Source organism: Ruegeria sp. P10 (assembly GCF_056534925.1).
In genome coordinates, this window is record NZ_JBQERJ010000005.1 from 1 (window position 1) to 57,355 (window position 57,355).

Here is a 57,355-nt window from a genome sequence, read left to right on the forward strand (position 1 = left end):
CTAAATCCTAACCTCAGATGCCCCCGGTCTCTCCCGAGCGTAACCGCCGCTTCCGCCGCGTCCCAGCGCCTCAGCAGCGCCGGTGAAGGGGGTTCTAAGTATAACAAACAAATCCCGCAAGCGGAAAATACACAAAAACAGAAGAAATTCTTGAAAAGTTAATTTATCCAAGAATCACAGATATTTAATTCAGATCAACCAAGCACACTGCCGCCGATAACTATGTAAAGGCAGGTCAGAATTCCCGGTTCAGCGCGTTATGCACATGATTACCCACAGCCTCACGTCCGAGTCAGGCGGAATCGGCCCTGTTGGACCGGAAAGACAGGTTGGGAATCGGCAGGCGCAGGACAAGCAGGGCGATAATGGCAGCCAGGTAAGCAAGCGGCTCGATCTGAAATCCTTTTGCCAGCAAGAGGTAATGCATCGCCCCCAACAATGCGGCCGCGTAAACGAGGTGGTGCAGCTTGCGCCAGCGCGGTCCCAGTCGGCGCACAGACCAGTTGTTGGAGGTCAACGCCAGCGGAAGCAGAAGAAGAAACCCCGCCATGCCGACTGTTATGTACGGGCGTTTGAGGATATCCGCCCAGATCTGGCTGGGAAGCTGCACATCCAGAACCAGCCACACAAGAAGATGCAACGCGACGTATACAAACGTGAGCACCCCGATCGCGCGCCGAAACTTCATCAGGTTGAGGCCGACATGCCGGCGCAGGGGTGTGACCGCCAGACCGGCAATCAGCAACTGAAGGGCCAGTTCCCCATATCTGTGCTCCAACGCCTCAATCGGTTCGACCCCCAAACCACCGGTCAGGCCAAGATAAAACAGCCAGGGGGCGGGCAACGCCCCCAGCAGATAAACGACCCATACCGGAATACGGCGGAGTGTCTGGTTCATCGCCGACATGGTTTTAATAGTTCTTGGCCAGATCCATGCCTTCATAAAGGCTGGCGACCTCTTGTTCATAGCCGTTGAACATCAGGGTCGGCTTACGTGACGCGAAAAGCCCGCCCCCGATCTCGCGCTCTGAAGCCTGAGACCAGCGTGGATGGTCCACGTTGGGGTTCACATTACTGTAGAACCCGTATTCGCGTGGATTGGACATGTTCCAGCTGGTGGGCGGTTCATCCTTTGTGAGCGTGATCCGAACAATCGACTTGATCGATTTGAAGCCGTATTTCCAAGGAACGACCAGACGCAAGGGCGCACCGTTCTGGTTGGGAATCGGGCGGTCGTAAATTCCGGTTGCCATGATTGTCAGGGGGTGCATCGCCTCATCCAGGCGCAATCCCTCTCGGTACGGCCAATCGAGAACGGGAAACCGCGTTCCCGGCATTTCATCCGGGCGATAGGCCGTCTCAAAAGCCACATATTTCGCGCCGTCTTGCACGCCCGCCATATTGAGAAGGTCGGCCAGCTCAAATCCGTTCCACGGAATTACCATCGACCAGGCTTCCACACAGCGAAAGCGGTAGATCCGCTCCTCTATCGTCATCTCGGACAGGATGGCCTGAAAATCATAGTCGCCGGGGTGGTCGACCAGACCATCAATCGTGACGCTCCAGGGTTCGGTCACCAGCGTATGAGCATATTTCGCCGGGTCATCTTTTCCGGTCCCGAACTCATAGTAGTTGTTGTAGGTGGTGATCTCTTCCCACGTGTTCGGCTCCAACCCATCCTGTGCTGCCGCCGGTTTGGCCATCGCAGTCAGGCCGACACCAGCCAGCCCGGCCATAACCTGCCGCCGGTTGAGGAACGCCGCCCGGGGGGTGACGTCTGCATGTGTCAAAGTATTGGTCCAGCGATGCGCCATATGGGTCTCCGTCATCTTCAGTGGTCGCTATTGACGTAGTGTGCTGATAGCACAGAGCCACGGAAACAGGCGTAACGATTGAGCGAAGTGATTGTAACGTTCCATTGTAACAGGGCATTCGAGTAACGTTTTCAGCACCGAAAACCATAGACTCGAGAACTTTTGGAGCCCGGCGGAAAACTGCGGTTTTCGTGGATTACCGTCAGAACACGGGCACAAAACTTTACAACTGCGGGCGCAAGGCTGCACTCTGTCAGGTGGGCGCCACGCCAAGCCGAACGCGAGGCAAGGCTGCGAGTGCAGCCTTTTGGCCGCAATGGGAGGAAGAAAAATGTGTGATATCTGCGTAATGAATGCCGTCAAAGACAAGATGCTGTCTCGTCGCGGGTTCTTCAAAGCTGCCGCAGCTTCGGGTGTTGCAGCAGCCGCAACCGGAGCCGTCGCGCCGCAAGCACTGGCGGCCGGGCATGGCGGTGTCGAAGATATGACCCATACGCTGAGCCCGGATTTCCCGACATGGGGCGGCGAACCCGGCATTTCGGCCGAGCAGGCTTTCAACTTTGCTGATCACGGCTTCAATCTGTTCAACCTGTCAATCAACGAACATACGGGCACGCATATCGATGCGCCGCTTCACTTTTCGGCGGATGGGACGTCGGTTGATGAAATCCCCGTCACGGATCTGGTCGCCCCCTTATGCGTCGTGGACATCGCCGCCCGAGCGGCCGAGGACGCTGACACGCGCGTCACCCCGGACGATCTGAAAGCCTGGATTGCGGCCAATGGTGATATTCCTGATGGTGCCTGCGTGGCGATGCATTCCGGATGGGCAGGCAAAACCGCCACGGATGAGTTCCGCAATTTCGACGGCGAAGCGCAGCATTACCCGGGCTTCCACGTTGAAGCCGCGGAGATGCTGATGGAGGAGACCGGAGCACGATCAATTGCCGTTGATACCCTGTCCTTGGATCACGGCATGTCCGCAGATTTCGCGACACATTACGCGTGGTTGCCGTCAGGCCGGTTCGGGATCGAATGTCTGGCTGGGCTGGATCGCGTGCCTGCGTCGGGTGCAACGCTGGTGATCGGCGCACCCAAGCACCAAGGCGGCACCGGCGGGCCGGCGCGGATCTTTGCATTGATCTGACAAATGCCCGGGCGGCCGACCAGCGCCCGCCCGGCCATCTTTCCGGTAGGGCCAAACTTCTGCCACAGTTGCAGACCAAGACGTCGTGCATTCTTGATCTGTTCGGGACACCTGCCTTCATGTTGCTTAGACTCCTTGTTGTTTTTTTGTCTTTGCTGTGCGGATCGGCATTAGCTGATGTGCAATCGTGCAAAAAGCTGTTTGAGCGCGCGCCGCAGGTCCTGAGCGATCTGAATCAGATCGGGTCTGAAGTTTATGAAGACAGCCATCCGGGCCTCGGCTATTCCGCCACTTTTGCAGACCCATCTTCCAAGATCACGGTTTTCTTCTATGACCATCAACAAAGGGACGTCTCATCTGAAATGGCCCTTGAAAGCTTTAAACAAGCTGCACGCGATATCGCTGCAATAGCTGCGCGGCGCGGTGCCGAGCTTGGTGAAATCAACGCCTATCAGTTGCGTGATCCGTCGCAGGTGTTGCCGTATCGGGCCGAGGCCAAAGCATCAGATGGCCTGTCCGAACTTCTGGCAGTCGGCGTCGTGGACAATTGTATTGTGAAGCTGAGGTTCACGGCCCAGTTTCCAATGGAGAAAGCGCAGGTCTGGATGAAGGTCCTCAGTGATTATCTGAACAAAGGCTATGGAAAACCGACATGAAAAAGGCCCGCCAAAAAAGCGGGCCTTTCAGTTCACGGTGTCAGATCAATGCACCACGGCATCGTCCGGGCGCGGTCGCTCGGAAGTTCCCAAACGATCACCGATGATCAAACCATCTTGCCCGGCGGTGACCGGAACGACGTCACCATCCTTGATTTCCCCGGCCAGCAGAGCTTCGGCCAACGGGTTCTGCAAGGCGCGCTGGATGACGCGTTTCAGCGGGCGGGCACCGAAGACCGGGTCATAGCCTTCATTGGCCAGCCACTCCTTGGCGCTGTCATCCAGGGCCAGCTCGATCTTGCGGGCGGCCAGACGTTTTTGCAGACGTGCCATCTGAATATCGACGATGCCATCCATATCGGCCCGCTTGAGGCGGTCAAAGATGATCGTTTCGTCCAGACGGTTCAGGAATTCGGGCCGGAAATGTGCCCGGACCGCATCCATCACGTCGCGCTTGGCCTGTGAACTGTCCGCACCTTCGGGCAGCTGGCTGAGCGCCTGAGACCCAAGGTTCGACGTCAGGATGATCAGCGTCTGTTTGAAGTCCACGGTGCGGCCCTGACCATCGGTCAGAACGCCATCGTCCAGAACCTGCAACAGCACGTTGAAAACATCCGGGTGCGCCTTTTCGACCTCGTCGAACAGCACGACCTGATAGGGCCTGCGCCGCACGGCTTCGGTCAGCACACCGCCTTCGTCATAACCGACATAGCCCGGAGGGGCACCGATCAGACGGGCGACCGCGTGTTTCTCCATGAACTCGGACATATCGATGCGTACCATCGCGTTGTCGTCGTCAAACAGGAAGTTCGCCACGGCCTTGGTCAGTTCGGTCTTACCCACACCGGTGGGCCCGAGGAACAGGAACGAGCCCAGCGGGCGGCCTTCGTCGTTCAGGCCCGCGCGCGCGCGGCGTACGGCATTGGCCACGGCGGTGACCGCCGCATCCTGCCCGATCACGCGGGAATGCAGTTCTTCTTCCATCCGCAGCAGTTTCTCGCGTTCGCCTTCCAGCATTTTGGCGGTCGGGATGCCCGTCCAGCGTTCGACAACGCTGGCTATCTGTTCCGGACGCACCGTTTCCTCGGCCATCATGGCGTTGCTTTCGGCATTCTCGGCCTCGGACAGCTTTTTCTCAAGCTCGGGGATGATGCCATAGGACAGCTCACCCGCCTTGGCGAGGTTGCCTTCGCGCTTGGCGATTTCCAGATCGGCCCGCGCCTTGTCGAGCTGTTCCTTCAAATCCCGCGCGCCAGCCAGCTTGTCGCGTTCGGCCTGCCACTGCGCAGTCATCTCGGCGGATTTTTCCTGAAGTTCTGCTAGATCCTTCTGCAAGGTTTCCAGGCGATCCTTCGATGCCGCATCGTCTTCCAGCTTCAGCGCCTCTTCCTCGATCTGCATTTGCAGAATCTGGCGATCCAGCTGATCGAGTTCCTCAGGCTTGGAATCCACCTCCATCCGCAACCGCGACGCGGCTTCATCGACCAAGTCGATGGCTTTGTCGGGCAGGAACCGGTCGGTGATATAGCGATGCGACAGGGTCGCCGCCGACACCAACGCCGAATCCGAGATGCGCACGCCGTGGTGCAGCTCGTACTTTTCCTTGATGCCGCGCAGAATGCTGATCGTGTCTTCGACCGTCGGCTCCTGAACCATCACCGGCTGGAACCGGCGCGCAAGGGCCGCGTCTTTTTCGACGTATTTGCGATACTCGTCCAGTGTGGTCGCACCGATACAATGCAGCTCACCCCGGGCGAGCGCGGGCTTGATCAGGTTGGCGGCATCCATCGCACCATCCGATTTGCCCGCGCCAACCAGCGTGTGCATCTCGTCGATGAACAGGATGATCTCACCCGCGGCCTCGGTCACCTCGGTCAGAACAGCCTTGAGGCGTTCTTCGAATTCACCACGGTATTTCGCACCGGCAATCAGCGCACCCATGTCGAGCGCAAGCAGCTTCTTGTCCCTCAGTGATTCCGGTACGTCGCCGTTGACGATGCGCAACGCCATGCCCTCGGCAATCGCGGTTTTACCGACGCCAGGTTCCCCTATCAGAACCGGGTTGTTCTTGGTGCGGCGCGACAGAACCTGCATTGAGCGGCGGATTTCCTCATCCCGCCCAATGATCGGGTCAATCTTGCCTTCAGCCGCAGCTTCAGTCAGATCCCGCGCATATTTCTTGAGCGCGTCATAGCCCTCTTCCGCCGACGCTGTGTCAGCAGTGCGACCCTTGCGGATGTCATTGATCGCTTCATTCAGCTTCTGGGCAGATACCGCACCGGCCTCCAAAGCCTCCTTGGCTTTGGATTTCACCATGCACAGCGCCATCAAAACGCGTTCAACGGGCACAAAGCTGTCGCCCGCCTTGGTGGCGATCTTTTCGGCCTCGTCCAGAACCTTGGCCGTCTGGCCGTCCATGTAAATCTGGCCGGCATCACCGCTGACTTTCGGGATCTTGCCCATGGCAGCGTCAAGCGCCTCGACCACGCGGTTCGGCGCGCCGCCCGCGCGTGTGATCAGATTGCTTGCCAGCCCCTGATCGTCATCCATCAATGCTTTGAGTATATGTGTGGGCTCCAGCCTCTGGTGCCCCTCGCGCAGCGCAATGGTCTGCGCCGCCTGCACGAACCCCCGTGCCCGTTCAGTGAACTTGTTCAAGTCCATGATATTCTCCTTTTCCAAGCGCCCCGTTTTGATGCGCCCGCCTGGCGGCACGCGTCGGTCGAAGCCTCACATTCAATCTGGGAAATACCTTTGCCGGTTCAAGAGGCTAGAGAGTGAAAAAACGCCTCAACCACGCGGAATCGTATAGACAGTGTAGCCCCCGGTTTCGGCCACCTGCTGGGCATCGTTCGTCTCGACCAGCGACTGCGCGGCGGCGCTGCCCGTGGGGCAGGATACAAGATCGGCGGTGTGGTCGAGGAAATTGCCGGTAAAGGTGGTTTCTCCGGTCAACTGGCACCAGTCATCTTCGGACCGATAGCCCCGAACAAGATACAAATCATCATTGGTCGGGGGCGGCGCGGCGCCGGTTTCGGTCTGTGGCGGCGTGTCGTCGCAGGCGGCCAGCGTGGCGACGACGGCCAGCGGAACAAGGTGCTTCATGGTCTGTCCCTTTGATGCAATTTTCGTTTCAGAGTGGCAGCACCATAGCACAGTTGGGACAAAGCGAGGACACCGCTGGCTCCTTTGTCAGCTGTGGGCGTCAACCGCCTTCGATCTGCCGGATCAGCTTTTGCGCCTCGTCATCGCCCTGCTCGGCCGCGAGGCGAAGAAACCTCAGCGCCTCTTCGACATCGCCGATTTCATAGAGCAACCGGCCGAATTTGCGCTGCGATTTCACATCGCCAAGCTTTGCGGCCCTGCCCCAGAACAACAGGGTCGCTTCCGTGTCCTGAGGCACACCGTCCCGCCCGTGATAGGTCAAAGAACCGAGATTGTGCAGCGCCACGACATTGTCCTGCTTGGCGGCCTGGAAATAATAATCCAGCGCCTGTTCGATGTCTTTGGAGTAGCCGTTCTCGCCGATCTCGTAGATGTAGCCCAATCGCGCCGCGGCATCGGCGCTGCCGTTTCGGGCCGCCATCTTCAGATAGTCGACCGCGCGCTGCATATCGCGCGGGACATGCGTTCCTTCGCGATAGATTACGCCGAGGTGCAGCTGAGACGGCTCATATCCGAAGAACGCAGCCCTTTCATAATAGTACAGCGCCTTGTCGATGTCGGGCGCAACACCTTTCCCGTTCTCGAAGCCATACGCGACGTTGTGCATGCCCATCGGCAGAGCGCTTTCTGCAGCCGCCATGTACCAGGCAAACGCGGTCTCGTGGTCCTCGGGAACGATCTCGCCATCACTATAGAGCGAAGCGAGCGTGTTCATCGCCAGCCCGCTGCCCTCCATCGCGGCCAGTTCCGAAAACTCGAGCGCCATTTCCAGCTTGCCGCCCTTCATGAGCGCCCGGCCAAAGGCGGCCACGACCTCGGCATCGACATCCTGGTCTTTCAGCAGCAGATCGGCGCAGATCGCCATCGCATTCTCGGCGTCCATGTCGGCCCATTTCACCCCGTCGAAATAGGGCGACTGCCCCGGAGCGGCAGCGGCCATCAGGCAGTCATACTCTCCGTCCGAATAGTCGGGGTCCTGCGGTGGATCGTCGGGGTTGGGTTCCGGCCGGGGGCGCAGGTCGGAAACCCGCAGGCGCCGTTGCGGTTCCTTGGGGTCGTCGGCCTTTGCCGGCGCAGAGGCCTCGCCGGTCAGCCCGACCAGCAGATCGCGCGCCAGCTGCGAATAGATCGGGCAATCGGCGTAGATCCGTGAAAAACTCTCGATCGCCGTCGCCGACCCGCTGTCCTTGACGTCCGCCCAGACCAGTCGGGCCTCGCCGCAATCCGTTTCATCGGCCCAGACCGCGCCCGCCCCGACCAGAACAGCCGCCGAGGCCACCACACCCAACCGTATCATCCCGTATTTTCCTGCGTCTTTTCTTGTCTCAATGCGCCACACGCTCTACAGAAGCGCCGATCCCGTCAAGCTTGAAAGGTCGATACAATGCTCCAAACCGCCGATGACCGCCTGATCGTCGCCCTCGACGTCCCCAACGCGCTGGAAGGGCTGAAGCTGGCCGAGACGCTGGGCGACGCCGTTTCGTTCTACAAAATCGGCCTGGGCATGCTGACAGGCGGCGGGCTGGCACTGGCCAATGAGCTCAAGCAGGAACACGGCAAGCGCATCTTCCTGGACATGAAGCTGTTCGACATCGGCAACACGGTGGAAAACGCGGTGCGGGGGCTGGCGCAGTTCGATCTGGATTTCCTGACCGTGCATGGCGACCCGCATGTGGTGCGCGCCGCCAAGGAAGGGGCGGCGGGCAAGGATCTGAAAATCCTGGCGGTGACCATCCTGACCTCGCTGAACCGCGACGACTTGGATGCCGGCATGATGAAGGCCGGTGACGTTCAGGACATGGTGGTGGAACGCGCCGCCCACGCCTTCGAGGCCGGGGCCGACGGCGTGATCGCCAGCCCGCAGGAGGCCGCCCTGATCCGCGCCCTGCCCCAGGCGAAGGGCCGGCTGATCGTAACCCCCGGCGTGCGTCCGGCAGGCGCGGCACTGGGCGATCAAAAACGTGTGGCCACACCTGCCAGCGCCATCCAGGACGGGGCGGATCATATCGTAGTTGGCCGCCCCATTTATCAGGCCGAAGATCCAAAATCCGCGGCCGCGGCCGTTTTGACCGAGTTAAATTCTCTGAAAACGTGATGAGCAGAATCATCGTTTCAACAGGGATTCACGCTGAAAAAACCGCCGCAACAGGTTGACCTTACGTCAGTTTTTCGCGAATCCGCGCCAAATCGTCCCTGTGCCAGAAAACACACATTCAAAAAGCGAGTTTCTGAAAAGCGCGCCAAACCCTATCTCAACCGGAAAATCTTAGCGATTCTCAAGGGGATTTACTCCCCAACGAACCTACTCTTCCTGAGGTTCGTTACTTCCCCCCCGCGAAGCGCGGGGGGTTCTTTTCTCCGAATGATCTTTGATCGATATCACTGGATGATATAAAGGACCCCCAAGACAACTGCGGAACACACGAGGACGCAGATGCCCGGTCTTTGCCGAGATTGCCTGACCCCTTTTACGAACGAACGGCGCTGCACGGCCTGCGGCAGTCCCAGGGTAAAGTCTCATCCCGAACTGTTTGATCTGTCCATCGCACATATGGATTGCGATGCCTTCTATGCTTCGGTGGAAAAGCGGGACAATCCGGAACTGGCAGACAAGCCTGTCATCATCGGCGGCGGCAAACGCGGTGTTGTATCCACGGCATGCTACGTGGCCCGAATTCGCGGTGTGCGATCCGCCATGCCCATGTTCAAAGCGCTGCAACTGTGCCCCGATGCCGTCGTGATCAAACCACGCATGTCCGTGTATGCCCAGGTGTCACGGGACATCCGCGCCATGATGGACGAACTGACACCAGTGGTCGAACCCCTGTCCCTGGACGAAGCTTTCATGGACCTGTCCGGCACCGAACGCCTGCACGGAGCCCCCCCGGCCGTCATGCTGGCGCGCCTGGTCAAACGCATGAAGGATGAACTGGGTGTGACAGGATCCATCGGGCTGAGTCACAACAAGTTTCTGGCCAAGGTTGCCTCGGACCTCGACAAGCCCCGTGGGTTTTCGGTGATCGGCAAGGCCGAGACGGCTGAGTTTCTGAATGACAAACCCGTAAGGTTGATCTGGGGTATTGGCCCCGCTGCGCAGGAATCACTGGACCGGGCAGGGATTCGAACCTTCAACGACCTACTGCGTTGGGATCAGGAGGCTTTGACTGTGCGTTTCGGCTCGATGGGGTATCGCCTGTGGCATTTGGCACGGGGTCAGGACAAACGACGCGTTTCAGCCCATGAACCGATGAAATCCATCAGCAATGAGACCACGTTTTTCGAGGACACCGCCAATATTGATATTCTGGACGGACATTTGTGGCGCATGGCCCTGAAGGTCTCGGACCGGGCCAAGGCCAAGGATCTGGCTGGCCGGGTCGTTACGCTGAAGCTGAAGAAAGCCAATCACAAGATTCTGACACGGCGCGTGTCATTGCGGGACGCAACGCAGATCGCGGACAAAATCTATCGCACCGCAAAAGGGCTTTTCGATCAGGTGGGGGATCAGGGGCCATACCGCCTGTTGGGGTGTGGCCTGTCTGACCTGTGCCCGGCGGATCAGGCTGACATCTCCGGCGACCTGCTTGATCCCGGCGCCGTCCGCAGATCACAGGCCGAGCGGGCCACCGACCAGATCCGCCAGAGATTCGGCCCGGAAGCAATCGTGAAGGGCCGCGCTTTGCGCTAGTTTCATTCCGCCGCCAGACGGAAAGGTTTTGAACCGATTCTGGATATGTCGCGCACCACCTGCCGGAGGAGTTTCGAAAACGTCATGAAATTGGCGTTCGGCGCAATTTTTTCTTCGTCCATATACAAGGCCCGGTCGATTTCAATCTGGATCGCGTGTTGCTGGCGGGTGGGGCGGCCGTAAGTCTGTGTCACATAGGCCCCGGCAAACGGGGCGTTGCGCACCACATTCAGACCTGCCGCGGCAAACGCCGATTCGATGAGGTCCACGATTTCAGACGAGGCCGACGCACCGAACCGATCACCCAGCACGATCTCGGGCCGTTTGTTTCGGGTCGTACCAGCCATGGCCACCGCCTCATGCGGCATGGAGTGGCAATCCACCAGTATGGCCTGGCCGAATTTCTCGTGTGATTCGGCCAGCAGGGATTTCAAACGTGCATGATAGGGGCGCCAATAGGTGTCGATGCGCAGCCGCGCCTCGTCCATGGTCAGCTTGCCGCTGTAGATTGCCCGTCCATTGGCCACAACGCGGGGAATCACACCCAACCCTGATGCGACCCTGGGGTTGTGCCCATGCCTGCGGGCACCGCTGATCAGCGCCGGGTCCAGTTCGTCCAGACTGCGATTCAGGTCCAGATAGGCGCGTGGCATGGTCGCTTTGATCAAAGGCGCGCCATTCTCGGCCGCGGCAGCAAACAATTGATCCACGAAGGCGTCTTCCGAGGATCGAATCACGCTTTGATTCAGAACGGACCGCTTCAAAAACGCTTCGGGATAATTCCGCCCGCTATGAGGAGATGAAAAAACCACGCATGAACTGCGGTTTTCCGGCATATCCAATACAAAGGCTGCGTTCTGCATGATCCCTCCATGTTCGCAATCAACATAGACCGGAAAATAGTTCTACCAAACCCCTTGAACCCCTTTGCGACTCCTTTTATAGACCCCGCTACCGGCGCGGGGTTCCGCGCCCCATTTCGTTATGGGGCTGGGCACGCAAAGGGAAAGTGGGCGGTTAGCTCAGCGGTAGAGCACTTCGTTGACATCGAAGGGGTCACAAGTTCGATCCTTGTACCGCCCACCATGATTTCACTGTTCCGGAGATCCGGGACACCCGAGTAACCCAGGCGCTGGCCACGTCCTTGATGAAGGCGCCGCAGATTGGAGACAGACCATGAAGGTCAAGAACTCGCTCCGCTCGCTCAAGAATCGGCACCGCGACTGCCGTGTTGTGCGTCGCAAAGGCCGCGTCTACGTTATCAACAAGACGCAGCGCAAGTTCAAAGCTCGCCAGGGCTGAGAACAGCAAAACACCGTTTTAGAAAACCGCGCCCTTGAGCGCGGTTTTTTTGTTTTCTGCACCTGTGGGCCTGACGTGCTACCCTTGCTTCGACATTGCGGAGTGTGAAACCCATGCGCGAACACGGCATCGACGTACTGGTGGGAACGACCAAGGGAACGTTCATTATCTCTGGTGATCAGAACAGGTCAGATTGGAAAGTGACGGGCCCGCATTGTGAAGGATGGCCGATCAACCACGTCATCGGCGACAAGGAAACGGGCACGATTTGGGCCGGGGGCGGTGGTGACTGGCATGGCGCCGGAGTCTGGTGTTCCGAAGACGGCGGTGTGACTTGGCAGGTCGCAAAACTCACCAAGGGCCAAATGGACGAGTGGGCCGCCAACGACCAGGATTTTGCCCAGATGATCGGCTGGACCGGAGAACCCGCACCATTCGCCGATGAGTTTTCGCAGGTCTGGTCTTTGCGTTATCAACATGGAACGTTGTACGCAGGCACAAAACCGGCCCGCCTGCTAGCCAGCCACGACAATGGTCGGACATGGGACACGCTTGAGGGCCTGACAAACCACCCCTCGGCACCCGATTGGGATCCCGGCGGTGCGGGGCTGGTCCTGCATACAATCGTGACTGACCCAAATGATTCGAAAAAGCTCTGGGTCGGCATTTCCGCTGCGGGTGTGTTTGCAACCGAGGATGGTGGCGCAAGCTGGGAGCGGCGAAACAGATTGTCCAACGCCGAATCTTGCACGCATCATGATCATCCCGCTGCCCCCAGGGATGGTGAAACGGGTCATTGCGTCCACAACATGGTTCAAGCTCCGGGAACCGCGGATTTGCTGTACCAGCAAAACCATCACGGTGTTTGGCGCTCGGCCGACGGAGGGCGCAGTTGGGATGACATCACCGAAGGCCTGCCATCCACCTTTGGATTTCCGATTCATGTGCACCCACGTGATCCGGACACGATCTGGACATTGCCTTTGAACGGAGACAGCATCGGGCGCTATCCACCGGATGCCGCCGCGGCAGTTTGGAAATCCACAAACGGAGGCGCAACATGGCAAGACCAGCGACGTGGCTTGCCGCAAGAAAGCTGTTTTTTCACTGTTCTGCGACAGGCCATGGCCGGAGACCGCCGAGACCCCGCCGGTATCTATTTCGGGACCAACAGCGGCTCGGTTTTTGCCAGTGTTGATGAAGGGGACACATGGACGGAAGTCGCGCGCCATTTGCCCACGATCCTTGCAGTTGAGGTACTTGATCGTGAGTGATCCAGACACTGCCGTGTGACGCGGATCTTTCCGTTCAACACAACTCGCGCCCGCCCCCAACAAGCCTCGCAAGGGTGCCTGCGCTCATTTGACCAAGTAAATCTGTCGGATTTTCTTGCATCTCGCTGAGAATCGTATAATTGAGCAAATCAGTCGGGTTATCAACCGACGCGAAATTCAATTGTTGGGGCAAACTATGCTGAAATCCACAACCTGCCTGGCCGCCGCTCTGTCGGCATTGATCGCAACATCAGCCGCAGCTGAAGGCGAGCTGAACCTTTATTCGTCGCGCCACTATGACACTGACGAACGTCTTTACACGGACTTCGAAGAAGCGACCGGCATCAAGATCAACCGGATCGAAGGCAAGGCGGATGAATTGATCGCGCGCATGGAAGCCGAAGGCGCGAACTCTCCGGCGGATATCATGCTGACGGTCGACACGTCTCGCCTGGCGCGTGCCAAAGATGCGGGCATTCTGCAAGCCATCGACAGCGAAACCCTGGAGGAGCGCATCCCCGCCAACCTTCAGGACGAAGACAACCAGTGGTTCGGCTTCTCACAGCGCGGTCGGATCATCTTTTACAACAAAGAAAACGTTGCCAATCCGCCGGCCACTTACGCAGACCTCGCCAAGCCGGAATACAAGGGCCTGATCTGCATCCGATCCTCGACCAACACCTACAACCAGACCCTGCTCGCCTCGATCATCACACATGAAGGTACCGAAGCTGCAAAATCCTGGGCGGAAGGCGTTGTCGCCAACATGGCCCGAGACCCGCAGGGAGGTGACACCGACCAGCTGCGTGGCATCGTTTCGGGTGAATGCGACGTCGCTGTATCGAACACCTACTACTATGCACGGGCTATCCGCAAAGACGTCAAAGGCCTGTCCTCTGACCTCGACAAGATCGGCTGGGTCTTCCCCAATCAGGACAGCTATGGTGCGCATATGAACCTGTCGGGCGGTGGCGTCGCGGCACACGCCCCGAACAAGGAAAACGCAATCCTGTTCCTCGAGTATCTGGCAAGCGATCAGGCGCAGAAGTACTTCTCGGCGGGCAATGACGAATTCCCGGCAGTGCAGAGTGTTGAACTGGCGGAATCGGTAAAGGCCCTGGGTGAGTTCAAAGCTGACGACGTGAACCTGTCGGAGGTCGCAAAGAACATCCCGGAAGCACAGAAAATCTTTAACGAAGTCGGCTGGAAATAATCCACCACCTCATCAAGAGCTTGCGAAGGGCGCGGAGTTTCTGCGCCTTTTTCATTTACATAATCGAATTTTTTATTTAACTTTTCCCGAAATTGGAAATTTTTCTCATTTGTGACCAATGCTCGACAACCTCTCAAACCGCCTTGCCGTCCGTTTGAACGATCTCCGCCACGGGCGCGGGTGGTCCCTGGATCAACTGGCCGCCCACAGCGGAATCAGTCGCGCCACGCTGTCCCGCATGGAGAAAGGAGAGGTCAGCCCCACCGCTGAGAATCTTGGCCGCCTCTGTGCTGCTTATGACCTGCCGATGTCCCGGCTTTTGATGATGGTCGAAGACAGCTTTGACCCCAAGGTGGCGTTTGAACGCCAGACCGAATGGCGTGATCCCGAAACCGGCTTTACCCGCCGTGCAGTTTCACCGCCTGCAAACGGCCTGAACGCCGAGGTCGTGGAATGTCACCTGCCGCGCGATACGGTCATCACTTACGAGGCGCCGCCCAAGTCCGGGCAGGAACACCATCTGATCCTGATCGACGGCGCCCTGACACTGACAGTTGACGGACCCCCCCATGCGCTGAGCGCCGGAGATTGCCTGCGCTATCACCTGTCGGGCCCAACCCGGTTCGAAACCGGGGAATCTCGCGGTGCGCGTTATCTCTTGGTGCTGATATGATCTCGCGTCTGACCGATCTCGATTTCAGCGCGGCAGTAGATGATCTGGCGGAAATCCTCCACGCCTGTGTGCATGACGGGGCCAGCATAGGCTTTGTCCTTCCGTTTACCGAGAGTGACGCACGAAATTACTGGCTGCAAAATGTTCGTCCCGGGCTGAAATCCGGTGCGTTGGAGCTGTTTGCCCTCCACGACAACGGGCGCATTCAGGGCACGGTGCAACTGATCCCCGCGACCATGCCCAATCAACCGCACCGCGCTGATGTTGCGAAACTTCTGGTGCACCCGAACGCCAGACGGCGCGGTTTTGGCCGCGCCTTGATGGAAGCCCTCTTTCAACGAGCGACAGAGTTGGAGCGCACGATGCTGGTTCTTGATACCCGCAGCACCGATCCTTCTCGATTGCTTTATCTGGACCTGGGGTTTCAGATCGCCGGGGAAATTCCGAACTATTGCCGGAACCCGTTCGAAACCAGACTGGAACCCACGACTTACATGTATAAAGAGCTGTCAGCCTGACGCCAAACAGCGACCGCATGACCGTGGATCATGGATTTTCCCCAGCAGTCCACGCGAAGTCGTGCGAAAGGTCCGGGGCATTCCCATGCCGCGCTTTTTCGCGGCGTGCGCTGCAACCAGGCCTGAACACAGCGGAACTCAATCGCCCGGCCACCTGAAGGGATGACCGGGCAATCAACTTTGTGCCTTGCGTTTAGAAATGCGCTGACTTCGTAACTGCGGGCTTTTCCATCGGAGGCGCAAATTTGGTCAGGTCGATACCTTTCACGGCCGATTTGTATTCCTCGGCGGTCGGCATTCGGCCCAAAACAGCCGACAGCACGACCACCGGGGTCGATGCCAGCAGGGATTCGCCTTTCTTGTCCGCCGCGTCCTCAACAACACGGCCTTGGAACAGTCGTGTGGACGTGGCCAGCACAGTGTCACCCTTTGCCGCTTTCTCCTGGTTGCCCATGCAGAGGTTACATCCCGGACGCTCTAGATACAGGATGTTCTCGTATTCCGTCCGCGCTTTGCTTTTTGGGAACAGATCGTCGAATTCAAAGCCTGAATACTTCTGAAGAATGCTCCACTCGCCTTCTTCTTTCAGCTCATCGATGATGTTGTAGGTGGGCGCAGCAACGACCAGCGGGGCCTTGAATTCTACTGTGCCCTTCTCCTGCTCGATGTTTTTCAGCATCTGCGAGACGATGACCAGATCGCCCTTGTGCACCATGCACGATCCAACAAATCCCAGATCGACCTTCTTTTCCCCTTTGTAGTGGGAAACCGGCCGGATCGTATCGTGGGTGTAACGTTTTGATACATCGGCGTTATTGACATCCGGGTCGGCGATCATGGGTTCGCTGATTTCATCCAGGTCAACCACCAACTCGGCAAAATACTTGGCGTTTTCATCCGGTTTCAGGGCCGGCTTTTCACCCGACTTGATTTCCGCGATCCGAGCGTTGGCCTTGTCGATCAGACCTTGCAGTGTCCGGGCCTCGTTATCCATTCCCTTGTCGATCATGATCTGAATACGGCTTTTCGCGATTTCCAGAGATTCGATCAACGTGTCATCCGCTGAGATGCAGATCGACGCCTTGGCCTTCATCTCGGCCGTCCAGTCAGTAAAGGTGAATGCCTGATCCGCCAGCAATGTGCCGATGTGAACTTCGATGATCCGCCCCTGGAACACGTTGTCGCCGAATTTCTTCAGCATCTGCGCCTGGGTGGCGTGAACCACATCGCGGAAATCCATGTGATCCGCCATCTGGCCCTTGAACGTCACCTTGACGGATTCCGGGATCGGCATGGTAGCTTCGCCAGTGGCCAGCGCCAGTGCAACAGTACCCGAGTCTGCACCAAACGCGACGCCTTTGGACATACGTGTATGCGAGTCGCCACCGATGATGATCGCCCAGTCATCCACGGTGATGTCGTTCAGAACCTTGTGGATGACGTCTGTCATCGAGTGATAAACACCTTTGGGGTCACGCGCGGTTATCAGGCCAAAGTTGTTCATGAATTTCATCAGTTTTGGGATATTTGCCTGCGCCTTGGAATCCCAAACCGAAGCAGTATGACAGCCAGACTGATAGGCACCGTCAACGGTGGGCGATATCACTGTCGCCGCCATGGCTTCCAGTTCCTGCGCCGTCATCAGGCCGGTGGTGTCCTGCGAACCGACGATGTTGACCTTCACCCGAACGTCCGAGCCCGCATGCAGAACTTTGCCTTCGGCCACGCCAACCGCGTTTTTGTTGAATATCTTTTCAACCGCCGTCAGGCCCTGCCCTTCATGCGAAATCTCCTTGGACGGCGCGAAAGCGGATTTCACCTCGAGACCGAGCGTCTCGGCCGCGAATGTCTGAAGCTTTTTGCCAAAGACAATGGCATAAGATCCTCCGGCCTTTATGAACTCGGTCTTTTGCGGCGTGAAGGATGATGACAGATCGACCAGCTCTTTGTCGCCTGCGTCATTGTACAGCTTTTTGTCCTTGGTGTTGATGGTCAGTACCGTTCCGGTCTCGACGGAATATTTCTGCTCGAGGATAGGATTGCCGTCATTGTTCAGGATAGGATTGCCGTCGGCATCCACTTTCTTGACCCAGTTCTTGAGATCGATGCCGATCCCGCCGGTGACGCCGACGGTGGTCAGAAAGATCGGTGAAATCCCGTTTGTACCGGCAACAACCGGCGCGATGTTCACGAATGGAACATAGGGGCTGGCTTGCTTTCCTGTCCACAATGCAACGTTGTTGACACCGGACATGCGCGACGATCCAACACCCATCGTCCCTTTTTCAGCAACCAGCATGACGCGCTTGTCCGGGTGCTGTTTTTGCAAGTCCTGAATCTCGGCCTGTGCTTCGGGTGAGATCATGCACTTGCCGTGCAATTCACGGTCTGACCTCGAATGCGCCTGATTGCCGGGCGACAGAAGATCGGTCGAAATATCCCCTTCGGCCGCCACATAGGTCACAACCTTGATTTCTTCTTCGATGTCGGGAAGCCGGGTAAAGAACTCGGCCTTGGCATAGCTTTCCAGAATGTCCCTGGCAACGGCGTTCCCGGCCTCAAAGGCTGTTTTCAGACGGTTGGTATCTGCTTCGTACAGGAACACCTGGGTTTTCAGAACTGCCGCCGCTTTCTGCGCAATCTCTGCGTCATCGCCCAGCGCCAGATCAAGCAGAACCTCTACCGATGGGCCGCCCTTCATATGCGACAGCAATTCAAACGCGAAATCCTGCGAGATTTCTTCAACCGTCGCTTCACCCAGGATGATCTCTTTCAGAAAGCGCGCCTTTTCACCTGCGGCGCTGGTTGTGCCCGGAAGCGTGTTGTAGATGAAGTAGTTCAGTGAATCGGCGCGATGAGCGTGACCCGTATCTTTGATCTGCCCGATGATTTCCTGCAAAAGGGCACCGTCTTCGATGGGTTTGGGGTGCAGACCCTGTTCTTTGCGCGTCTCGATTTCGTTCAGGTATTCTGTGTAAAGGCTCATGACGGTTCCGACCATTTAGCTGATGCACCGGGCCACGTGAAAGCCCGGCGCCTTGAATTTGTATGCGGCGGTATACCAAAGCGTACCGACGTGCAAGATACAGATCTGCGACCCAGTGTCCTGCCCTACGGGCGATGCCCGCCGCAATGTCGGGCGGTGCGTCGATGGGAATGTTCGATCCCCTACCCCCCGAAAGCCGCAATAAGCGCTTTCGCCAAGGGCAAAGAAGAATAGCCCACCCGTGAAGGTGTAAGCCCCATCCGCACGACGACCATGTCACGCGACGGGAAAATTCCGATGGACTGACCGTCATGCCCTTGCAACCAAACCGCGTCTTCAAACGGTGGCAGGTCACCCGGCGATTTCAACCAGAGATGACCCTTGGCATATTCACCGCCAGACGCCGCAACGGGTCCGAACATCCAGTCCACAAAACCTGTGGGCAAAATCTGTGCGCCGTCCCAAACCCCTTTTTGCAGCAGAAACTGGCCATACCTCGCCCAGTCTCGGGCCGTGGCGTACATATAGCTGGATCCGATGAATGTATCGGCGACATCTGCCTCGATGATCGCCGAAGCCATGCCAAGCGGTTCAAAAAGCGCATCCCGAGGATAGCTCAAACCGCCATCGGGCAGCTTGTCCTGCCACACCCGGGACAACACGGTGGACGTGCCGGAAGAATAGTTGAAGTCGGTTTCAATGCCGGCTTCCAGTGCACGGTCGGCAGCGAAACCGGCCATGTCATCGCTAAGATACAGCATCCTGGTCACGTCTGACACGTCTCCGTATTCTTCATTCCATTGCAGACCGCTTGTCATTGCCAGCATGTCCGCAACAGTAATGTCTCGCCTTGCGTCTTCTGCCCATTCGGGAAAACTGTCGACGAGGGTGTCCGATACATTCATCTGACCCGCTTTGATCAACGTTCCGATCAGCCCGGCCGTCACCGTCTTGGTCATGGACCAGCCCAGCAACGGTGTGTCGGCGTCAAACCCTTCCGCATAGCGTTCGGCCACGATACGCCCGCCTTGAACCACCACTACGGCGCGGTATCCTTCGCCAAGCAGCGTATCATCCGACAAGACGGCCTGAAATTTGGAATCATGAGACTGCGCAACGTCGTTTCCGCTTGGCCAAAGCCCTGTCGGCGCGGGCTTGGCAGCCTCAAGCCCTTGCGCACTCAGGGATGTAGCATGCACGTTGGTGCAGCCAAGCCCCTGCCGGAACTGCGACCTGGCGGGCGCGAAGAACCGAAAGAGTCGCGCATGAACAGTCTGCGCCTCTCGATCGACCTCAATCGAAACATGTTTGAGCAGCGGATGCCCCGGGGCCTGCACATCCACCGCAAGGACCTCTTCCGGATCACGTCCGGCAATGAAAACGTTTGAACAGACAATCTTGGCCGAGTAATTCGTGCCCACTTTCAACAAATCGGGCGGGGCGATCAGCAGATAACCAAGCAGCCCCACGATGCCCAGAACCACGACACCTAGACCCGTTTTCAATACCTTACTGAACATCCGCTGACCTGCCCTTTTGCTGTCTTTTCAGCACAGGTTAGATACATCCAGCTCGGTTTTGCCACTATTCCGTTGCGTATCCTTCCGATGCTGATCGCAAACTCGGCGCCTTTCTCGGTGAACTGCTCAAGTCGTCTCGTCGCTTTGATCCGACGACAACCAAAAGCTTTGCGATCGCCCGGCAAGACGTTGCCAAATCTGTTCACTGAACTCTGGCTTCGCTTCGGCCAAACGAACCATTCTTATTGTCAGCGCCTGTGCAGGCAGGGCCTCTTCAACGCTTACAAGCTGCCCCTGAGCAAGCAGCGTGGCGACCAAAGAGTGGGGTAGCCATGCAACGCCGATTTCATTCACGGCATATTGCAGCATCGCCAGCGTCAGGGCCGTCTCGGCCTTGGCCACGAGTCTGGTTTCGTCGGGCAAACGCGGTGCAATCAATCGGGAAAACACTTGCCCAAGAAAAACATCAGACGGGTAGACAATCGCAGGAATGGTCTTGCCATCCAATTCCCCGCGCATTGCCGGTGCGCATACCGGGATCAATGTGTCGGCACCAAGCGTCCTCGCCTCGAACGCACTTTCGAGGTTCTGCACCCCACCGTCCGATGCCGCGTACATGATCGCGAAATCGACTTCTTTCGAGATCAGTTGCAACAGGCATTCGTCCTGGTTCCCCGATCGCACCTGAACCGAGATATCGCTGTTTTCGGTCAACATCCGGACCACTTTCGGCGAGACGGTTGTCGTCAACGCATGCTGGCACACGAGCGACAAAGACTGGCTGGCCTGATCGCTTTCTGTTTTCAAACTGTGACGCAGTTTGTGCAGACGCGCGCTCAGCTCGCGCAGTTCAGGTTCCAACGCCTGAACGCCCGGCATTAGGGATACGGGTTTGCGGCGACGATCAAACAGGGTCGCTCCGATACTGCCTTCGATGAGCCGCACCCGACGGGTAAAGGCAGATTGGGTCAGCAGCCGTTTTTCCGCGGCGCGCGTCAGCGATCCGCTGTCCAGCACGGCCAATATGTCATCGATCCATTCCAAACGCATGTGAATCAGATAGCCCAGACCTTACTAATATGCAATTTTTGCAACATACTCACTGAATTTCGAATTAGAAGAGCGGCAACACACAGCGTAAATTGACGAAAATCAATATTAGGAATTGTGACATGCATCTTGCGCGCTTTCCCCGCCTTCACCTCGCCCATCTTCCGACACCGCTTGAACCGATGAAGCGGCTTTCCAAAGAACTGGGGGTGGAAATCTGGATCAAGCGCGACGATTGCACCGGCATGTCAACCGGCGGCAACAAGACCCGCAAGCTGGAATTTCTGATGGCCGAAGCGGATGCGCAGGGCGCCGACATGGTGATGACGCAAGGTGCCACTCAAACCAACCACGGTCGACAAACCGCAGCGTTTGCCGCCAAGCTGGGCCTTGATTGCCATATTCTTCTGGAAGATCGCACCGGCTATCAAGATGGCAACTACAATACAAACGGCAATGTCCTGCTGGACCACTTGCACGGCGCGACCACCCAGAAGTTTCCCGGGGGTCACGATATGCCGGGCGAAATGGAAAAGGCTGCCGCGAAGAAACGGGCAGAAGGCCGCAATGTCTATGTCATTCCCGGCGGCGGCTCGAACCCGACCGGGGCGCTGGGCTATGTAAACGCGGCCTTTGAACTGTTGGGTCAGGCCAATGACAGCGGATTGCGGATTGACCGGCTGGTACATGCAACCGGGTCGTCCGGTACGCAGGCAGGTTTGGTGACGGGAATGTGCGCCATGAATGCGCAGGTGCCGGTGCTTGGCATCGGGACAAGGGCACCTCGGCCAAAGCAGGAACAGATGGTGTACGACCTCGCCTGCAAGACCGCCGAAAAGCTGGGGTGCGCGGGCGTGGTAAAGCGTGAAGATGTCATGGCCAATACCGACTATGTCGGCGAAGGCTATGGCCTGCCCACTGAAAGCGGCATCGAAGCGATCCAGATGTTTGCCGAATTGGAAGGTATCCTTCTGGATCCCTGCTACTCGGCCAAGGGTGCGGCGGGCCTGATCGATCTGGCGCGCAAAGGCGAATTCAAAGACCAGCGGGTCGTTTTCCTTCACACGGGTGGCGCGGCGGCCTTGGCGGGGTATGACTTTGCCTTCGATCACAAATACCGCTGGGTGAATATCTGAGCAATGACACTGCGCCCCATCGGCATTCTTGGCGGCATGGGCCCTGAGGCAACGATCCTCCTCCAGCGCAAGCTGGTCGAGGCTGTGCCGGTGAGCGACGACCGGGACCACATTCCGCTTTTGATCGACATGAACACTCAGGTCCCGTCACGGATCGCGCATTTGATCGAAGGGGCGGGCGAAGATCCGGGGCCGACACTGGCGGCGATGGCGCGACGTCTTCAGGATGCCGGCGCCGTGGCGCTGGCAATGCCCTGCAACACGGCGCATCACTATGCCAAGGCGATCACCGATGCCGTGACCGTTCCGCTGTTGAACATGGTTGAACTGGCCGCGGATCACGCCGTCGGGACACTCGGGAAGGGTGGGTGCGTTGGTGTGCTCGCTTCTCCGGCGGTGCGCCGTACTTGTCTTTTCGAAACAGCCCTGCACGCGCGCGGGCTGTCAACCGTTTGGCCAACGGATGACAACGCGATGCTGGCGGCGATCCGCGCGATCAAGGTCAACGGCCAAAGCGACAAGGCGCGCGAAACGCTGCGAGCATCCTCAAGAGCCTTGGTCAAGGCGGGGGCGGGCTTGCAGTTTGTCGCTTGCTCAGAGTTCTCTCTCATTGCCGACAGCGTCGCGGATGACGCCAATGCAGTGGATACGATCGATCTGCTGGTCCGCGCGATCGTCAATTTTTCTCAGACGGGCCGGCATACGAGGTAAAGGCGCATTTTCCGTTCAACGGCCGGTCGGTGCGCCAAAACGAGTCCGTCCGGTCACAAACGCTGCCAAAGCTGGTGCGCGATCTGATCCAAGCTGGCCGGATTGGAAAAGGCTGAAATCGTCAACGTTGCACACCATGCATCGTCACCGATCGGCACCAGTAACCCCTGATCCAGCTCCGCCGAGATCGACGTTTCGGGCATCCAGGCAAATCCGCTGCCAGTCATCAATCTTCGCTTGATCGTTTCGACGAGGCTATCGACATATATCGTTTCGGTATTCTGGGGTTTCCGGTCAACGGTGTTTTCAACGACCATGCCCAAGAAGGACGATCGGTCATAGGCCAGATAAGGGATCGGCGGGCCATCCTGCCGGGACAAATCCCAACCCAGTGTCCGAACCGGCTGTGCGGCAGCCACCGGTATCAGACGGTCCTTCAACAAATCCTTACGCTCGAACGCGGTTTCGTCGATCATGGGCGAGACAGTATGGTGATAGTAGCACAGCAGGATATCCACCGCGCCTTCGACCAAAAGATCACAGCAGGTGCTCAGAGAATCGGACAGGACGCGCGTGCGCAATTCCGGGATCTGCTTCTGCAACTCTTCTATGCGGGTCGCCAAAAAATTAACCGCAATGGTGTGCAGAACCGAAAACCGGATGAACCGACTGTCGCCCCGGTCGGCGTCCCGCAGGGATTGGCGGGATTCAGACAGCTGTGAAATTGCCGCCTGGGCAACAGGCAGGAATTGTTTGCCGGCCTCGGTCAATTGCACCGGATAGGTTGCCCGATTGACCAAAGGCAGCCCCACCCAGCTTTCCAACGCTTTGATTCTGCGACTGAATGCGGATTGCGTGATGTTACGTTCATCAGACGCACGGGTGAAGTTCAAGGTCCGGGCGAGGCATTCAAAATCGCGTAACCAATTCAGATCCAATGCGTATCCCCGCTTGTGAAAGAGCATCTTCAGCAAGGATACAGAAAATTATGCAGAAATAGAATAGTTTGATGAAATGTTCGAATTGGCTCTCGGAAAAGCTCCTGTTCTAGACTTCCGGGCAGGGTCTGGCGGTTGGTCTTGTTTCAGCCTTCCGTCCGAATGTGTCGCCAAAGACATGTTGGCGCGCCCCTATTGCGCGACGGGAAAATCGAACGACGGAAAGAACGACGCCGAACCACGGCGCATTTCAACAGAGGAGAAGACCATGAGAACCAATCTGAAAAAGCTGGGGATGGCTGCTGTGGTCAGCGTCTGCGCTGTACCGGCATTCGCAGCCGAAGAGGTGAAAATCGGCGTGCCATCCTGGACCGGTGCACAAGCGATTGCCCATGTGCTGGGCGCGGTCGTGGAAATGCGCATCGGGGGCAAAGTGGAATATGTGCCCGGCAACAACGCCACAATCTTTCAGGCGATGGATCAGGGCAAGGGCGATATCGACGTTCATCCCGACGTTTGGCTGCCCAACCAGGAAAGCTTCACCAAGAAATATGTGGACGAAGCGGGCACCGTCACTCTGTCATCGAACCCCTACGAGGGTAATCAGGGTTTCTGCGTCAGCAAAGACTTTGGTGAAGCCAACAACATCACCGACATCGCCGATCTGGGCCGCCCGGATGTGGCCGCATTGATGGACAGTGACGGCAATGGCAAAGGTGAAATGTGGATTGGCGCGCCAGGTTGGGCTTCGGCCAACGTGAACGAAGTCAAAACCCGCGATTACGGCCTGCTTGATTTCATTGAGCCGATACGCGCCGAGGAAAGCGTGAAAACCGCGCGGATCAAGGACAGCATCGCCAAGGGCGAAGGCTACGCCTTTTATTGCTACAAGCCGCATGCTGTCTGGTACATGTTCGACGTCCAGATGTTGACCGAGCCACAATTCGACCCGGCAAAATACGTGATGGTCCAACCGTCTGATGACCCGGACTGGTACAACAAATCCAATGTTGCGACCAAGGACGCGCTCAAGAACGTACAGATTGCGTGGTCCAACACGCTGCCAGAGCGTTCTCCGGCGATTGCCGATTTCTTGGCGAATTTCGCATTGACGGCGGATGATGTCAGCGGGTTCGCCTATGAGATCAGCGGCAAGGGCCGCGACCCGGCGGACGTTGCCCGTGAATGGGTCGAAGCGAACCCGGATCGAGTCGACGCCTGGCTGGGTCTCTGATCTTTCGTCCCAAAACAGGGTGGCGGCAATGGACGGCGCCACCCAAATGCGCACCTCTGGGGGACTTATGAGCGACGATACCGTTATTGAAATCTCGAATGTCTGGAAGATTTTCGGGGGCAGGCCCGAGGTGGCGCTGCAGGCAATCCGCGACCGTGGATTGGACAAGGCCCAGGTGCTGGCGGAATACAACTGCGTTGTCGGCGTCGCGGATGTCAGTCTTTCGGTCAACCGGGGCGAGATATTCTGCATCATGGGCCTGTCAGGCAGCGGGAAGTCCACTCTGGTTCGCCATTTCAACCGGCTGTTGGAACCCACCGCAGGCAAGATCGAAATCGAAGGCACTGACGTGATGGCCCTGGGCCCGAAAGAGCTTCAGCAGTTTCGCAACAACAAGATTGGCATGGTGTTTCAGAACTTTGCGCTGATGCCGCATCGGTCTGTGCTGGACAATGTCGCAATGCCGCTGGAGATCCGGCAGGTCAGCAAAAATGAACGCATGCGTCAGGCCGCGGCTATTCTGGATATCGTCGAACTCGGAGCCTGGGGATCGAAATTCGCACACGAGCTGTCCGGGGGTATGCAGCAACGTGTGGGCCTTGCCCGGGCACTGGCAGCGAACCCGGATGTGTTGTTGATGGACGAACCGTTCTCGGCGTTGGACCCGTTGATCCGGCGGCAATTGCAGGATGAGTTCATTCGACTGAGTAAAATCCTGAAAAAGACGACGATCTTCATCACCCATGATTTGGATGAAGCCGTCCGTATCGGGAACCGGATCGCAATCATGCGCGACGGCAAGGTGGTGCAGATCGGGACGGCCGAAGACATCGTCATGAACCCCGCCGACGACTATGTCGCCGATTTCGTGGCGGGTATCTCAAGGCTCAAGGTGGTGCGTGCCCACGCCGTCATGCGGCCCATACCGGAACATGTCGCGACCCACGGTCCTCTGCCCTCGGATGCCCCGCGTGTGAATGAAGGCGAAAACCTGAGCACGCTGATCAATCTGGCAATCGACACCGACAGCGCGATCCTTGTGGAGGACGGCGGCGAGGATGTTGGCGTCATAACCCGTGCCGATCTGTTGCGCACCGTGATCGAAGGAACCGAAGTGTCATGAGGTCTTCAGATGTGAACCCGCTGGAAGATACCGAGAGCGAAGCAGCCCAAGCATATGCCGAAGAGCGGCGCGAAAACATCCGGGCCTTTGTTCGCACCAGCCCCGACTATTACATCCGCAACTTCGACAAGATCGGCGCGTCGTCCCGCTTTACGCCGACTTTCAATCTGATGGCCGGGTTGTTTGGCCCGGTCTGGTTCGGTGCGCGGGGCTTGTGGTCATGGGCGTTGCCATTTCTGATCCTGGAAACAATAGCCTATGTGCAGATCGCGCGCGGGTTGTTCGGCGACCTGGCGGCCGAGGCAATGGAACGCATCGCGTCAATTGAAGGGACGCTTGAGCTGCGCCGTCAGCAGTTGGCCGCTGCCATCGAAAACAACTCGGACAAGATCGATGTCTATCAGCGAACGGTGGACTCGCTCGAGGAAAACATAGGCGGCATCCGCGCCGAAGTCGAAGCAATGGCCGCTGAAGGTCCTTACATTGTTCTGACCGGCCTGATCATTCTGATCATCGTCAAGCTTGTTCAGTCTCAGGTGGCAAATTGGGCGCTCGAGTCGCGTTTCTCGGAATGGCTGTCAGATCGTTCAATCCGATCTGCAATGCCGGTATCGCAGATCGTGTTCAGCGCGATCTTCATGGCGCTGATCGTTGCTGCGGCGATGATGCATTACAGCTTTCCGGGGCGTTTCTCGTTGCTCAGCCATTTCCCGACAGACCCCAATATCCGCCTGACGAGCATCACCTGGGTGGAAGATTTCATCGCCTGGTGCGTGCGCAACAGCGAAGCGTTCTTTGACGGGCTGACATTCGGCATCCGTACCCTGCTGGACGCGCTTGAGGTCATCTTGGTGCAGACGCCTTGGATCGTGATCGCCAGTCTCATCATTCTGCTGACATGGCTGACTGCGGGTGTCAGCACGGCAATCTATTCGGGCGCGTTTCTGGCCTATATGGGGCTGTTGGGCTTTTGGGAGGGCGCAATGACCACGCTGGCCTTGTTGGGGACAGCGGCATGCCTGTCGATTGTCATCGGAATTCCACTGGGCATGTTCGCGGCGCGTCGCCCTCGGTTCTACGCTTTCATCCAGCCGATCATGGATTTCATGCAAACCATGCCCGCCTTTGTTTTCATGGTCCCCGTGATCGCGTTTTTTGGTGTCGGCAAGCCGGCGGCGGTTGTGGTCACGATGATTTTCGGTGGTACGCCCGTGGTGCGCCTGACCGTTCTCGGCTTGCGTGGCGTGCCCGAAAGCGTACGCGAGGCGGCGATCAGTTTCGGCGCCAACAAATGGTACTTGCTCACCAAAGTCGACTTGCCGCTGGCAAGCCCGTCGATCCGGGCGGGGATCAATCAGACAATCATGTTGTCACTGGCAATGGTTGTTGTTGCGTCTCTGATAGGTGCCAAAGGGCTGGGCGAGGATGTTCTTGAAGCGTTGCAATACGCGAATGTGGGCCAGGGTATTCTTGCGGGGTTCTCAATCCTGTTCTGTGCCATGATCCTCGATCGGATTGTACAGGGCGGCCGGAAATGACACCCATCGTGTTTATTCACGGGTTCCTGGGCGGCAGTCGGCAATGGCAGCGGCAGGTCGAGGCCCTGAAAGGTTACGATGTCATCACGCTGGATCTGCCGGGTTTTGGCGAAAATGCGCAACGTGACGCGTTTTGCAGCATCTCGGGATTCGCGGACTGGGCTCTGAATGAGCTGACGATGCGCGACATCGAGACATTCCACCTGGTTGGTCACTCGATGGGTGGAATGGTCGCGCAGGAAATGGTTGCGCGCGCGCCCGAGCGTGTTGACCGTTTGGTTCTTTATGGCACCGGCTCCGTCGGTGTGCTGCCCGGGCGGTTTGAGACCATCGACACCTCGAAAACCCGTGCCTGTGCAGACGGGCCGAAAGTGACGGCGCGACGGATTGCGGCAACCTGGTTTCTCGAACGCGAAAATGCTTTGGAATATGAACTTTGCGCCACGATAGCCCAGAAAAGCAACCTGAAGGCCATGCTCGCTGGTTTGGATGCGATGCATTCCTGGAGCGGCGCTGAAAACCTGCCGGCAATCAAGACCAAGACGCTGATTATCTGGGGGGATCGTGATCGCACCTACCCATGGAGTCAGACGGAACAGTTGTGGCAATCCATCCCGAAAGCAAACCTCGCGGTGATACCAAACTCTGCACATGCGGCGCATCTGGAAAAAGCCGAGCTGTTCAACGGGATATTGCGAGACTACTTTGCTGCCTGATGAATTGCGCCAAACAATTGAACCGGTCAGATGTTGCCATTCCGCGGCAAACTGGATGATCGATTTGGTCGAACGCCATGGTCCGTCAGATTAATCCGTTGATCGGCCGGATTTTACACATCAACGCGTCGCCGCAAGACCACCAGTTCCTGGCCTGATATTCGGCAGGGCCCCAAATTGGCATGCGTTCCTGCCCTCACGCTTGAATCGTCGAAAAAGTTTCCTTCGCGCAGTTGTGCACCCAATCCAACGGCACTGCGCAAATCGATCAGATTTGCAAAACACGGACGTCCGGCATGGACCGGATCGTGGCCAGATCTTGCTCGTAAAGCTCTGTGAACGCTTCAACTATATCGGAATTCCAGCCCGGCAAGTCGAGCTCTTCTTCGATCTGCTCCGGTCGGGCGTATTCGTCCAGAATATTTGCCATCTCTTCACGTCGGCGGCCGGGATCGATGGCGTCCCCTTTTCTCACGATGTCCAATACATGACGCTGTCCAGCTTCTGTCAAAAGGGAGGACAGGAATGCAAACTCTTCATGAAGCACAGCCTCATCAGGCAATCCCGCTATGGTGCGGATGATATCGCCCCAGATAAGCGGCGAATTCTCGTGTTCCCACAAGGTGAGCTGAACCTGAGGCGCAAGATCCCGCAGGTCTTCGATCATGCCAAGCCAGCTGAGGCAGCTTAAATCGGTGCTGGCCAGAATGTCCCGCCGATGGTCCTCATGGATCGAGGCCAGAATCTTTGGAATAAAAACCCCGGGGTTCACCAGCCCTGCAAACACTTGAACCTGCACGCCGTCCAGCAGAGTGTCCGCATGGGCCGTTCTATTCCCCGCAAACGGATAGATCTGGCCGTCTTGCAGCGCGGTGCGCCTGGGGCCAAAGAACTTGTCGCTCGACACAACAACGCGGTCCAGATTCTGGTTTCCGGCAACAAGCTCGGACAATCTGTTCCGTGCGTCTGCATCAGATACATCCTGCAGAATCGATTCAGACATCACTTTGACGAATAGCCGGGACCGACGCGGCCCCAGAACCGCAGTTCGGTACTTGGCCAGTACGCTCCTGTTCGCACCAAGCGAGGACATCACCAGCCCTTCATCCGAAAAGGCAACACCGGCGTGGATGGCAACCTGCATTTTTTCCTTTACCCCTTGGCTTTTCTGCATAGCCGCGTCCGTTACCACACGCGAGATATTTGCAACGGATGAATTCAGCGTTTTTTGCACGTTCTCAGGAAATCGGGCAATGTCTAAGTTTGGGCTAAAATTCAGGCTTGCAGTCCACTGCCAGAGGAAGTAATCGACAGCCAGTGCCCCTATAGCTCAGCTGGTAGAGCAACTGATTTGTAATCAGTAGGTCCGCGGTTCGAGTCCGTGTGGGGGCACCACTTGAAATCATTGAAAATGAACAAATAATTTCGTATCGCCGGCGATGTGCGTTTCGAATTTTCAAACGTTTTTCTAACGTTCGCGGTTTCGTTGCCCCGTCGTTTAAACGTGCCGGCGACTCAGTGAAAAATTTCCAGGGTGCGCCAAAATCCCGCTACATCAGGGCTTTAGCGTTCCGCCGTACAGGGGGCATCTTTGCTCAGTAGGTGGGAAAACACGATTCCGTACTCTCAGCCTGTCCAGTCGATTTGACTGGGAGAAGAGAGGTTTCCCTTGCCGTCGGATTTGATCAAGGGCCTCAGCTTCTTGCTCCCTTTTTGTGAAGCGAAAAGGGAATCCCGTCGAGGAATGGGTTCATCTGATCAACGGTAAGCTGCTTGTCGTCACCAACAGTTTGATTGTCGACTATGAGATTTCGGCCGAAACTCTTCTTGATCTCAAGTTCGACGCCAAAGTAATCCGAGCTTTGTCAGCCTTTGGGTCAGCCCCATCATATCTGATCAACGACCAAGAAGACTTTTGTCAGAAGTGGGACGACGGCCAACGGTTTTTCATATCCAGAAAGGGCGCATTGAAACCCATATGGTTTCCCGGATCACCACGCGACTTGGCTGGTCGAAAAAGCGTTGAACGACGACCATGTTCCCAAGAGCCCACGGCGATCCAGAAAGGCAGGAAGCCGCGAAAGAACATCGAACGACGGCGACGATTCTTCACTGATCGAAGATTGATGGATTGGCCGCTTCAGAAAGATCAAGTGGCCTCGGAACAGCCCCGCGCCGAACGTTCAAGAGTCATGGGCGATGCTGCGATCCAGATGTTCGGTCAAGGGACTTCTTTGAGCGTATTTCGACAAGCGCAAAACACGGTCGACGCGGAATACCGACCTTCTCAAAATCGGTATTTGATTGGCAACAAACCAGAAGAACAGACATTCGGCGCTGATGTTTCGACACCGCCCGGTCCAAAATACAGGTCTCGGAACTTGTATCGGTTAAGGAAGTCCCGAGATTTATCTGGACGGCGCTCCTGATGGGGTGGACGTCGATGCCCTGGTCAGCACTTTCAGGTCGCACTTGGTCGTCGTGATCTTTTCGGAATGCTCTGCGACAATGCTTGTGATCAATTCTGCGGACAGGGCGCCAATGCGCTTGGCTGGGATGCGAATGGTCGAGAGGGACGGTTCGATTTCGCTTGAGCCTTTGAAATCTCCGATTCCCATGACGGACAGGTCTTCAGGAACACGCACACCGCAGTGTTTTGCTGCGTACAGCACGCCCTGAGCGATAATGTCATTGCCGCATAAAATAGCGGTAGGACGTGGTGAATGATCCAACAAGCTTATGCAGGCGCGTTTGGCTTCCAAAATGCTATAGGGGGCTTCCAGGCGCCATTGTTCGGGAACCTCGATCCGTTCCAATCCCAATTCTTCCAAGGCGCCGTGCAACCGGTCATATGCGCGATCATTCCCGGCAGGGTCGGGAAAGATCAAACCTATGTCGCGGTGTCCCAAATCCAGCAAGTGGCGTGCGGACAAACGACCAGCTTCAGAATTCTGAACACCCACGCAAGACAATCGCGCTTCATCGTCATAGTTCCAGATTGCAATCGTCGGAACACCCTGTTGTTCGATCAATTGATACGTCGATTCCGAGTGTTCAAGCCCGATAAGCGCAAGCCCGTCAACGCGATGCTCCATCAGTTTGCGCAGCATCTTGTATTCGCGCTCCAGATCGAACCCGTGCGAAGCAATCAACATCGTGAAACCATGCTGGTCCAGCCCATCCGAAAAGGATTGGATCAGTTCAGCGAAGATGGCGTTGTCGATTGTCGGCACCACCAGCCCGACAGTTCCGCTGCGTCGGCCGTGCATGACTTGCGCGGCTCGGTTGCGAATATAACCAAGCTTCTGCACCGCCCGGTCAATCTTTTTCCGAGTCGCCGGCTTGAGCAATTCCGGGTGATTGAAGCTTCTCGAAACCGTCGAGATGGAAACACCGGCAGCCTTTGCGACAGCGACAATATCCGGCTTATCCATATGTTTTTTATTCACAACTTTCATTCGATCGAGGCTATTTATGAAAACATTTGCAAAACTATTTTCATCTCTTAGCCTAAAATGTCAACGCGCAAACAAACACAGGGATGCAACGTGGAATTTCTGTATTACTTCGGAGATGTCTTCACACCGGTCTCGTTCGGGCTGTTGCTCCTGGGAACGATTGGCGGGCTGATTTTGGGGGCAACCCCCGGACTGTCACCCACCATGGCCGTGGCCCTGCTGATCCCATTCACGTTTCATCTGGCACCCGTTCAGGGGCTGATCCTTCTTGGCGCGGCCTATACCTCGACGGTCGCCGGCGGCGCGGTCAGCGCCATCCTTCTGAAAATTCCCGGAGCGCCCGCAAACATCGCCACGACGTTGGATGGGCATACGATGGCCAAGCAGGGCAAGGGCGCACAGGCGTTGCAGCTGAGCTTTCTGGCGTCTGCCGTTGGGGGGGTGATCGGAGTGCTTCTGCTCATCTTCCTGACACCGGTTCTTGCGCAATGGGCGTTGGCCTTTGGACCAAGCCACCTGTTCTGGCTCGCCATCCTGGGCGTAACCGTCATTGGATCGCTGGATAGTGCATCTGTTGTCAAAGGGTTGCTGTCGGGATGCATCGGTCTTTGGCTTGCGACCATTGGGTTCGATGACATCATGGGCGCGCAACGGTTCATCTTCCACCCGGCGCTTGGTGGCGGCATCAACATCATCGCCGCGCTCATCGGGCTTTTTGCAATTCCTCAGGTCCTGACCATGTTCGCCAAGGGCCGCAACACGGCAAATGCCGAAGTGATCGAAGTCGAAAAGCACTCGATCATGGATGCGGTGCGTGAGCTTCTGCGCCGCCCGAGGGCGCTGAGCATCGGCACCATTACCGGCTCGGTCATCGGGCTGATCCCGGGCGTCGGTGGACAGATCGCGGGTTTGGTCGCCTATGACCAGACCAAGAAGTTCAGTCCCGAGCGCGAGAAATTCGGAAAGGGCCACAGCGAAGGCGTGATCGCAGCGGAAAGCGCGAACAACGCCATGGTCGGCCCCAGCCTTGTTCCGCTTTTGACGCTCTCGATCCCGGGGTCGCCGACTGCGGCGGTGCTGCTGGGCGGCCTGTTGATCCACGGGATTTTTCCCGGCACGGACCTTTTCGACAACCACCCGGATGTTGCCTGGACCTTCATAAATTCGATGCTGATCGGGCAGGTGTTGATGTGCATCTTCGGTCTTTATGTCGCGGGCCTTGCCGCCCGGGTGGCGCAGGTACCGCAGAGCGTCATGGCCGCAGTTGTTCTGGGCCTGGCTGTCTTCGGAAGCTATTCGGTACAGTCCAGCATGGGCGACGTCTATGTCATGGCGGCACTTGGCATCATGATGTACTTTCTTGAGCGTTTTGGCTTTTCAGCTGCGCCACTGGTGCTTGGCCTGATCCTTGGCCCGATTGCCGAGGCGAACTTCATTCAAGGTTCGATGATTGCAGGGGCCAGCGAAGGGATGGCCAGCTATTTCCTGACCGGAACGCTGAATATCGTTCTGATCGCAATCGTCATCGCTTCGATCGCCTATTCGGTCTGGATGGAGCTTCGCAATCGTCGCTACACATCAAAAGAGGAGATCATGGCATGAGTTCCGTCAGTCTTCCACGCGCGCAACATATTGTGGCGTCCGGCGTCATTGCTGCCGTCGGGATCTGGGTGGCATGGGTCAGCTATACCCAGCAACCGGCCGAAGCTTTCTTGTTCCCACGCCTGATTTCGACTGTGTTTGTCGTTCTGGCCCTGTGGACGTTTGCCAAAGCGCTTCTGGGCTGGACCAAGGTGGGCAACGGCGTCTCGCGCAAGGATTTCATTTGGCTTCTGCCAGGACTGATTATCGCGCTCATCTACATCTTTTGGGCCGCCAAGGCGCTTGGGTTTTACACCGCCGGAACGATCACATTCTTCTTGCTGCTCAGCTTCTATGACCCTGCACCGCATGGCGAAATCAAAACCTGGACTAGGCGTGTTATCATCACGATCGGGTATTTGGCCGTAATGTATGGGCTCTTCGCCATGCTCCTCAAAGTTTACACGCCACGAGAAGTATTTTTCTGAAAAAGACCGCGCGAAAAGCGGCTTACGCAAATCCAAGGGAGGATCTGAAATGAAACATCTACTGGCAGGCGCTGCACTGGCGCTGATGTCCCTGACCGGTGGCGCGGCCGTCGCGCAGGACTACCCCGAACGCCCGATCATGATGATGGTCAGTTACGGTGCGGGTGGCGCCACCGACTTTCAGGCGCGCATCGTCACCATGACTGCGGGAAATGAAGACGCGCTTGGAATGCCCATCGCGATCATCAACAAGCCGGGGGCCGGTGGCCGTGTCGGCTGGAACTGGTTTGCGACACAGGCCGAGGCTGATGGCTATACGCTGGCGGCTTACAACATCCCGCATTTCATCGCCCAGTCGATCAAGGGCGGCGTTGAATATTCGGCAGACAGCTTTGAGCCCATCGCCAACTGGGGGGCGGATCCTGCGGTATTCGTCGTGGCCAAGGACAGCCCCTTCAATTCCATGCAGGAGGTGGTGAACTATGCCAAGGAAAACCCGGGGAAGCTGACCTTTTCGGGTGCGGGCCTGTTCGTCGGGCACCACATCGCCGCTTTGCAGCTTGAGAAGGAAGCCGGGGTCAAAATGGCGTACATCCCGACCAAGGGCGGCGGTGCGGCGGCCATGAAAGCCGTGATTGCAGGCGACGTCATGGGCGGCGTGAACAACCTGTCCGATGCGTTCCGCGCACAGGAAGCCGGAAATGTCAAAATCCTTGGCGTGTTCGATCTGGAACGCAGCGCGTTCCTGCCGGACGTCCCCACACTGAAAGAGCAAGGCTTTGACATCGACAATGCCAGCGTGAATTTCCGCGGCGTCATGGTCCCCAAGGGCACCCCGCCAGAGGTCATCGACAAACTGGCCGCTACAGTCCCGGAAATGTTCAAAAACGCGCGGGTGGCAGGAAAAATGAAAGCCGGTGGATCACCCATGCACGTCATGACCCGCGAAGAGGTTCAACAGATGTGGGCCGCACGTCAGGAAACCCTGCAAGAGCTTCTGGCGGGTCTGTAACGATTTGAGCAGTGGCACAGGATGGGGCGGTTTCCGCCCTGTCCCCACCAATAGGAATTCAATGATGAATGCACATGATGACATCGCCCAAGTCAGTTTGATCATGACCCGTGCGCGCACCGCTCAGAAAGAATACGAAACCGGCGCCACCCAGACGCGCTATGACCGCGCAGCAGCTGCCGCCGCCTGGGCGATCATGGAGCCTTCACGCAACAGGGCTTTGGCCGAACTTGCGGTCAAGACGACAGGACTGGGCAACGTGCCGGACAAGGTGATCAAGAACCATCGCAAGACCCTTGGCCTGATGCGCGACATAAAAGACGTCAGAACCCATGGGATCATCCATGAGGATGCAAGTACCGGCATCACCGAGATTGCGCGCCCAATCGGGGTGATTGGCGCCGTGGTGCCGTCGACGAACCCGGCAGCCACACCCGCCAACAACATCATCAACGCGTTGAAATGCGGCAACTCGGTTGTTGTCGCCCCGTCACCCAAAGGCGTTGCAAGCTGCGAGCTGCTTTTGCGTTACATTCATGCCGAGTTCGACAAACTGGGGCTGGATCACGATCTGGTCCAGATGATTCCCCCGCCGGGTTCCAAGGCCAAGACTCAGGCGATGATGGAGCTCTGCGACCGGGTGATCTGCACCGGCAGTCAAAACAATGTGCACCGCGCACAGACATGCGGCACCCCTGCGGTGGCCGTCGGTGCGGGCAATGTCACCGTGATCGTCGATGAGACAGCTGACCTGAAGGCCGCTGCCCGGAAGATCACGGCCTCCAAGACTTTCGACAATGCGACCTCCTGTTCGTCCGAGAACGCAATCATCGCCGTCGACGCAATCTATGATGATTTCGTCGCAGCCCTTGCCGATGAAGGAGGCGCATTGGTGAAGGACGAAAACCAGATCGTCTCAAAGCTTTGGCCGGATGGGCATCTGAGCCGCGAAGTGATCGCACAGGACGCCGACAAGATGATCAAGGCACTGGGCATGGTTGGTCAGGTGCCTGAAAACACAAGGTTCCTTGCAGTTGAAACCAAGGGGATCGGTCCGGATCATCCGCTTTCGGGTGAGAAACTAAGCCGCGTGGCTGCGCTCTATCGTGCAAACGATTTCGAGGACGCCCAAGCCATTGCCGCTCAAATCTTGCGGTATCAGGGCGCGGGGCATTCCATCGGGATACACACCGCCGATGATGCCCGTGCGGTGGCGTTGGGTGCCTCGATGCCCACCTGCCGCGTAATCGTCAATCAGGCTCACACCTTTGCGACCGGAGGGTCATTCAACAACGGCATGCCTTTCTCGCTTTCGATGGGGTGTGGCAGCTGGGGTGGCAATGCGATTGATGAAAACCTGCATTGGAAACACTTTGTCCAAAGCACCAAAGTCATCCGTGAAATCCCGGCAATCGAACCTTCCGTCGAAGATATCTTCGCGGATTATTGGGCTGATGCGGGGACATGAGTATGGACGATCAGACGCCCCCAGGAGGGACAATCCGCAGCTGGCTGGACGAACGCGCAAGCACCATCGGTGATCGTGATGCTTATCTGTTTTTCGACGGAGAAGCTGCGCTAACCTGGTCATCCCTGAGGGATCGGGCACGAAAACTGGCCGAAAATCTGACCGCGCAGGGATTGGACAAGGGGGCCAGCGTTGCCATCCTTCAACCAAATGGGCGCGAGGCGATCGAATGCCTTTACGGCGTGCTCTATGGCGGGTTCCGCGCAACGGTCATCAACCTTGTCGCCGGGGACGAGGCCATTGGATATGCGCTGGGCCATTGCGACGCACGAATTGCGTTTGTCGGCGACGCGCAGGCCGATCTGTTCGACAGAGTTCGCCCCAAAGAGATGACGCGGTATTCAGCCTCTCGTTTCGATAAGGCCCCTGATCTCCATGCGCTTGGTCCCGATGACGACGCGCTGCTCATGTATACCTCAGGGACAACCGGTCGCCCGAAGGGGGTCGTGCACAGTCACTTCAGCCTGCTGGCAGGCGGATGGACCCCTACCGTTGCGCACAAGCTGACACCGGCGGATCGTGGTCTTTGCGTGCTTCCGATCTATCACATCAACGGGCTCTGCGTGACCGTGCTGAGCGCGCTTGTTTCCGGCGGTTCCCTGGCCGTGGCCGAAAAGTTTTCAACGCGCAAATTCTGGGACCAGTGCCAGAGCGCCAAAACCACGTGGTTTTCGGTGGTGCCGACCATCATTTCGCACTTGCTGCATTCCGAATTGACACCCGCGCAGGAAACCAGAGCACGCCTTCGTTTCGGCCGCTCGGCATCCTCGCCGCTTGCACCAGATGTACAAACCGCGTTCGAAACCCGTTTTGAAGTCCCCATCGTCGAAACAATGGGCCTGACGGAAACAGCCGCACAGATCTTGTCCAACCCGCTGCCGCCGGGCGTCCGCAAGATTGGGTCGCCGGGCAAAGCTTACGGCAACGAGGCATGTATCCTGTCGGCAGATCTGACCCCCCTGCCGCCAAACACCAAGGGCGAAATCGCCGTACGCGGCCCCAATTTGATGAGAGAATATCTGAAGAACCCGGATGCCACGCGCGCGACATTCACGCCCGATGGCTGGCTGCGCACCGGAGACCTAGGGCATATGGACGAAGACGGGTACTTCTTCGTGACCGGCCGTTTGAAAGAGCTGATCATAAAGGGCGGAGAAAACATCGCCCCTCGTGAAATCGACGAAGCTCTATATTCGCACCCTGACGTGATCGAGGCTGCCGCATTTGCACGCCCTTGCAAAACCTACGGTGAACGCGTTGAGGCCGCCGTCAAATTGCGAACGGGGTCAAGCGTTTCATCCGACCAACTCATCGCGATATGCGTCCAACGGCTGGGTGCCTTCAAATCACCTGATAAGGTGCACTTGTTGCAAGACTTGCCAAAGGGTCCATCTGGAAAGATCCAAAGGATTAAGCTGCCTGTTTTGACAAAGTGACCGATTGCAGCCCATAGAGGCCCCGCAAGCAGGCTTGCAATTTCCGATATGCAAACCAGACGGGCCTTCGCAAGGCATTGACCAATAACGGCATTCCCGAGGCTTGGGCCGGAACCAGAGCTTAAAACGATTTGAGCCATTTCATGAAAATTCTCACCGTGACCCTGTCTTGATCGCCGGGGCGGCAGGAGAAGTAGAGCCCACGATCCAATGGAACCCGGCTTTCATCAAGACGATCAACCGACCAAGTTCCAGATCCCACTCTGCCAGAAGATGCCTGGCCAGTGCCTCGCCCTTGGGCGAGTTCTTTGTTTTCCTCAAGCGCCATTCCAGCTTCACACCGAGCTTGCTTCCCATGAAGAACGGCGGGCGATGTACCATCAGGTAGATATCGGGTGGCTTCCCTGTAGCCACTTTTCGATTTGAGCAGGCCCGCCTGCATGGCAGTATGGCCGATTCGATGAAGACACGCCAACGCCGAGCCACCCGTTCAAAACCAACCAACTAACCCGCAGAACTATGGGCGGATACCGCAAAACTATGGGGTATCCGCAGTGCTATGCGCGCACCTACGCATGTGTAGGTCCGCTCATTACGCTGCATTCCCAACATTTATTTCATTGAAGAAAATCTTGGAAGATTGCCCATAACTCTGCGCTTTGTTTATGCATAACTTTGCACGATTTGCCCATAAGTTTGCGTGCCACAGAGAACCCATCGAACAAACCAGCTCCAGTGGCTTAAGGTCGGTGACAAGATCGGCGACGTAACAGAGATCAAACTGAAGGAAACACTCATCAAATCGATCAAAAACGAGATGATATGTATTCCAAATGCCCAGCTGCTCAATTCCGAAGTTGTGAACTACTCACGAAAAGTGGATGGTCGGGGGCTATTGGTGCACACGACGGTGGGGATTGGCTACGAGGAGCCTCCCAAGAAAATCAAAGCGATGCTGATTGAGGCGGCACACCGAACGCAAGGGTTGAGAAAGAGCCCAGAGCCATTTGTGCTTTGGACCCAGTTGGCAGATTACGCGATCAACTATGAAATCAACGCGTACACTTCTCGTGGATCGAGTTTACCAAAATTTTGTCGGATCTTCGCGAGAACATTGTCGATGTTTTTAACGAAAACGAAACTCAAATAATGACTCCGTCTTACATCGCTGACCCACCGGAACCCAAAATACCTTCAGCTGATTGAGTGTGAGCTTGCTCACATATCTGACTAACAACTCGTCAGGGTCATCTATGAAACTTCAAAAACGCAACACCGCCGTCGTCGGATTGGATTGATTGATATTGAGCAATGATTAGAATCAAACAAGAAATCTTCAGAACTCAGCGAGGCTCCGGATGATCAAGTGGGTACTTTCCGCAACTGTAGTGCTTCTGCCTGGGTTTGTTCACGCAGCCGGGATGGAACAGTGGGGTGAGTCCGGCGACTGGGCAATTCTCATCGATCCAGAAAAAGGCAACGGTTGTCTCGCGTGGAGAGCCTTTGAAGACGATATGACAGTAGAAATTGGCGCTGCACCAAACCAGGCTGGCGGCTTTTTTGCCGCCTACAATCCGGCCTGGGTTCAAGTCGAGGACGGTGCGACAGGCATAGTAAGATTTGATTTTGGTGATGCGCAGTTCGAAGGTGAGGCCGTAGGTGTCTACAAGAATGGCGTGCCCGGTGGCTACGCATTTTTCGACAATCCGGCATTTGTAACCGAGTTTGGAAAACGCCAAAGCGTTACGATCATTGGCGAAAGCGGAGCCGAAGTCGAACTCGATTTAAGCGGATCCGCAAAAGCCATTGAGGCCGTTCTGGCGTGTCAGGCGGAGCAGCCAGATCCGCTGAAGAATTAGGTCGCGACCGATTACTGCAATTGGTTGATGTCTGGCACGCAAGGTTGCCTGTTTACTGGCATTGCATCAGCGCCCTCTGGAGCCTTGTTCCTAGACCCACCCACGTCCAGCTTGAACTTCGGTGATGAAAGCTGACCTGTCACATCAAACGGCCAAGCGCTGCGGGAAAGGGGTTTGCCCACGCGCCGTGGCTCCGCTCGTATTGCAATCGTATCGTTCAGCCAGTCCACTTGTCCCCTGGCCACCAACTGAACAGATGCTGTTTCAATGACGATGGAGTTTGAACTGACCCGCCCGGCCTGAATATCAACCGGAGCAACCACGCAAGTGATGTCGGTGTAGCCTTGTCTGAACTCTTCTGAAAACAGCCAAGGGAAAATACCTAGCCCGGCCAACTCAAGAAGACTGGTACTAATGTAACCTTGCGACATCGACAAAGACGCTTTGCCGCGCATGGAGTTGATGAAGGCCTTGCCCGAGGCGGTACTACCCGAAACGTTGAATTCACCACTCAAACGCCCGTAGGCATCAATTCCAATCCCTAACTCATCAAGGATCTCACCGAACTCCCACCCTGAGGTCGACCCCGACAATGAAAGCCAATCAGGTGAGTCAATCAGATCCATGACCGCCCGCAGGCTGAAGGTTCCGCCGCCATAAGCCATCTGAAGAGGTCCGAAATCCACGGTTCCGTCTTTTGCAGACAATTGGCTGGAAACAGATGTTACGCCTTGCTGGCCTACAATCTCTTTGAATTCGATCTGTACCTCGACGTCAGCTTCTCGCAGCACGCGTTGCACATCCAGAAGATCGGCAGGCTTCCCTTTTTCCTTTGGCAACACCAAGGGCTGGACGTTTGTCTCCTTCGACAAAACCAAAGGCTGAACTTCGGCTTCAGGTTCTTTTGGGGTTTCCCCTACCAGGCTTTTGAATTGGTCCAGCACGGCAGTCAGGTTTTTCAGGTCGTTGAGATCGAGCCTCTCGCTGGTAACGTTGCCGCGAACAACAGAAGAGCCATCCGGAAATTTTGCATCGAAAGCCGCTAGAAGCTGCGAGGAGCCAGCTTCGAACTCGATTGCAGCATTAAAGTCCTCGCCCTGCTTTGAGGTTTCAGCATCAATGCCGAGTGCGCCAATTTCGATAGGTTGCAGGTTGAGCGCGTTCAGAAATTGAGCACCATCGCCCACATCCAGGTTCACGTCGAAATCAAGCCCGGCCAGCCCTTTGAGCTCATTGACCGACAACGCAAGGTCGAGCGCCCAAAGATCGGTGTCATAGCTGGTCGCGTTGAACCTATTTAGTGATACCGGGCCTCCCGCATTGGATATGCTGAAGTCCGCCTTAATACCGCCAAACTGGTCGACAAAACCTTCGTCGAGATCGGGCAAAATCAACTTGGCAGGCCCATTCAGCATGCCATCGAAGCTCACGTCCTGAAGCTGAAGCAGGTCGAGTATTTCGCCTTGGGCTTTTAGCACCGGCTCCTCAATTGGGCCGGCTTGCAAGGTAATGCCCAACATCGCGAGGCGGCTATCCGGCATGCGGCGAATGCTCTCAATAGAGGCTGGGCCGATCACGTCCAACCCTTGGTCAAAGGCGTTGGTTTCGAACAGTAGCTTCTCGAATTCGAAGGAGGCGAGGGATCCAACCATATGCATTTCAAAGCCAGTGAACTTCAGATCTTGGATACTCTTTGCTGCTTGAGGCGGCTGCCCCTCTGGGTGAAGGCGCGCATTGAAAAGCAGATCGACGCCTTTAGCTGTATAGAGGTCATCTATCGAACCTTCAGCTTCGAGTTTTTGCCCATCTTCAAGGCTTACGGTTGTAGTAAATGCTTCGATCTTTAGGGCGTCCTGAGACACAAGCTCAGCTTGCAACTGGCCATTACCTTCCAGAACGCGTTCCAATCCCATGACATCGAGAAAGTCACCGAATTCGCCAGTATCCATCTCCAGGACAGCCCGGTAACCGCCACCTTCGTCTTCCGCGAATGGCTCGCCATCGTAGCGGACAGTCATTTCTCCAAAGTTGGCTCTCGTCGTAAACGGCGCGTCATGGGGATAGTCGCCCTTGATTTCAAAACCTTGACCGTTGACCGAGCCGGAACCAGAGACCTTTGTTCTTTTTCCGTTATCTACTTGTTCAAGCGCAAGCGACTGAAGGTCAAACACAAATGAGAAGCCCGAGACCTTGTCGTCGATGTTTAACCCGATTGATGTGAAATTGACGTTCTTGTCGCTGAGAAAAGTAAGAATCCCACTGTTTTCTTTGCCACCAACTTCGGACGTTTCGAGTTCGGCCTCAGCATCCTGATTGTCCTCTGCAAGCGATCCGTTGGTTTGAGGCGTTGGCATTGGTCGGCTTTTTCGCCAGCTTGTTGTCCCATCCGTGGCTGTAAGAAAGTTAGCCTGAAGACCGTCCACCAAAAGGTTGTCAAAGTGCAGACGTCCGTTGGCCAAGGCGGCAACGTCCAGTTCCAGTTCAAGCAGTTTCAATTCTGCAAGAGAGGTCTCTGGCAGTGTCTCGCTCGGGATGACCACGCCGCCGACATAGATGTGGGTAATGCGACCTAGTGCGACGCTAACATCGTCGTTGACCAGAAGCGGCTGCCCAATTTGTTCCGAAAGAGCCTTTTCCACAAGGTTGCGTCGCATATCTGAGAACAACGGCGCAGCAAGTAGCAACCAAACAAAAGCGATTGCTGCAAAAGCGAGTAGCGCAACGAGTCCAATTATCCTAAACAGCCAAGTTCTCATTTGCTTCCCTGTGATCGCTTTCATAATTCAGTTTAACCGCAAATCGGGAATCTCCAATCTTTCTGGCAACTAAGGATATAGTGATTGCTATGTCGCGTTGGTTGCGTCCGTAGGATTGCATCCTATTTTCTGAGTTTTGGTGGCCTCTCGCCCAGGTCAGCTCGTTCACAAAGAAAGTCCATGGGTTTGTGCTGTGCTATCGGGAGTGTCCACACTCGCGCCTAGATTTTCCGCCCTTTGATCACACAAACGGGCTGAACGCGTCTGGCAATTTCATCAGCTCTGCCGCGACTTTGTTCCCGATTGCGCAGTGCGGTGTTTTTTCGTTGCTGGCGTTCAGTCGTCCTGACAGATGGAGATAGACTTATAGTGCATAGTGCCGTGGAGGCAGAAAATTCAGGCACTAGTATTTGCGCATGCAACGAACGGCAACTTCGAATCGCCCCAGTGCGGCATCAAAGTAGACTTCATAAAACTTGAAAAGGGCCGTCCGCGAAACTTTGCAAAGTCTGCTTTCTGCGCGTCGCAGACGTTCGCGAGAATCCAAGCAAAAAGGCCGCATGGAACCCAAGGTTCCTTAGGAAGGCCCTTTGCGTGATCGAGCAACGCAAAGGACCATAACCGCAACGACTAAGCCAAAAACTGATTGAATTCATCGCTAAGGCAGACAATCGCGCAGCGCAAAACTATGGGCAAACTATGCAAACTTATGGGGTATCCGCAGTGCTATGGGGCTCCCTACACATGATCAGAAATCCAGATTCTCAACACTCAAGGCGTTTTTCTGGATGAACTCCCGACGAGGTTCCACGACGTCACCCATCAACTTGGTGAACAGATCATCCGCCTCGACCATGTCATCCACGCGCACTTGCAGCAGCGTCCGCGCATCCGGGTCCAGTGTCGTTTCCCACAGCTGGTCAGGGTTCATCTCACCCAAGCCTTTATAGCGCTGCAAGGACAAGCCCTTTTCACCCTCTTCCAGAATGGCGCGCAACAAGTCCAGCGGACCGTGGATCATCTGGCTGCGATCACGGCGGTTCAAAGTGGCCGGAGAGTTGTAGATCTCTTGCAGGCTCTGCGTAAAGCTGCCGGTCTTGCGCGCCTCGCCCGAGCGCAGCATCGGGCCGTCCAGCGTGCGAACCTCTTCGACACCGCGCAGGATACGGGCCAGCCGGATGCCGTGATCCTGTGTGATACGACCCTGCCAACCGCGTTCGTACTCCAACGCGATCAGATCCAGCCGTGCGGCGACTTTGTCAGCCACACCTTGCAGGTCAGCATCAACAGCGCCAGGCACAAAGGCTCCTGCAACGGCGGACTGTTCCAGAATATGACGCGGGTAATGCGTTGGAAACGCATCCAGCACACGTTTAAGCTGACGCGCCTCATCCACCACGCGGGTCAGGTCCTGGCCGATGATTTCCTCACCCGAGCCGAGTTTCAGAACCGCGCCTTCGACGCCCTGATTGATCAGATAGTCATCCAGAGCGGCCTGATCCTTCAGGTAAACCTCTGACTTTCCGCGGGAAACCTTGTACAGCGGCGGTTGCGCGATATAGAGGTACCCGCCCTCGATCAGCTCAGGCATCTGCCGATAGAAGAAGGTCAGCAACAGGGTCCGGATATGCGCGCCGTCCACATCCGCATCGGTCATGATGACGATCTTGTGGTAGCGCAGCTTTTCGATGTTGAACTCATCGCGGCCAATGCCCGTACCCAGCGCCATGACGAGGTTGCCAATTTCCTGAGACGATAGCATCCGGTCGAACCGGGCGCGTTCGACGTTCAGGATTTTCCCCCGCAGGGGCAGAACCGCCTGCGTCAGACGGTCCCGGCCGGTCTGGGCGGAACCACCAGCCGAGTCACCCTCGACCAGGAAGACTTCGGTTTTCGATGGATCCTTCTCGGAACAATCCTTCAGCTTGCCCGCCAGATAGTTCACATCCATCGCCGTCTTGCGTCGGGTCAGCTCGCGTGCCTTACGCGCAGCTTCCCGGGCCAACGCAGCCTCGATGATCTTGCCGACGATATTCTTGGCCTCGTTGGGGTTTTCTTCGAACCACTCGGCCAGTTTTTCGTTCATCAGACCTTCGACAGCCGGGCGGACCTCGGAGGAAACCAGCTTGTCCTTGGTCTGGGACGAGAATTTCGGGTCGGGCACTTTCACCGACAATACGCAGGTCAAACCTTCGCGCGCATCATCGCCGGTGAAGCTGACCTTTTCCTTTTTCGCGATCCCGCTGGACTGCGCATAGTTGTTGATCGTCCGGGTCAAAGCCCCCCGGAACCCAGCCACATGGGTCCCGCCGTCGCGCTGCGGAATGTTGTTGGTGAATGGCAGTACCGTTTCGTGGTAGCTGTCATTCCACCACATGGCGATCTCGACACCGATATCGTCGCGCTCACCCTTGATATAGATCGGCTCGGGCATGGCCGGCGTTTTGGATCGGTCGAGGTATTTGACGAACTCCTTTACGCCGCCTTCGTAGAACAGCTCGGTCTCCAGCCGCTCGGCAGGGCGTTCGTCGATCAGGATGATCCGCACGCCCGAGTTCAGGAATGCCAGTTCGCGCAGCCGTTTTTCCAACGTCTCGAACGAGTATTCGAGATTCGAGAACGTGTCGGTCGACGCCAGAAACCGCACTTCGGTTCCCGTACGATCGCCGCATTCGCCGACAACCTTCAGATGCTCTGCTGTTTCACCGCCCTCAAATCGCGCCACGTGCTCTTTGCCCGCGCGCCAAATGCGCAGCTCCAGCCAGTCCGACAGGGCGTTTACTACCGAAACACCCACGCCATGCAGTCCGCCCGACACCTTGTAAGAGTTGCTGTCGAACTTGCCGCCCGCGTGCAGCTGGGTCATGATGACCTCTGCCGCTGAAACGCCTTCTTCCGGGTGGATATCAACCGGAATTCCGCGGCCGTTGTCGCTGACCGAAACGCTGGAATCCGCGTGAATTTTCACAGTCACATGGTCGGCGTGACCCGCCAGCGCTTCGTCAATTCCGTTGTCGACAACCTCATACACCATGTGGTGCAGGCCCGATCCATCATCCGTGTCCCCGATATACATCCCGGGGCGTTTGCGAACGGCCTCTAAACCCTTGAGAACTTTGATGGAATCTGCGCCGTATTCTTGAGGAGCCTGTGCGTCTTCGGACATTCAGTCAGTACCTATATTATTTTGGTACCTTATACGTTTTCTGGTGGGGATTGTCACGCGATCCCCCAATATTTTGTGTGTGCTCAAGTCGTTTTCTGCCCATCTGAATCCACCTCATAACCGGTCGATGTCAGAAGCGATATCCGTCGCGATTTCCAGCGCATCGACATCCTTGCGTTCGGCCGATAACCGAAGCCCCAGAATGTCCGACTGATACCGGGCCGCCAGCCGATCCGGGTCATGTTCAGGCCGGATTTCACCGACGGCCTGGGCGCTGCGGAACAGGTCGGCGAAACACGCCTTCATTTCCGCCATGTGACGCGCGGCCTGATCCGCAAGCGCATGATCCTTCGCCTGCAACTCGGCATATGTCTTTGCCAGCATGCAGGCCTTTGCCGGGTTCTCGACCGCTTCGATGACCAGACGTGGTTGCGCCTTAAGCGCCTCCTTCGGCCCCAGTCTTTCAGCAAGGGCTTTCAGGCGCGCCACACCTTCTTGCGTGTAGCTTTCCAGCGTCAACGCATAGAGCGCGTCCTTCGACCCGAAAGCCGCGTAGAAACTGCCGGGTTTCAGCTTCAATTCCCGTTCAAGGTCCTTCAGCGACGTACCAGCCCAACCCTGACGCCAAAAGATGTCACGGGCCTTCTCGATCAACGCGTCGCGATCATATGCGGGTTTGCGGGGCATCGGCATCACCAATTCTTGAACGTTCGCTCAAATATATACTTGAGTGATCACTCAAGAAACCCTAAATACCACCCATCGCGCCAGAAACAGGAGTTCCGACATGGCCACTTTCCCGTCTCATGACATAGAATCCGCACCCGAAGCATCCAAACCACTGTTGGAAAAGTCCCAGGCCGCTTTTGGCCGTTTGCCGGGCCTGCACAAGGTGATGGCAGAAAGCCCACAGCACCTTGAAGGCTATCAAGTTCTGCACAGCCTGTTCTTGCAGACCGATTTTGACAACGATGAGAAAACCGTCGTCTGGCAGACCATCAATGTGGAAAACGAATGCCATTACTGCGTGCCCGCGCACACCGGCATCGCAAAGATGATGAAGGTATCAGACGAAATCTCCCAGGCTCTGCGCAATGAAACCCCACTGCCTTCGCCCAAACTCGAAGCGCTGCGCAGCTTCACCCTGCAAGTGATGGAAACCCGTGGCAACCCGACCGAGGAACAGCTTCAGGCGTTCTTCGACGCGGGCTATTCCCATCGTGCGGTTCTGGACGTGGTGCTGGGCCTTGCACAAAAAACCATGTCAAACTACGTCAACCACATGGCTAAAACACCGGTCGATGAAGTCATGCGCGGTTTCCTGTGGGAGCGCAAAGTCAACGAACCGGCCTAAGCCGCCACGACCGACCCCTCATCGCCTTCGGTCACGATCAGCGTCTGGGCCCGGTCACTCAACTCCTCAAACAGTTCAGGCCCGGTGCCCGTCATCCAGGCCTGAGCACCCAACGCACAAATCTCGTCATAAAGTGAAGCGCGCCGACCCGCGTCCAGATGAGCGGCCACCTCATCCAGCAAAACGATCGGTGGCGCACCTACCATTGCAGCCAAAGCTCGGGCATTGGACAGGATCAATGAAACCAGCAGCGCCTTCTGCTCACCGGTCGAACAATCCTTGGCGGGAACACCCTTGGCAGCAAAGACGCCATACAAGTCTGACCGATGCGGCCCAACCAAAGTCCGACCCGCAGCCAAGTCCCTGAACCGGCTTTCATTCAAAGCCTCGCGCAGATCCTCTGCCGTTTCGGGCATCGCGCCTTCGGTTTGCACCAATTCCAACTCGGCAGACGGAAAAGCCGTTTCCGCCTGATCCTGCGCCACCCTCAGATGGCTTAACGCCGCCAATCGCGCTGTGTGGATACGATGCCCCATCTCGGCCAACTGACCCTCAAGCGCAGCATACCAATGCGCGTCCCGAACCTGCTCTTTCAGCAAACGGTTCCGTTCGCGCATCGCTTTTTCGTAAGCCAGCGAGGCCTCTGCATGAGACGGATCAAAACTGAGCGCAATGCGATCAAGAAATCGGCGCCGGCCTTCGGCCCCTTCAATCCACAGGCGGTCCATGGATGGAACCAGCCAGACCACCCGCGCAAGTTTACCCAGATCAATCTGGGTGGCGGATTTTCCATCAATCCTCACCTGCCGTGCTGAACCCCCCTCAGACCAGGTTTCGATTTCGAAATTCTGACCCTGCGATTGCAACAGTCCCGACAGTTTCCAGCCCAACGCCTCGGGCCGCCGCGTCATCTCGGCCGCGCTTGCCCGCCGCATTCCGCGACCGGGTGAAAACAAGGATACCGCTTCCAGAATATTGGTCTTGCCCGCCCCGTTCGACCCGTGAATAGCCACCGGCCGCCCGTCCAGAGACAACCGCGCCAGCTTGTGAGACCGAAAATGCGAGACCGTAAGCTCGGTCAGGGCCAATCCCATGACCCCTCCCTTCATTTTTTCAAAAATACTCCCGCCGGAGGCATCGCACGTCCGCGCGATCAGACGCGCATTGGCATGACGACGTAAACCGCACTCTGATCATTGCCTTCGCGCATCAGGGTCGGGTCGCCAGCTGAATTGAACATGAACACCGCATTCTCTCGATCCACCTGAGACGCGATCTCCAGCAGATATTTGGCATTGAACCCGATCTCCAGACGCTCATCACCATAGGCGACCGCCAGTTCTTCCTCGGCCGCGCCACTGTCTGGTGCGTTCACCGACAGGACCAGCTTGTCGCCATCCAGTTGCAGCTTCACCGCACGCGAACGCTCGGAAGACACCGTTGCCACCCGGTCCACAGCCTGTGCGAACTCGGCAGCATCCACTTCCAGCTTGCGCGTATTTCCTTGCGGGATAACGCGCGTGTAGTCGGGAAAGGTTCCGTCGATGACCTTCGAGGTCAGCGTGATATCCGGCGTGGCGAAACGCACCTTGGTTTCGCTGACCGAAACCGCGATATCCATTTCATCATCGTCCAGCAGCTTGCGCAGTTCGCCTACGGTTTTACGCGGGACGATAACGCCCGGCATACCCTCTGCACCATCCGGCAAATCGGCATCGATCCGAGCAAGCCGGTGGCCGTCGGTGGCCACGCAGCGCAGCACCTTGCCGCCATCGGATCCGTCGGCCACATGCATATAGACACCGTTCAGATAATACCGGGTCTCTTCTGTTGAGATTGCGAATTTCGACTTGTCGAACAACCGTCGCAGCAGGGCAGCCGAAGCCGTGAAATTTGATTGATACTCCGACGACGCCATGACCGGGAAATCCTCTTTCGGCAGCGTCGCCAGCGAGAAATTCGACCGACCCGCCTCAACCGTCAGACGCCCTGCCGCGCTGTCCGCGGTCAGCGTGACCAACGCTCCGTCGGGCAGTTTGCGCACGATCTCGTGCAAGGTGGTCGCGGCCACGGTGGTGGCACCGGCTTTCTCGACCTGCGCCGGGGCTTTGTCGACCACTTCGATATCCAGATCGGTCGCGCGAAACAGCGCCTGATCGCCTTCCGCCTCAATCAGGACATTCGCAAGTATGGGAATGGTATTGCGGCGTTCCACTACGGATTGGGCCTGCGAAACGGCCTTGAGAAGGGTGCCGCGTTCGATGCTGATCTTCATACCCTCAATTCCTCTGACTTGCGTACCGACATGGGCGGGACTGGCACGTTAGCGGTTCCACCCTGAGGCACAAGGATTTTTTACGGATTTCTGGGTTGGATTGCGTCCAGCGTCAAGGGCAGCGTGCCTGACAGGCACCAGTTCTGATCCAACCGTGGACTAATGCGCACAAGAAACGCCCCGGACCCAAGGAACCGGGGCGGTTGCCTGCATTAAAGGCGCGGATCAGGCTTCAAGCGACCGGCGCAGCATTTCGACGTCTTCAGCGATCTGACCGTCGGTCAGCTTCAACTCTTCAATGCGCTTGACGCCATGCATGACCGTCGTGTGATCGCGCCCGCCAAAACGGCGGCCAATCTCGGGCAGCGACCGGCTGGTCAACTGCTTGCACAGATACATCGCCACCTGACGCGGACGCGCGTAAGAGCGCAGGCGCTTCGGGCCGATGATGTCAGAAAGCCGGATGTTGTAATACTCGGACACCTTCCGCTGGATCTCTTCAACGGTGATTTTGCGTTCCGAGGCGCGCAGCACATCCGCCAGACAATCCTGCGTCAGTTCCATGTCGATCTCGCGGCCAACCAGCGAGGCAAAAGCGAACAGACGGGTCAGGGCACCTTCCAGCACCCGAACATTGGTCGAGATGCGATGCGCCAGGAATTCCAGAACGCCATCGGCAATCGCCAGGTCCGGATAGGATGAGCTGTATTGCTGCACCTTGTTCTGCAAAATGCCCAGACGCAGTTCATAATCGGTCGGGTGCAGATCAACCACCAGACCACATTGCAGGCGGGATTTCACCCGGTCTTCCAGATCCTTGATCTCACCCGGGGCGCGGTCGGCCGAGATGATGATCTGTCTATTCTGATCCACCAGCGCGTTGAACGTGTGGAAAAACTCTTCCTGAGTGGAATCCTTGCCGGCGATGAACTGCACGTCGTCAACCATCAAAACGTCAACCGAACGGAACAGGTGTTTGAAATCCATCATCCGACGCTCGCGCAGGGCCTGCACGAACCGGTACATGAACTGTTCCGCTGACAGGTACAGAACGTTGAGTTCCGGATGTTTGGTTTTCAGCTCCCATGCAATGGCGTGCATCAAGTGGGTCTTACCCAGCCCCACGCCGCCGTACAGAACCAGCGGATTGAAGGTCACCGGCCCACCCTCGGATACTCGGCGCGCGGCCGCATGGGCCAGTTCATTGGGCTTGCCGACGACAAAACTGTCAAAGGTAAAGCGGGAATCCAACGGGGCAGCCTGAAGCGATTCCAATGTATCCTGCGCCGGGTCCTCGCTCGGCGCGGCGACAGGTTCAGGCTTTGCCAACGGTGGCGTATCGACAGCTGGCTTAGGCCGTGCAGGCGAGTTTGCAGCGACGCGGAAATCCAGACGCTGCACAGTTTCACCTGCGGTGTTCAGCTCGTATAAAATGAGGTCGGCAAAATTCTGGCTGACGTAATTGCCCATGAAATTGGTCGGCACCGAGAAAACCGCCACGCCGTCCTGAAGCTCCTTGAATTCCAAAGGCTCGATCCAGGTCGTATAATTGTTCCGACCGATGGCCTTCAGCAACTTGTTACGCAGTAGTCCCCATTTTTCTTGTGTCATTAAGCGCCTCACGCATCCCATTCTTATTGGCCTGTCAGCCTTATTCATACGAAGCCGGTTTCCCGGTGTTGTATTCACACGCAATAGGTATCCAATCGCCAAACCAGTCGGCTTGGCGGGACCATCCCGATGAGCTCGGCAACCCCCAATTCTGACGCTCAGCAATAACGGAACGTCCCGAAAATCGGGTTGCACGTCGCAAACTCAATTTTTAGACAGGGCCAAGATCACCGGATTTATTCCGGCTTCCATGGCAGATCGGCAGCCTGGCTCAAGCCAGTCGTCGACAATTGTCCCCAGATCGCTCTGATGCCCGTCAGTTCGATCGGGAAAACAGCCTGTCCCCCCAAGCGAGTGAATCGCTGACATCAGTCGTAGCAATTCCGAGAGGGGCGCGGCAACGAAACTCTGATATTGACTCGGGTCTTTGGGCGAAAGAATCTCTCGGTTTTGTGAAGGCGCGGTTTTCTGGCAACACGACAAAAGGCGCCGTGATGCACGACGCCTTTTCAGAATGGTTCAGCCTTTCTGACGTGACCTTGGGTCACCCAAAAGCTTAGCCCAGTGCTTTGACGCGCGCGGACAGGCGCGACATTTTGCGGGCGGCGGTGTTCTTGTGGAAGACACCCTTGGTAACGCCGCGCATTAGCTCGGGCTGAGCCGCACGCAGAGCAGCAGTCGCCGCGTCCTTGTCGCCGGATGCGATCGCTTCTTCGACTTTACGCAGATAGGTGCGGATGCGCGAACGACGCGCTTTGTTGATTGCAAAGCGCTTTTCGTTCTGACGCGCGCGTTTTTTTGCCTGAGGCGAGTTTGCCATGTGAATCTGACCTTCGTTCGGTACGTTAATCTTGGGTTGCGCGCCACGGACATATCCGCACCGGATCAGAAATCACGAGTATGAGTCGGGCCAAGCGGGCCGCACGCGCATGTATAACGGGGGTCTTTAGCCAAGTTCAAAGGGATTGCCAAGTTGATTCTTGGAACCATGGCCAAGAATATGGGGCGGGCTTAAAACACCCGCCTCAGAGGTCCCGCGCTTTACTTGTCGCGGAATTGCGCCGTGCGCTTTTCCAGGAACGCGGCCATGCCTTCCTTCTGATCTTCGGTCGCGAACATCGAATGGAAGACACGACGCTCGAACAACATACCTTCACTCAGCGGAAGCTCGTAGCTGCGGTTCACCGCTTCTTTCGCGGCCATTGCAGTCAATTGCGATTTCTCGGCAATCTTCTGCGCTGCGCTCACGGCCTCTTCGATCAGCTTCTTGGCCGGCACCACCCGGCTGACGAGACCCGCACGCTCGGCTTCGTCGGCATCCATGAAACGCCCGGTCAGGTTCATGTCCATCGATTTGGATTTACCCACGAACCGCGTCAGACGCTGACTTCCACCCAGACCGGCAATGACGCCCAGATTGATCTCGGGCTGGCCGAATTTCGCAGTGTCCGCCGCGATGATGAAATCGCACAGCATGGCAAGTTCACAGCCACCGCCCAGCGCATAGCCCGCAACGGCCGCGATGATCGGCTTGCGAATCGCGGTCACACGATCATTCGCATCGGCAAAAAGGTTGATGTTGTAGACGTCGACAAAACTCATCTCGGACATTTCCTTGATGTCCGCGCCGGCGGCGAAGGCCTTGTCCGATCCGGTTATCACGATGCAGCGCACCTTGTCGTTGCTGTCCGCATCTTCCAGTGCAGTGCAGAGCTCACCCAGCAACTGGGTGTTCAACGCGTTCAACGCATCCGGTCGGTTGAGTTTGATAAGTGCGACGTGGTCTTCGATTTCGACGATGATCGTCTCAAAAGCCATGAGGAGAAAGCTTCCGGTTGTTCCGTTCAGGTACGATTCCTTACCACGCGAAAAACTTGGATCAAGCTATCTTTGGCATTGCGCACAATAGAAGGATGAGCGACCGGACTGGGTGATTCTCTTGATCGGCGCTCCGCACCCTTCGGTCCGGCAGGCCTCGCCCTCGCGGCCATAGACATCAAACTTGTGCTGAAAATATCCAAGTTCTCCATCGGCTTGGCGGAAATCCCGCAGCGAAGACCCACCGGCTTCGATGGCGTCCTGCAACACCTGCCGGATGATCGGAACAAGCGCCGCAACGCGGGGCGCGGAAATCTGTCCGGCTTTGCGACGTGGCGACACTCGGCCGCGATAAAGAGCTTCGCAAACATAGATATTGCCCAGACCGGCAACGATTCCCTGATCCAGCAGGGCGGATTTGACAGGGGTGTTCTTGCCTTTGAACGCCTTGATCAGATGTTGGTCGTGAAAATCGTTGCCCAAGGGTTCAGGCCCCAGAACCGACAGCAGCTTGTGATCTTCGGCGTTGGCCGTTTGCAACAGGTCCATCGCGCCAAACCGGCGGGGATCGTTGAAGGTGATGCGCGCGCCGTTGGCCATATGAAAGACCACATGGTCATGTTTTTGCACGGCGGGATGGTCATGGACGAATTGCCCCAACGGGTCACCCGACACCGTCATCCGCCCCGACATACCCAGGTGGATCAGCAACGTCTCACCGCTGCTGAGATCCGCCAGAATGTATTTCGACCGCCGCCGCAGCCGCTCTACCCGCTGCCCGGTCAGCCGTTCTGCCATACGTTCGGGGAACGGCCAGCGCAGATCGGGGCGGTTCACATCAGCCCGTTCGATCACGACCCCTTCCATGGCAGGACTCAGGCCGCGTCTTACTGTCTCGACCTCAGGTAATTCGGGCATTACAGGGCTCCTAATTCAAAGGGCCGCATTGTGCCCGCCTCTCTTGGCCCTATAACAGAGGCGAAAATCGACAAACGGCAAGGCAAATGTCCGACAACATCGACAAGACCACTCATTTCGGTTTCGAAACCGTCCCCGAGGCCGAAAAGGCAGGGCGCGTACAGGGCGTGTTCAACTCGGTTGCCTCGAAATATGACGTGATGAACGACGTCATGTCGATGGGCATCCACCGGGTCTGGAAGGACGCGATGATGGACTGGCTGGCGCCACGCCCCGGCCAGCGGCTGCTGGACGTGGCCGGTGGCACGGGCGACATCTCGTTCAGGTTCCTCAAGCGCGCGGGTCACGGCCACGCCACGGTCCTGGACCTGACCGAGCCGATGCTGATCGAAGGGCGCCAACGTGCCGAGGCAGATCAGATGTCGGGCAGCCTGAACTGGGTCGTGGGCGATGCCATGGCCCTGCCCTTCGAAGACAATACATTCGATGTTTACACGATCTCGTTCGGCATTCGGAACGTCACCCGCCCGCAAGAAGCTTTGAACGAGGCTTACCGCGTGCTGAAACCCGGCGGCCGTCTGATGGTGCTGGAATTCAGCCAGCTGCCCAATGAGGGGCTGCAGAAGCTCTACGACCTTTACAGCTTCAACGTCATCCCGCGCATGGGAAAACTGATCGCCAATGACTATGACAGCTATCAGTACCTAGTCGAATCGATCCGAAAATTTCCCGATCAGGAAACGTTCCTGAACATGGTTCGCACAGCAGGTTTCGAAAACGCCAAATACCGGAACCTGAGCATGGGTATCGCCGCGCTGCATTCCGGCTGGAAGATCTGACACATGCGTGGTCCCCATAACATCATCCGCCTGATCCGCACAGGCGCCACGCTCGAGCGCACAGGCGCCATGAACGTGGTACTGGATGCGTTCGAAGCCCCGCGCGCCGTACGCATCCTGGCCCACGCATTGGGCAAACCCTTTCAATGGCTTGGCTACAAAGGCGACCCCGGTATGCCACCGGCAACGCGCGCCCTGACGGCGCTTGGCCCCGCCTATATCAAATTCGGGCAAGTGCTTTCGACCCGCCCTGACGTCGTTGGAAATGAACTGGCCGAGCAACTGCGCGTTCTGCAAGACAAGCTGCCCCCTTTCTCCAAAGCCGACGCGATGGCCGAAGTCGAGAAAGAACTGGGTCAGCCGATCTCGGACATGTTCAGCGAATTCAGCGAACCGATTGCCGCAGCCTCGATTGCGCAGGTTCACAAGGCCAAGCTGACCAGCACGGGCGAGGATGTCGCAGTTAAAGTCCTGCGTCCGGGGATCGAACGCGCGTTCCGCAAAGATGTCGATGCGTTCTATTTCGCCGCCCGGATCGTCCAGCTCTTCGCCCCCGGCGCGCGCCGTCTGCGACCGGTGGAGGTGATCGAGCATTTCGACGGTGTCGTGCGCGGCGAACTGGATCTGCGTCTGGAAAGCGCGGCGGCCTCCGAATATGCCGCCAACACCAAGGACGACACCGGCTTCTGGCTGCCGCCCGTTGTGTGGTCACTGTCCGCGCGGCGCGTCATGACGCTCAGCTGGGCGGACGGGATCGCGCTGGGTGACAATGATGCTCTGGATGCCGCAGGTCACAACCGCAATGATCTGGCCGAACGTGTCCTGCGCCTGTTCCTCCTCCATGCGCTGCGCGACGGCTTTTTCCACGCCGACATGCACCAGGGCAACCTCAAGGTCGCCGCGAACGGAGACATCATTGCCTATGACTATGGCATCATGGGGCATATCGATGAATACACGCGCCGGGTCTATGCCGAAATCCTGTTTGGCTTCATCCGCCGCGACTACAAACGTGTGGCCGAGGTGCATTTCGAAGCCGGCTATGTTCCCGCCAACCAGGACGTGGACGAGTTCGCCCGCGCCCTGCGTGCCGTGGGCGAGCCGATCTTCGGCATGGATGCCACGCATATTTCCATGGGGCGGTTGCTGAGCTATCTGTTCGAAGTGACCGAACGGTTCGGGATGGAAACACGAACCGAGCTGATCCTGCTGCAACGCACCATGGTTGTCGTCGAAGGCGTTGCGCGCTCACTCGACCCTCATATGAACATCTGGGAAGTCGCCCGCCCCGTGGTCGAAGACTACATCAAACAATCCATCGGCCCTCGGGCGGCCCTGCGTGATTTTGGGAAAACCGCAATGGTGCTGGCCCGCTTCGGCCCGCGTCTGCCGGCCCTGGTCGAAAACGCACTGATTGCGCAGACACAGAAGGACGAACCGCAGACGCCCACCTTTTGGTCCTTTGCTCTGCCCGCCACGATCGGCGCCGCAGCAGGTGCGGCGCTGGTCTTGCTGATCAACGCGCTCAGCTGAACCAATCCGCCTGCTTCATCTGGCCACAAATATCCTCGGGGGGAATCGCGCCCTGGCGCGATGGGGGGCAGACAGCCCCCCGCACCCCTTCCGGGTCAGAGCCGCTCGATGGCGATGGCAATCCCCTGACCGCCCCCGATGCACATGGTGATCAACCCTTTGGATCCGCCGGTACGTTCCAGCTCGTACAGTGCTTTCAGCGTGATGATCGCACCCGTGGCCCCCACAGGATGCCCCAACGCAATCGCACCGCCGTTGGGGTTCACCTTGCTCGCGTCCAATCCAAGCTCCTGATTCACAGCCAGTGCCTGCGCGGCGAAGGCTTCATTGCTTTCGATCACGTCGAAATCTTCCGCTGACAGACCCGTCTTCGCAAACAGGTTTTGCACTGCCGGAACCGGACCGATGCCCATGACTTCCGGCCGCACGCCTGCATGCGCATAACCAATCACACGCGCCTTCGGTTTCAAACCGGCCCTTTCGGCCGCATCCGCTGTCGCCAGCACCATCGCCGCCGCGCCGTCATTGATGCCTGAGGCATTCCCGGCTGTCACACGCCCGTCCTTCTTGAACACCGGGCGCAGACCGGCCAACGCTTCGGCGGTCGTCGCCTTTGGATGCTCGTCGACTTTGAAATCGACCGTGTCCCGCTTGACCTTGACCTGTACCGGAGTGATCTGGCTGTCGAAGTAACCGGCCTCGATCGCCGCCGCCGCACGTGTCTGGCTGTCCAATGCGAACGCATCCATCTGTTCGCGGCTGATCTGATGCTCATCCGCCACGTTTTCGGCCGTCACCCCCATATGTCCGGTGCCAAAGGGACAGTTCAACGCGCCCAGCATCATGTCCAGCGCGGTGACGTCGCCCATCTTTGCGCCCCAGCGCGCCTGCGGAACGATATAGGGGCTTCGGGACATGCTCTCTGCTCCACCTGCCACCGCAAAGTCAGCATCGCCCAGCATCAGGGACTGCATGGCTGACACGATCGCCTGCGCGCCCGATCCGCACAGGCGGTTCACGTTCATGGCCGGCGTACCATTGGGAATGCCCGCCTGCATGGCGGCGACGCGCGACAGATACATGTCACGCGGTTCAGTGTTGATCACATGACCGAACACCACATGCCCGATCTGCGCCCCCTCAACCCCTGATCGCTCAAGCGCCGCTTCGGTCGCGACAGTGGCCAGATCAATCGGCGCGGTTGAAGCCAGCGCACCACCAAAGGTGCCAATTGCGGTGCGGGCACCGTCGAGAATAACGATATCGCTCATGAGCTACTCCTCCTGAATTTCGCTGCATTATGCATGCGCAGAATGGCACT

Annotated in this window: 48 protein-coding genes and 2 tRNA genes; 27 read left to right on the forward strand and 23 right to left on the reverse strand. The window is 57.2% G+C overall.

The features are described from left to right. Window positions 1-292 precede the first annotated feature (292 nt). Window positions 293-907, reverse strand: coding sequence for a protein-methionine-sulfoxide reductase heme-binding subunit MsrQ (msrQ, locus tag ACR0FB_RS09625; RefSeq protein WP_171724160.1), 615 nt, complete (start codon window positions 905-907; stop codon window positions 293-295). Window positions 908-911: 4 nt separating this feature from the next. After that, window positions 912-1,814: a protein-methionine-sulfoxide reductase catalytic subunit MsrP gene (gene msrP / locus ACR0FB_RS09630; protein WP_171635771.1), complete on the reverse strand. Its 903-nt coding sequence runs from the start codon at window positions 1,812-1,814 to the stop codon at window positions 912-914. Window positions 1,815-2,145: 331 nt separating this feature from the next. On the opposite strand from msrP, the gene ACR0FB_RS09635 reads away from it, so the two are divergent. Both ACR0FB_RS09635 and ACR0FB_RS09640 read left to right on the forward strand, forming a co-directional pair. After that, entirely contained in the window at window positions 2,146-2,961 is an 816-nt protein-coding gene (locus ACR0FB_RS09635) for a cyclase family protein (RefSeq protein WP_209834110.1), read from the forward strand. A gap of 119 nt (window positions 2,962-3,080) precedes the next feature. Then, window positions 3,081-3,617 (forward strand): hypothetical protein, encoded by a 537-nt coding sequence (locus ACR0FB_RS09640; protein WP_480609073.1) that lies wholly within the window; start codon window positions 3,081-3,083, stop codon window positions 3,615-3,617. Between the two features lie 45 nt (window positions 3,618-3,662). On the opposite strand, the gene clpB is transcribed toward ACR0FB_RS09640, so the two are convergent. The 3 genes from clpB to ACR0FB_RS09655 form a co-directional block, all read right to left on the reverse strand. Beyond that, a complete protein-coding gene (gene clpB, locus ACR0FB_RS09645) occupies window positions 3,663-6,281 on the reverse strand; it encodes an ATP-dependent chaperone ClpB (RefSeq protein WP_171635765.1) in 2,619 nt (872 codons plus the stop codon). 126 nt (window positions 6,282-6,407) lie between these two features. After that, window positions 6,408-6,722 carry a hypothetical protein gene (locus ACR0FB_RS09650; protein WP_171635763.1) on the reverse strand — a complete coding sequence of 105 codons (315 nt, stop codon included), beginning with the start codon at window positions 6,720-6,722 and terminating at the stop codon, window positions 6,408-6,410. Between the two features lie 100 nt (window positions 6,723-6,822). Continuing rightward, window positions 6,823-8,079, reverse strand: coding sequence for a tetratricopeptide repeat protein (locus tag ACR0FB_RS09655; RefSeq protein ID WP_209834114.1), 1,257 nt, complete (start codon window positions 8,077-8,079; stop codon window positions 6,823-6,825). A gap of 87 nt (window positions 8,080-8,166) precedes the next feature. Here ACR0FB_RS09655 and pyrF point away from each other — a divergent pair, with 87 nt between their 5' ends. Both pyrF and ACR0FB_RS09665 read left to right on the forward strand, forming a co-directional pair. Beyond that, complete coding sequence (gene pyrF / locus ACR0FB_RS09660) at window positions 8,167-8,877, forward strand: orotidine-5'-phosphate decarboxylase (RefSeq protein ID WP_171635758.1); 711 nt, start codon at window positions 8,167-8,169, stop codon at window positions 8,875-8,877. A gap of 339 nt (window positions 8,878-9,216) precedes the next feature. Further along, on the forward strand, window positions 9,217-10,470 hold the full coding sequence (locus tag ACR0FB_RS09665; protein ID WP_480485947.1) for a DNA polymerase IV: 1,254 nt from the start codon (window positions 9,217-9,219) through the stop codon (window positions 10,468-10,470). Window positions 10,471-10,472: 2 nt separating this feature from the next. On the opposite strand, the gene ACR0FB_RS09670 is transcribed toward ACR0FB_RS09665, so the two are convergent. Then, on the reverse strand, window positions 10,473-11,333 hold the full coding sequence (locus ACR0FB_RS09670; RefSeq protein ID WP_480620469.1) for an N-formylglutamate amidohydrolase: 861 nt from the start codon (window positions 11,331-11,333) through the stop codon (window positions 10,473-10,475). 148 nt (window positions 11,334-11,481) lie between these two features. Here ACR0FB_RS09670 and ACR0FB_RS09675 point away from each other — a divergent pair. The 6 genes from ACR0FB_RS09675 (at window position 11,482) to ACR0FB_RS09700 (ending at window position 15,450) form a co-directional block, all read left to right on the forward strand. After that, window positions 11,482-11,556: transfer RNA gene (locus ACR0FB_RS09675), tRNA-Val, on the forward strand. A gap of 90 nt (window positions 11,557-11,646) precedes the next feature. Beyond that, complete coding sequence (gene ykgO / locus ACR0FB_RS09680) at window positions 11,647-11,772, forward strand: type B 50S ribosomal protein L36 (RefSeq protein WP_005648635.1); 126 nt, start codon at window positions 11,647-11,649, stop codon at window positions 11,770-11,772. A 113-nt stretch (window positions 11,773-11,885) separates the two neighbouring features. Continuing rightward, window positions 11,886-13,046 carry a WD40/YVTN/BNR-like repeat-containing protein gene (locus tag ACR0FB_RS09685; RefSeq protein WP_480492213.1) on the forward strand — a complete coding sequence of 387 codons (1,161 nt, stop codon included), beginning with the start codon at window positions 11,886-11,888 and terminating at the stop codon, window positions 13,044-13,046. Between the two features lie 196 nt (window positions 13,047-13,242). Continuing rightward, entirely contained in the window at window positions 13,243-14,259 is a 1,017-nt protein-coding gene (locus tag ACR0FB_RS09690) for a Fe(3+) ABC transporter substrate-binding protein (RefSeq protein WP_480620471.1), read from the forward strand. Between the two features lie 118 nt (window positions 14,260-14,377). Then, the gene (locus ACR0FB_RS09695) at window positions 14,378-14,932 is read left to right on the forward strand and encodes a helix-turn-helix domain-containing protein (RefSeq protein ID WP_480620473.1); all 555 of its coding nucleotides are present in this window, start codon (window positions 14,378-14,380) and stop codon (window positions 14,930-14,932) included. Then, window positions 14,929-15,450 carry a GNAT family N-acetyltransferase gene (locus ACR0FB_RS09700; RefSeq protein WP_171635747.1) on the forward strand — a complete coding sequence of 174 codons (522 nt, stop codon included), beginning with the start codon at window positions 14,929-14,931 and terminating at the stop codon, window positions 15,448-15,450. The genes ACR0FB_RS09695 and ACR0FB_RS09700 overlap by 4 nt, the downstream gene beginning before the upstream one ends. Before the next feature lie 193 nt (window positions 15,451-15,643). On the opposite strand, the gene ACR0FB_RS09705 is transcribed toward ACR0FB_RS09700, so the two are convergent. From ACR0FB_RS09705 to ACR0FB_RS09715, 3 genes are all read right to left on the reverse strand, one after another. Further along, complete coding sequence (locus ACR0FB_RS09705) at window positions 15,644-18,436, reverse strand: bifunctional aconitate hydratase 2/2-methylisocitrate dehydratase (RefSeq protein ID WP_480620475.1); 2,793 nt, start codon at window positions 18,434-18,436, stop codon at window positions 15,644-15,646. Window positions 18,437-18,618: 182 nt separating this feature from the next. Beyond that, window positions 18,619-19,956 (reverse strand): serine hydrolase domain-containing protein, encoded by a 1,338-nt coding sequence (locus ACR0FB_RS09710; RefSeq protein ID WP_480620477.1) that lies wholly within the window; start codon window positions 19,954-19,956, stop codon window positions 18,619-18,621. A 126-nt stretch (window positions 19,957-20,082) separates the two neighbouring features. After that, window positions 20,083-21,006 (reverse strand): LysR family transcriptional regulator, encoded by a 924-nt coding sequence (locus tag ACR0FB_RS09715; protein ID WP_480620478.1) that lies wholly within the window; start codon window positions 21,004-21,006, stop codon window positions 20,083-20,085. 122 nt (window positions 21,007-21,128) lie between these two features. Between ACR0FB_RS09715 and cuyA the strand changes: the two genes are divergently transcribed. Both cuyA and cuyB read left to right on the forward strand, forming a co-directional pair. Continuing rightward, the gene (cuyA, locus tag ACR0FB_RS09720; protein ID WP_480620480.1) at window positions 21,129-22,142 is read left to right on the forward strand and encodes a D-cysteate sulfo-lyase; all 1,014 of its coding nucleotides are present in this window, start codon (window positions 21,129-21,131) and stop codon (window positions 22,140-22,142) included. A 3-nt stretch (window positions 22,143-22,145) separates the two neighbouring features. Beyond that, window positions 22,146-22,853: a cysteate racemase gene (cuyB, locus tag ACR0FB_RS09725; RefSeq protein WP_171724151.1), complete on the forward strand. Its 708-nt coding sequence runs from the start codon at window positions 22,146-22,148 to the stop codon at window positions 22,851-22,853. Between the two features lie 53 nt (window positions 22,854-22,906). On the opposite strand, the gene ACR0FB_RS09730 is transcribed toward cuyB, so the two are convergent. Further along, the gene (locus tag ACR0FB_RS09730; RefSeq protein WP_171635733.1) at window positions 22,907-23,791 is read right to left on the reverse strand and encodes a LysR family transcriptional regulator; all 885 of its coding nucleotides are present in this window, start codon (window positions 23,789-23,791) and stop codon (window positions 22,907-22,909) included. A gap of 268 nt (window positions 23,792-24,059) precedes the next feature. On the opposite strand from ACR0FB_RS09730, the gene ACR0FB_RS09735 reads away from it, so the two are divergent. From ACR0FB_RS09735 to ACR0FB_RS09750, 4 genes are all read left to right on the forward strand, one after another. Next, a complete protein-coding gene (locus ACR0FB_RS09735; protein ID WP_171724150.1) occupies window positions 24,060-25,025 on the forward strand; it encodes an ABC transporter substrate-binding protein in 966 nt (321 codons plus the stop codon). A 67-nt stretch (window positions 25,026-25,092) separates the two neighbouring features. Then, window positions 25,093-26,148 (forward strand): quaternary amine ABC transporter ATP-binding protein, encoded by a 1,056-nt coding sequence (locus tag ACR0FB_RS09740; RefSeq protein ID WP_209834135.1) that lies wholly within the window; start codon window positions 25,093-25,095, stop codon window positions 26,146-26,148. Next, window positions 26,145-27,686, forward strand: coding sequence for an ABC transporter permease subunit (locus tag ACR0FB_RS09745; protein WP_171635727.1), 1,542 nt, complete (start codon window positions 26,145-26,147; stop codon window positions 27,684-27,686). Before ACR0FB_RS09740 ends, ACR0FB_RS09745 begins: the two co-directional genes overlap by 4 nt. Beyond that, the gene (locus ACR0FB_RS09750; RefSeq protein WP_480620483.1) at window positions 27,683-28,402 is read left to right on the forward strand and encodes an alpha/beta fold hydrolase; all 720 of its coding nucleotides are present in this window, start codon (window positions 27,683-27,685) and stop codon (window positions 28,400-28,402) included. The genes ACR0FB_RS09745 and ACR0FB_RS09750 overlap by 4 nt, the downstream gene beginning before the upstream one ends. Before the next feature lie 268 nt (window positions 28,403-28,670). On the opposite strand, the gene ACR0FB_RS09755 is transcribed toward ACR0FB_RS09750, so the two are convergent. After that, window positions 28,671-29,576: a hypothetical protein gene (locus ACR0FB_RS09755; protein ID WP_480620485.1), complete on the reverse strand. Its 906-nt coding sequence runs from the start codon at window positions 29,574-29,576 to the stop codon at window positions 28,671-28,673. 145 nt (window positions 29,577-29,721) lie between these two features. Between ACR0FB_RS09755 and ACR0FB_RS09760 the strand changes: the two genes are divergently transcribed. Next, a tRNA-Thr gene (locus ACR0FB_RS09760) sits at window positions 29,722-29,797 on the forward strand. Between the two features lie 1,013 nt (window positions 29,798-30,810). On the opposite strand, the gene ACR0FB_RS09765 is transcribed toward ACR0FB_RS09760, so the two are convergent. Then, the gene (locus ACR0FB_RS09765; RefSeq protein WP_171724145.1) at window positions 30,811-31,836 is read right to left on the reverse strand and encodes a LacI family DNA-binding transcriptional regulator; all 1,026 of its coding nucleotides are present in this window, start codon (window positions 31,834-31,836) and stop codon (window positions 30,811-30,813) included. A gap of 114 nt (window positions 31,837-31,950) precedes the next feature. Here ACR0FB_RS09765 and ACR0FB_RS09770 point away from each other — a divergent pair, with 114 nt between their 5' ends. The 5 genes from ACR0FB_RS09770 (at window position 31,951) to ACR0FB_RS09790 (ending at window position 37,905) form a co-directional block, all read left to right on the forward strand. Then, window positions 31,951-33,462 carry a tripartite tricarboxylate transporter permease gene (locus ACR0FB_RS09770; RefSeq protein ID WP_171724144.1) on the forward strand — a complete coding sequence of 504 codons (1,512 nt, stop codon included), beginning with the start codon at window positions 31,951-31,953 and terminating at the stop codon, window positions 33,460-33,462. Continuing rightward, window positions 33,459-33,929, forward strand: coding sequence for a tripartite tricarboxylate transporter TctB family protein (locus ACR0FB_RS09775; protein ID WP_171635715.1), 471 nt, complete (start codon window positions 33,459-33,461; stop codon window positions 33,927-33,929). The genes ACR0FB_RS09770 and ACR0FB_RS09775 overlap by 4 nt, the downstream gene beginning before the upstream one ends. A gap of 49 nt (window positions 33,930-33,978) precedes the next feature. Continuing rightward, entirely contained in the window at window positions 33,979-34,941 is a 963-nt protein-coding gene (locus tag ACR0FB_RS09780) for a tripartite tricarboxylate transporter substrate binding protein (RefSeq protein WP_171635713.1), read from the forward strand. Window positions 34,942-35,005: 64 nt separating this feature from the next. Beyond that, complete coding sequence (gene sauS, locus ACR0FB_RS09785; protein ID WP_171635711.1) at window positions 35,006-36,409, forward strand: acylating sulfoacetaldehyde dehydrogenase; 1,404 nt, start codon at window positions 35,006-35,008, stop codon at window positions 36,407-36,409. Then, window positions 36,406-37,905, forward strand: coding sequence for an AMP-binding protein (locus ACR0FB_RS09790; RefSeq protein WP_480620487.1), 1,500 nt, complete (start codon window positions 36,406-36,408; stop codon window positions 37,903-37,905). The genes sauS and ACR0FB_RS09790 overlap by 4 nt, the downstream gene beginning before the upstream one ends. 153 nt (window positions 37,906-38,058) lie before the next feature. Here ACR0FB_RS09790 and ACR0FB_RS09795 read toward each other — a convergent pair whose 3' ends face one another. Beyond that, window positions 38,059-38,286 (reverse strand): hypothetical protein, encoded by a 228-nt coding sequence (locus ACR0FB_RS09795; protein ID WP_245218079.1) that lies wholly within the window; start codon window positions 38,284-38,286, stop codon window positions 38,059-38,061. Window positions 38,287-38,605: 319 nt separating this feature from the next. Between ACR0FB_RS09795 and ACR0FB_RS09800 the strand changes: the two genes are divergently transcribed. Together ACR0FB_RS09800 and ACR0FB_RS09805 are read left to right on the forward strand one after the other, a co-directional pair. Continuing rightward, window positions 38,606-39,055, forward strand: a complete 450-nt coding sequence (locus ACR0FB_RS09800; protein ID WP_480620489.1) for a mechanosensitive ion channel family protein — start codon at window positions 38,606-38,608, stop codon at window positions 39,053-39,055. 208 nt (window positions 39,056-39,263) lie between these two features. After that, entirely contained in the window at window positions 39,264-39,764 is a 501-nt protein-coding gene (locus ACR0FB_RS09805) for a hypothetical protein (protein WP_171635706.1), read from the forward strand. A gap of 11 nt (window positions 39,765-39,775) precedes the next feature. Here the strand turns inward: ACR0FB_RS09805 and ACR0FB_RS09810 are convergent, their stop codons facing one another. The 3 genes from ACR0FB_RS09810 to ACR0FB_RS09820 form a co-directional block, all read right to left on the reverse strand. Then, window positions 39,776-42,544, reverse strand: coding sequence for an AsmA family protein (locus ACR0FB_RS09810; protein WP_480620491.1), 2,769 nt, complete (start codon window positions 42,542-42,544; stop codon window positions 39,776-39,778). Between the two features lie 724 nt (window positions 42,545-43,268). After that, window positions 43,269-45,686, reverse strand: a complete 2,418-nt coding sequence (gene gyrB, locus ACR0FB_RS09815) for a DNA topoisomerase (ATP-hydrolyzing) subunit B (RefSeq protein ID WP_480620493.1) — start codon at window positions 45,684-45,686, stop codon at window positions 43,269-43,271. Window positions 45,687-45,800: 114 nt separating this feature from the next. Then, the gene (locus tag ACR0FB_RS09820) at window positions 45,801-46,373 is read right to left on the reverse strand and encodes a TetR/AcrR family transcriptional regulator (RefSeq protein ID WP_480486004.1); all 573 of its coding nucleotides are present in this window, start codon (window positions 46,371-46,373) and stop codon (window positions 45,801-45,803) included. Window positions 46,374-46,473: 100 nt separating this feature from the next. Between ACR0FB_RS09820 and ACR0FB_RS09825 the strand changes: the two genes are divergently transcribed. After that, window positions 46,474-47,040 (forward strand): carboxymuconolactone decarboxylase family protein, encoded by a 567-nt coding sequence (locus tag ACR0FB_RS09825; protein ID WP_209834144.1) that lies wholly within the window; start codon window positions 46,474-46,476, stop codon window positions 47,038-47,040. Here the strand turns inward: ACR0FB_RS09825 and recF are convergent. The 6 genes from recF to mutM all read right to left on the reverse strand — a co-directional run bounded on the left by recF (window position 47,037) and on the right by mutM (window position 53,662). Then, complete coding sequence (gene recF / locus ACR0FB_RS09830; RefSeq protein WP_480486006.1) at window positions 47,037-48,134, reverse strand: DNA replication/repair protein RecF; 1,098 nt, start codon at window positions 48,132-48,134, stop codon at window positions 47,037-47,039. The genes ACR0FB_RS09825 and recF overlap by 4 nt on opposite strands. Before the next feature lie 59 nt (window positions 48,135-48,193). Beyond that, the gene (dnaN, locus tag ACR0FB_RS09835; RefSeq protein WP_171617360.1) at window positions 48,194-49,315 is read right to left on the reverse strand and encodes a DNA polymerase III subunit beta; all 1,122 of its coding nucleotides are present in this window, start codon (window positions 49,313-49,315) and stop codon (window positions 48,194-48,196) included. A gap of 225 nt (window positions 49,316-49,540) precedes the next feature. After that, window positions 49,541-50,926 (reverse strand): chromosomal replication initiator protein DnaA, encoded by a 1,386-nt coding sequence (gene dnaA, locus ACR0FB_RS09840; protein WP_480620495.1) that lies wholly within the window; start codon window positions 50,924-50,926, stop codon window positions 49,541-49,543. Between the two features lie 556 nt (window positions 50,927-51,482). Further along, window positions 51,483-51,746, reverse strand: coding sequence for a 30S ribosomal protein S20 (gene rpsT, locus ACR0FB_RS09845; RefSeq protein WP_170345656.1), 264 nt, complete (start codon window positions 51,744-51,746; stop codon window positions 51,483-51,485). Window positions 51,747-51,967: 221 nt separating this feature from the next. Further along, on the reverse strand, window positions 51,968-52,744 hold the full coding sequence (locus ACR0FB_RS09850) for an enoyl-CoA hydratase (RefSeq protein WP_117870917.1): 777 nt from the start codon (window positions 52,742-52,744) through the stop codon (window positions 51,968-51,970). Window positions 52,745-52,810: 66 nt separating this feature from the next. Next, entirely contained in the window at window positions 52,811-53,662 is an 852-nt protein-coding gene (gene mutM, locus ACR0FB_RS09855; RefSeq protein ID WP_171724137.1) for a bifunctional DNA-formamidopyrimidine glycosylase/DNA-(apurinic or apyrimidinic site) lyase, read from the reverse strand. A gap of 86 nt (window positions 53,663-53,748) precedes the next feature. Here mutM and ubiE point away from each other — a divergent pair, with 86 nt between their 5' ends. Beyond that, complete coding sequence (gene ubiE / locus ACR0FB_RS09860; RefSeq protein WP_171724136.1) at window positions 53,749-54,501, forward strand: bifunctional demethylmenaquinone methyltransferase/2-methoxy-6-polyprenyl-1,4-benzoquinol methylase UbiE; 753 nt, start codon at window positions 53,749-53,751, stop codon at window positions 54,499-54,501. Window positions 54,502-54,504: 3 nt separating this feature from the next. Continuing rightward, window positions 54,505-56,034: a 2-polyprenylphenol 6-hydroxylase gene (ubiB, locus tag ACR0FB_RS09865; RefSeq protein ID WP_152459789.1), complete on the forward strand. Its 1,530-nt coding sequence runs from the start codon at window positions 54,505-54,507 to the stop codon at window positions 56,032-56,034. 95 nt (window positions 56,035-56,129) lie between these two features. On the opposite strand, the gene ACR0FB_RS09870 is transcribed toward ubiB, so the two are convergent. Beyond that, the gene (locus ACR0FB_RS09870; protein ID WP_480620497.1) at window positions 56,130-57,305 is read right to left on the reverse strand and encodes an acetyl-CoA C-acyltransferase family protein; all 1,176 of its coding nucleotides are present in this window, start codon (window positions 57,303-57,305) and stop codon (window positions 56,130-56,132) included. Between the last annotated feature and the right edge of the window lie 50 nt (window positions 57,306-57,355).

What these genes read in the sequence shown, in the direction of transcription:
- ACR0FB_RS09695 (WP_480620473.1), top strand. Translation starts at nt 14,378, where the DNA reads ATGCTCGACAACCTCTCAAACCGCCTTGCCGTCCGTTTGAACGATCTC.
- ACR0FB_RS09825 (WP_209834144.1), top strand. Translation starts at nt 46,474, where the DNA reads ATGGCCACTTTCCCGTCTCATGACATAGAATCCGCACCCGAAGCATCC.
- gyrB (WP_480620493.1), bottom strand. Translation starts at nt 45,686, where the DNA reads ATGTCCGAAGACGCACAGGCTCCTCAAGAATACGGCGCAGATTCCATC.
- ubiE (WP_171724136.1), top strand. Translation starts at nt 53,749, where the DNA reads ATGTCCGACAACATCGACAAGACCACTCATTTCGGTTTCGAAACCGTC.
- ACR0FB_RS09805 (WP_171635706.1), top strand. Translation starts at nt 39,264, where the DNA reads ATGATCAAGTGGGTACTTTCCGCAACTGTAGTGCTTCTGCCTGGGTTT.
- ACR0FB_RS09640 (WP_480609073.1), top strand. Translation starts at nt 3,081, where the DNA reads ATGTTGCTTAGACTCCTTGTTGTTTTTTTGTCTTTGCTGTGCGGATCG.
- recF (WP_480486006.1), bottom strand. Translation starts at nt 48,134, where the DNA reads ATGGGATTGGCCCTGACCGAGCTTACGGTCTCGCATTTTCGGTCTCAC.
- ACR0FB_RS09685 (WP_480492213.1), top strand. Translation starts at nt 11,886, where the DNA reads ATGCGCGAACACGGCATCGACGTACTGGTGGGAACGACCAAGGGAACG.
- ACR0FB_RS09790 (WP_480620487.1), top strand. Translation starts at nt 36,406, where the DNA reads ATGAGTATGGACGATCAGACGCCCCCAGGAGGGACAATCCGCAGCTGG.
- ACR0FB_RS09810 (WP_480620491.1), bottom strand. Translation starts at nt 42,544, where the DNA reads ATGAAAGCGATCACAGGGAAGCAAATGAGAACTTGGCTGTTTAGGATA.
- ACR0FB_RS09750 (WP_480620483.1), top strand. Translation starts at nt 27,683, where the DNA reads ATGACACCCATCGTGTTTATTCACGGGTTCCTGGGCGGCAGTCGGCAA.
- pyrF (WP_171635758.1), top strand. Translation starts at nt 8,167, where the DNA reads ATGCTCCAAACCGCCGATGACCGCCTGATCGTCGCCCTCGACGTCCCC.
- ACR0FB_RS09745 (WP_171635727.1), top strand. Translation starts at nt 26,145, where the DNA reads ATGAGGTCTTCAGATGTGAACCCGCTGGAAGATACCGAGAGCGAAGCA.
- ACR0FB_RS09820 (WP_480486004.1), bottom strand. Translation starts at nt 46,373, where the DNA reads ATGCCCCGCAAACCCGCATATGATCGCGACGCGTTGATCGAGAAGGCC.
- ubiB (WP_152459789.1), top strand. Translation starts at nt 54,505, where the DNA reads ATGCGTGGTCCCCATAACATCATCCGCCTGATCCGCACAGGCGCCACG.
- ACR0FB_RS09670 (WP_480620469.1), bottom strand. Translation starts at nt 11,333, where the DNA reads ATGCAGAACGCAGCCTTTGTATTGGATATGCCGGAAAACCGCAGTTCA.
- ACR0FB_RS09780 (WP_171635713.1), top strand. Translation starts at nt 33,979, where the DNA reads ATGAAACATCTACTGGCAGGCGCTGCACTGGCGCTGATGTCCCTGACC.
- ykgO (WP_005648635.1), top strand. Translation starts at nt 11,647, where the DNA reads ATGAAGGTCAAGAACTCGCTCCGCTCGCTCAAGAATCGGCACCGCGAC.
- cuyA (WP_480620480.1), top strand. Translation starts at nt 21,129, where the DNA reads ATGCATCTTGCGCGCTTTCCCCGCCTTCACCTCGCCCATCTTCCGACA.
- ACR0FB_RS09635 (WP_209834110.1), top strand. Translation starts at nt 2,146, where the DNA reads ATGTGTGATATCTGCGTAATGAATGCCGTCAAAGACAAGATGCTGTCT.
- ACR0FB_RS09795 (WP_245218079.1), bottom strand. Translation starts at nt 38,286, where the DNA reads ATGGTACATCGCCCGCCGTTCTTCATGGGAAGCAAGCTCGGTGTGAAG.
- rpsT (WP_170345656.1), bottom strand. Translation starts at nt 51,746, where the DNA reads ATGGCAAACTCGCCTCAGGCAAAAAAACGCGCGCGTCAGAACGAAAAG.
- ACR0FB_RS09775 (WP_171635715.1), top strand. Translation starts at nt 33,459, where the DNA reads ATGAGTTCCGTCAGTCTTCCACGCGCGCAACATATTGTGGCGTCCGGC.
- clpB (WP_171635765.1), bottom strand. Translation starts at nt 6,281, where the DNA reads ATGGACTTGAACAAGTTCACTGAACGGGCACGGGGGTTCGTGCAGGCG.
- ACR0FB_RS09690 (WP_480620471.1), top strand. Translation starts at nt 13,243, where the DNA reads ATGCTGAAATCCACAACCTGCCTGGCCGCCGCTCTGTCGGCATTGATC.
- ACR0FB_RS09650 (WP_171635763.1), bottom strand. Translation starts at nt 6,722, where the DNA reads ATGAAGCACCTTGTTCCGCTGGCCGTCGTCGCCACGCTGGCCGCCTGC.
- sauS (WP_171635711.1), top strand. Translation starts at nt 35,006, where the DNA reads ATGAATGCACATGATGACATCGCCCAAGTCAGTTTGATCATGACCCGT.
- ACR0FB_RS09850 (WP_117870917.1), bottom strand. Translation starts at nt 52,744, where the DNA reads ATGGCTTTTGAGACGATCATCGTCGAAATCGAAGACCACGTCGCACTT.
- ACR0FB_RS09665 (WP_480485947.1), top strand. Translation starts at nt 9,217, where the DNA reads ATGCCCGGTCTTTGCCGAGATTGCCTGACCCCTTTTACGAACGAACGG.
- ACR0FB_RS09715 (WP_480620478.1), bottom strand. Translation starts at nt 21,006, where the DNA reads ATGCGTTTGGAATGGATCGATGACATATTGGCCGTGCTGGACAGCGGA.
- ACR0FB_RS09700 (WP_171635747.1), top strand. Translation starts at nt 14,929, where the DNA reads ATGATCTCGCGTCTGACCGATCTCGATTTCAGCGCGGCAGTAGATGAT.
- ACR0FB_RS09755 (WP_480620485.1), bottom strand. Translation starts at nt 29,576, where the DNA reads ATGCAGAAAAGCCAAGGGGTAAAGGAAAAAATGCAGGTTGCCATCCAC.
- ACR0FB_RS09655 (WP_209834114.1), bottom strand. Translation starts at nt 8,079, where the DNA reads ATGATACGGTTGGGTGTGGTGGCCTCGGCGGCTGTTCTGGTCGGGGCG.
- msrQ (WP_171724160.1), bottom strand. Translation starts at nt 907, where the DNA reads ATGTCGGCGATGAACCAGACACTCCGCCGTATTCCGGTATGGGTCGTT.
- msrP (WP_171635771.1), bottom strand. Translation starts at nt 1,814, where the DNA reads ATGGCGCATCGCTGGACCAATACTTTGACACATGCAGACGTCACCCCC.
- cuyB (WP_171724151.1), top strand. Translation starts at nt 22,146, where the DNA reads ATGACACTGCGCCCCATCGGCATTCTTGGCGGCATGGGCCCTGAGGCA.
- ACR0FB_RS09710 (WP_480620477.1), bottom strand. Translation starts at nt 19,956, where the DNA reads ATGTTCAGTAAGGTATTGAAAACGGGTCTAGGTGTCGTGGTTCTGGGC.
- ACR0FB_RS09705 (WP_480620475.1), bottom strand. Translation starts at nt 18,436, where the DNA reads ATGAGCCTTTACACAGAATACCTGAACGAAATCGAGACGCGCAAAGAA.
- ACR0FB_RS09870 (WP_480620497.1), bottom strand. Translation starts at nt 57,305, where the DNA reads ATGAGCGATATCGTTATTCTCGACGGTGCCCGCACCGCAATTGGCACC.
- ACR0FB_RS09740 (WP_209834135.1), top strand. Translation starts at nt 25,093, where the DNA reads ATGAGCGACGATACCGTTATTGAAATCTCGAATGTCTGGAAGATTTTC.
- ACR0FB_RS09735 (WP_171724150.1), top strand. Translation starts at nt 24,060, where the DNA reads ATGAGAACCAATCTGAAAAAGCTGGGGATGGCTGCTGTGGTCAGCGTC.
- mutM (WP_171724137.1), bottom strand. Translation starts at nt 53,662, where the DNA reads ATGCCCGAATTACCTGAGGTCGAGACAGTAAGACGCGGCCTGAGTCCT.
- dnaN (WP_171617360.1), bottom strand. Translation starts at nt 49,315, where the DNA reads ATGAAGATCAGCATCGAACGCGGCACCCTTCTCAAGGCCGTTTCGCAG.
- dnaA (WP_480620495.1), bottom strand. Translation starts at nt 50,926, where the DNA reads ATGACACAAGAAAAATGGGGACTACTGCGTAACAAGTTGCTGAAGGCC.
- ACR0FB_RS09765 (WP_171724145.1), bottom strand. Translation starts at nt 31,836, where the DNA reads ATGGATAAGCCGGATATTGTCGCTGTCGCAAAGGCTGCCGGTGTTTCC.